The following is a 41473-nucleotide window of genomic DNA, read 5'->3' as shown; positions in this document are numbered from 1 at the left end:
CTATGGCTCACCATCTAATCAGCTGAAAACCTTGAGAAAATGGTGTGATATTTAATCCTTATCTACTACAGCCCCATAATTATTTAAGCACAAAAAAAACCCAGTAATGTCATAAAGAGCATTACTGAGTTTGGAGAAAACTTTAGTCTTATTTAACTGATTCTTACTTCACTTAACCGATGTTTATTTGTCAGCCATCGCAAGGTAGATACCACGGTCTGATGCATCATCAACATACTGCGAATCACGCCATGTCGTATAACTGTAATTACCGCTATATGGGCTGATGCTGTTTTGACGGAAATCAGATACCCAATCATTGCCATCAAAAATCTGGATATGACCATGTGGACGGCTTGACGTGCGGTTATAGACAACGACATCACCAACTTGTGGTGCCATGTCGTTACTGATCTTGGTAAAGCCAGCTTGGGCTAGTGTGCCACGAGAGGCGTACTGATAGGCTGAAGGGTTAGGCGTAAATTCGTAACCTGCAGATTGTAATGCTTTACGTACATAGCGAGCACAGTAGCCAGAGCTTCTAGATAGTGCAACGCGAGATGCACTTGCTGCTGCAATAGCAGGAGCAGAGTTGCGGTCAGGTACACGGCTTGCTTGCTGCTGACGCTGTTCGTAAGACAAACGACTGGTCAGTGAAGCTAGTTGGTATTCTTTTTGCTTAGCATGAGCGCTTAGGTTGTCAATTGCTTGACTGATCTCATCGTTGCTATATACATGTGCACCACTGTTAGTGCTATAGATGTTGCGACTAGAACCATAGTTCGCAGAAGTAGAAATATTTGTGATGGTATGACTCAAGGTATTATTTGGTTGAAAGGTTGTTTCGGCAGCACCACTCGTCTGTGCGATACCCATTCCCAATACTGACAAAATTAATAAAGCTTGTTTCATAAATTTACTACCTATTGTTAATACAAGTCTGCTCGTCATCCATAACGAAGCATCAATTAATTTAGAGGATATAATCATCAAATAGACGTGATAAAATCCCTATTACAACGGTTCATTCTTTTCAAATAGTGACTAGTGCCAGTAGTACCTCCCACCTAGTCAACTATCTTATAAGCCATCTGCTATATATTGCTTTTAGCATGTCTGTTATGAGTATCGAGTTTGTCACCTATTAGATGAGTACTTACGATGTCAAAAAAACAACCTAATCGGCTTGCCCAGCTTATAGATCATCAAGCATTTGCTGGTAGCGCGCTACCTCAAACCCTTGCTAACAACATGCGACTATATATAGAAGCAACCAACGAGATAAAAGAGCTATTAGTAGACTGTCTACCTGAAGAAATACTCAATACCTGTTGGGTTGTAGGCTTAACACCTGAGCAGTTGATATTAAGTGTTAGCTCAATGACAGCAGCAAATCATATTCGCTATTTACATAGCTCGTATTTGCAAATACTAACAGAGCAGTCAATTACATTTAAACAACTCAAGCAAATTCGCGTCGTTGTGGCTAAAAGCTCTGCCGATAATTATTCATCTAAACAATCATCAACATCATCACTGCACTTACCAAATTCTCGTAAAGCCAATGAAAATCAGGTGCTTAGCCAGAACACAAAACGGACTATATCACAGGCCGCAGAGCATGTCACCACTGATGAAAATCTCAGAAAAGCCCTTTTGCGTTTGATTAATCATTAAAAATACTGAGCGTTAAATGTAAAGTTATGTAAATAAGAGCAGGTGATGGCATTGATAAAGATGGATTTTTGTAATGTATCAGATAAAAAAAATCCTTCGTTAGTTACATCCAGATTATGGATATAGCTAACGAAGGATTTAAAAACCATCTACAGCTTTTGTACTGTGTACCTTAACGGAAAATTCATATATTCATATAGATAATATATTCAAAATATAGAATATTATATAAATGTAATTATGAGCCTTCTATGTAATATTGCGTAAATGTTTCGCTACTTCCTGTATATTCCTGTATTTATCCTTCAATAACCAAATCATTAAGCGGTAAATACTCGATAGGACAGGTTACATTGTCATTAAAAGTTACAATTTCAAAATTGTTTTCGTCAGACAGTATTTCACGTACCAATAAGTTATTTAGAGCATGACCAGACTTATAGGCATTAAAACGACCTAAAATTGGGTAGCCAATCAAATGCAAATCTCCCAAAGCATCTAAAATTTTATGACGGACAAACTCATCGTTAAAACGTAAGCCTTCGGCATTGAGTATGTTGGCATCATCGATAACGATGGCATTTTCCATACTACCACCTAATGCTAGGTTGTTTTGACGTAGTGCTTCTATATCACGTAAAAATCCAAAAGTACGCGCAGTACTTAATTGTTCGATGAAGTTCTGTGTAGAGAACTGCAACTGTGCATGCTGAAAGTTCTTATCAAACGCAGGATGATCAAAATCAATTTCGAAATTTAATTCATACCCTTCATAAGGACGTAGCTCTGCCCACTTATCTTCTAGCTTTACTCGTACTGGCCGTATAATTTTAATGAATTTCTTGGCCGCTTCTTGCTCACAAAATCCTGCATCTAGTAAGAGCGCAACAAAAGGCGCAGCGCTACCATCCATAATTGGTATCTCTGAAGCAGAGACACGAATCAATAGGTTATCCACTCCTAGACCAGCAATGGCACTAAGCAGATGCTCAACCGTGCCCACTCGCGTACCACCAAACACTAAGTTTGATGACATCATCGTGTCTTGTACTAAAAACGCACTCGCTGGAATTGGTTGACTACCTTCTATATCAGAGCGCTCGAAAACAATACCAGTGTCAATCGGCTGTGGATGAAACTCCAAGTCAACAGGCTGACCACTATGTAGACCAGTACCCGTAACGGCTATTGCTGTTTTTATGGTTCTTTGGTTCATGGTTGTCTTCTCACATATTTTGTTACAATTGACATAGTGTACCATTACCGACCCCTTATTCGCTATATATAAAAAGCGCTAATTTTCTTATCTCCTTGATTGATAACACTTATCGTCAACTTTCTATCACTAATTTTTACTTCTTATGCTCTATTCAATGCTATAAAACAACGAGATTGATATAAGTTTAGACAGTCATATACATATAGATTACATAGAAAACTCTCATGATTCTTCTTATAGAAACGTTTCAGCTTTTCTCAAACAAAAAAAACCAGCGTTAAAACGCTGGCTTTTTCTTACTCACAGTAAATTAGAAGTACTATTTATTCTGTTGACGCTTTAAATAGTCTTGGATACTGTTTGTTTTAGTCTTAGGCTGCTCTTGAGGTGCACTTGCGCTAGGACGTGCAACGCTATCTTGATACTGCTGAGCTTGTGACTGCTTCTGACTGTTTAAAGCACTAGTATGCACGTTAGGATCAACAGGTTGTGTGCTATTAACAGAAGGTACTGGCTGCTCTACTACTTCTGGCTCTTGACCTGCGTTTTCATCTAACGTTAAGCCAGTTGCGATGACGGTTACATGTAAGTCGTCACCCATTTTTTCATCAATCACAGAACCGTAAAAAATGTGAGCGTCGTCGATATCAGTAATTTCTTCGACTATTGCACTGATTTTGCTCATCTCATCTAGTGACAATGACTCTGAAGAAATAACGTTAACAAGTAGACCTTTTGCATTTTCTAAACGCAAATCATCAAGTAGTGGTGATCTGATGGCTTTTTCAGTGGCTTGACGCGCACGATCATCGCCGCTGGCGCGACCAATACCCATCATCGCATGACCTTTGGCAGTCATTGCCGTACGGATATCGTTAAAGTCAATGTTTATCATACCTTCGCTAGCGATGGTCTCGGCAATACCTTGAACGGCATGCAGCAATACATCATCCGCTTTTTTGAAAGCATCTTGCATAGAGATGTTGCCGTATACACTCATCAACTTATCATTCGGAATCGTGATAATTGAGTCGACAAAGTTAGTCAGCTGCTCAATACCTGCTTTAGCAGCTTTGATACGCTTACCACCTTCGAATTTGAATGGCGTAGTCACAACAGCAACTGTTAATACTTCCATTTCTTTCGCAATACGAGCAACGACTGGCGCTGCGCCTGTACCAGTACCGCCGCCCATACCAGCAGTGATAAATACCATATCTGAGTGCTCAAGCAATGCGCGAATCGCTTCTTCTTCGCTCTCTGCTGCTTCACGACCCACTTCTGGATTTGCGCCTGCCCCTAGACCACGGTTCGTTTTTGCACCTAATTGCAGTTTGTGCGGTGCAGTAAGACGATCTAGCGCTTGTTTATCTGTATTGGCACAAACGAACGTTACACCTCTGATACCTTGCTGTACCATATGTTCAACTGCATTACCGCCGCCGCCACCAACACCGAATACAGTGAAGCTTGCTTGGCCATTGTTTTGAAGCTGATTATCATCTGGCATGGTGTATTTTGACATAAAAAAGATTCTCCAGTTGCAGATAGCGTGTAAGTCGATACATAGTAACGCACTCATGTGGCGTGCTATCGACATACTATATATAAATGTATTTAAATAAAACAGGGTATGGCTAAAATCGATCAGTATAGACAATAATATGTCATTATTACTTAATACTTTATTTTTAAAACGAATTTATTCGCAATGTTACTTTATTTTTTGCTTAATCAACTTAGAGGTATTCCATAATGTATGAATGCTCTAAATATGAGGTTAAACAGGTCTATAATATTTTCTTTAAGACATTTGCAAACCGTTGACCCGCACTCCGAAACACGCCTGATACGCGATTGTTTTGAATCGCTTCAGGTTCGCTTTTTTCGCTACGGCGGAATTGCTCACTCTGGCTATATAACAACGTACCAAAAGCCGTCTGATAAGCACGGTCATTCACTTGGCTATTTAGTAGCTTAAATGACTCGTCATTATCGAAATGATTATAAGCACTGATAGCAGGATGAGTATTGGTCAGTACGACAGGCATTTTTAGTAGCTTTTTGGCAAAGGGTATCATACCTTTAATCGTACTACCGCCGCCAGTCAACACAATCCCTTTATCGATATAGCCTATCAAACCTGCTTCGTGTAATTGACGCGCTACTTCAGTAAATATCTGAACGTAACGAGCTTCAATAATACGTGCCAAGTTATAGATACCAATATTTATTTCGTCGCCCGATCCTTGAGGCTTGAACAAAAAGAAGGCGCTTGGATCGACACTATTGACATCAGCTGTACCATGAGACTTCTTCAGCTTTTCAGCTTCAATCATGGAAATACCAAAATCAGCTGAAATATCCATTGTCACTTCATGACTGCCTGTTGCTATACAATGTGTAAAAATCAACTTATTCTCTTTATACACACAAATGCTGGTCGTACTAGCACCAATATCTACTAAGCAAACGCCTTGCTGACGTTCCTCAGTCATCAAACTATACTCAGCGCTGGTCACTGCATCGAAAACAATATGATCAATGCCGACGTCACAACTTTGCAATAGCTTTTGGATATTCTGACGGCTGGCAACAGGCATCATCATCATGTGGTACATCACGGTGATATTGTGTGCCATCATTTCGATGACATCATCCACCAGAAAGTCTTGCTCATCGACATAGATACCTTGCTGACAGCAATGCATCAAATAATAGTCAGATGATAAATCACGCGACTTTGCATTAGCCAATGCTTGTACCATATCTTGGGCACGTACAACTTCATCTTCTACTTTGACCTCTCCAGCACTGTTTTTGCTAGATAGCTCGGGTGTCGCAAGCGTTAACCAGACACTATGCACACGACAATTAGCGGTGTCTTCTGCTTCTTGAATGGCTTGCTTAATAGCACCTTGCAGACGTTCACGGTGCTTTATTTGACCTTGATAAAAATCGCTGTTTTTAACTTGTCCTACACCCAAAATACGGATGTCTTTTGCAGAGACAACATTGCCTATGACGACATATACTGCCGTGGCACTTAGATGGACAACAACCAGATTTTCATTATTTTTCATGGGACCAGACAAATTATCGCTAAATAGAAGAGCAAGTGATGCTCTTCTATTAAATCATTAAAAAAAGCGTTACTAATACGCTATGATGTTGTACATATTTTCTTCAAACTAAATAAGCCCTATTAGCTCACATCGGTTATGCATAGATGTAGTACTTACTTAGGCTATTCTGCTTCAGCACTCTGTGTCACGTTCCAAGCAATGGTAAAGCCATTTTTGTATCGTAAATCTACAGACTGCATTTCATCTCGACGCGTACGTAACTGATTGCCAAGCAGTTGGCTTAAATTCAGTAGTTTTTGCGCCGTATTCTCATTGTCGACAATCACACGTAGCCCATTGTCAAAGCGGATCAGCCAGGTCATTCTCGGTGATAGAATGATATCTTCGACCTGCATACCAAGCGGTGCATACCAATCATTAACTTGTTGCATTTGTTGCATAATAACTGGTGCTTGAGACATCTCACCCTGTAAGGTCGCAAAACGCTCTTGTGTTAAATCCCTACTATCAGCAGGAACAAACACAGCCCCTTTTGCATCGACCAAACGTTCTGTACCAAAATTAGCAACTGCTTGCTTGGGTAATGCGTTGACGACGATGCCACGTTGCCAATCACGAGAGATACTCACTTGGTCTACCCAAGCTAAGCCCATCGTAATGTCGCGTAATGTTTGCAAATCAGAAGTAAAAAAGCTACTTACTTGCTGTTGCTCCATCACGTCTTGTAATGAGCGATATTGAGCAGCAGACAAACCTTGATTACTGACATAAATATTTGCTGGCGGTGCATCACGCAGCGCTTTGCCGCCCATCATTAATATTAGCACTAGCAAACCTAAGACCAGTACCATAAATAGATACTTTACCGTTGCCGGTATTTGGATCTTAGATTTTGGGCGACCGGCTTTATCACTCATCAAGTCAGTTACCTCGTTGACAGTTTGAGCCATAACGACCTTTGTCCCTATATTTGCATAAAACTGATCATGCTATTTATTGATATAAATCTGCGTATTTTTGGCAGAAGCTTATTAAGTCGATATGTTATCAAATTTTATTAAAAATATAGCTTATATACAGCGATTACGTTGATTTAAACGTAACATTTTTCTTAAATTATGAATAAGTTATCAGCTGTATTCACAAAACAACATAAATATCGCCGAAATAGACCTATTCTTACAATATTAACGTATTTTATGGTTAAACAATAGCCAAACACCAACTAGCAGCAGCGAATTTACACAAGTTTACACGAAGCTGTGGTATAGCAGCTCTAGTGACACAAAGAGTCATCACTATCTGCTCAATCTAGTTAATCTGACAGTTATAGCGTTTGCGCCAAAATATGCCAGCATAGTGCATCAAAATCTAGTCCCCGAGCTTTGGCCGCCATCGGAACCAAACTATGACTGGTCATACCTGGTACGGTATTGATTTCAAGCAACCAAAAATTGCCTGCTTCATCTTGCATGGCATCGATACGTCCCCAGCCTTTTGCATCTACTGCACGAAATGCTGCAAGGCTTAAATCTTGCAAGTGCTTTTCATCAGCAGCGCTCAATCCACAGGGGATGTAGTAACTGGTATCGTTACGATTGTACTTGGCTTCAAAATCATAGAAGTTAGTGATATCAGCTGGTTCGAGACGAATAACTGGATAGGCTTCGTCATCGATAATCACAATCGTAAATTCGCGACCTGTAATCCAGCGCTCAGCCATCACCGCATCACCACATTCCACTGCAGTTGCATAAGCAGCAGGCAGTTCGTCAAGGTGGTTGACCTTGGTCATGCCAATACTTGAACCTTCATGAACTGGTTTAATAATAAGTGGCAAACCTAGCATGTTAACCACTTGCTGCCAGTCAGTATCAGCCGTCAATAATGAAAATGGTGCAGTTGAAAGGCCGCAACCTTGCCACAGTTGCTTGGTACGTACTTTGTCCATACCTAGTGCAGACGCTAGAATCCCTGAACCAGTTTGCGGTATATCAAACCACTGTAATACGCCTTGCAACAAGCCATCTTCGCCGCCACGACCATGCAACACATTAAACACGCGGTCATATTTGCGTAGCTCAGTGATGTCTTGGTGCTTTGGATCAAAATGAGTGGCATCAACGCCTTGGTTTTGCAGCGCTTGCAACACTGCCGCACCACTGTCCAAAGACACGCTACGCTCATTGCTACTGCCACCATAAATAACGGCTACTTTGCCAAACTGACTGGCATCTTTTGCATCAGTCGTCGTGTCTACAGATGTATCATTGGTAGCTGTATTTTGATTGCTATTATTATCTTTATTATCAGTTGTCATGAGTATCGTCCCTAAATTTTAGCTTACTTAATATAAAGGTTATTGGCAGCCAAATCGATAGCAATCTGCCCGACATTACCAGCGCCTTGGGTAATCAGCATGTCGTTGGCTTTTAACAAACGCTGCATAACAGGGGCTAGATTGTCTTTATCAATAATAGTCGGTTCAACTTCACCGCGCAAACGGATACTGCGCGCTAGTGACTTGGTATCAGCGCCCGTAATCGGACTCTCCCCTGCTGAATAAACATCTAATAATAATAGCTCATCAACACTCGATAGCACTTCTACAAAATCGTCGTAGCAATCACGGGTACGGCTATAACGATGCGGCTGAAATAGCATCACTAAACGACGATCAGGGAAGCTTTGACGAGCGGCTTTAATGGTCGCATCGACTTCTTTTGGATGATGACCATAATCATCAATCAATAAGACATTACCATCATCGATATCGACAGAAGCATGCTGCTCAAAACGACGACCCACGCCTTCAAATTTTTGCAGGGCGCGCTCAATTGCTGCATCATCAACGCCTTCGTCAGTCGCCATCGTGATGGCAGCAAGCGCGTTATAAACGTTATGTGTACCAGGAATATTTAACGTTAGGCGTAATGGCTCACGGTCACGGCGCAGTACGGTAAAGTGAGTTTTGGTTCCTTCCGTTACCAAGTCTACAGCTTGTACATCATTGAACGGCTCAAGACCAAAGGTCAATACTGGACGACCGATATCATCGATCATTGCATACAGCTCAGGGTCGTCACCGCAGACCACTGCCAAACCGTAAAACGGCATGTTTTGTAGAAACTGGATATAAGCGGCTTTTAATTTATCAAAGCTGTTTTCGTAGGTTTCCATATGGTCTTGGTCGATGTTGGTCACAATCGCGGCCATCGGATGCAATGACAAGAACGATGCATCAGACTCATCAGCCTCTGCTACCAAGAAACGGCTGCTACCCAATGCCGCATTTTTGCCTGACGCATTTAACTTACCGCCGATGACATAGGTAGGATCTAGCTGTCCTTCTGCCATCATTGTGGTGAGCAAACTCGTCGTTGTCGTTTTGCCATGCGCGCCAGCAACTGCGATACCATGACGATAGCGCATTAGCTCACCAAGCATATCGGCGCGGCGTACTACTGGCAGACGAGCTTCAAGTGCTGCTTTTACCTCAGGGTTGCTACGATCAATCGCTGATGAGACAACGATAACGTCAGCATTGGCAATGTTTTTAGAGTCATGGCCAATCGATATCTCGATGCCGATTTGCTGTAATCGTTTAGTCACCAAGCTTTCTGCGATGTCGGAACCACTGACCTGATAGCCTTGATTGTTCATCACCTCAGCGATACCACACATGCCTGAGCCACCAATACCGATAAAATGCAAATGCTGAATGCGGCGCATTTCTGGTATTTCAATCAAACGCTTAGGTAGAGCTTTCGCAGAGGTAGGCATAAGGATCTCTCTTTATTAAAGGTCAATAAAACTTAGTAAATTCAAATAAGGGGTATAGATGACAGACTATAGCGCTTGCCAAATGATGTCAGCAACTTGCTTACTCGCACTACGGTTGGCCAACGCATGGCCTTTTTTTGCCATTGCCAAGCACTTCTCTCGATTGAGTACGCCAAGCTCGTCACTTAGACTTTTGGCAGTTAGCTCTGACTGCGGTAATAGAATTGCCGCATCATGCGAGGTCAACGTGCGTGCATTAGCCGTCTGATGGTCATCTACTGCATGCGGTAGCGGTACAAAAATAGCGGCGATGCCGACGTTTTGAATCTCGGTCACGGTCAACGCACCTGCGCGGCAAACGATGATGTCTGCCCAGTTATAAGCTGCAGCCATATCATCAATAAAAGGCTGTACAGTAAACTGATGGTTGTTTAGGTCTTGTGCGCTATAAGCTGCTTGCGTGGCTGCTTCATTGTTGCGTCCGCACTGGTGTAGGACTTCAAGTGGCTGATCTAGTAATGCTAATGCTTTTGGTACTGTATCATTTAATACCTGAGCACCAAGTGAACCGCCCACTACCAACAGTTTAAGCGGTGAACTGTCATTTACATCGTAGCGTATGGTTGGCTCTGCGACACCAGTAATGGCGTTACGCACAGGATTGCCCACTGTCTCAAGCTTGGCATCTTGCTGACTATTAGCAAAGGTATTCTCGAACGCTTGTAATGTCTTAGTCGACAGCTTAGATAAGTAGCGGTTGCTCATGCCAGCGATGGCATTTTGCTCATGGATAATCAAAGGCGTATTAGTCATACGCGCAGCGATACCGCCAGGTGCAGTGACATAACCACCGAACCCAACGACCACGTCAATCTGATTACTACGAATCACTTTTACTGCTGCCATCGTCGCTGATAGCAGAGTCATTGGTAGCTTCAATAATCGACCAACGCCTTTGCCACGAAGCCCTTGCATATTAATAGCATGAAAGGGATAACCTGTTGGCTCAACCAACCCATTTTCCATACCATTTGGCGTTCCCAACCAATGAATCACCGCACCGCGCTGGGTCAGCTCGTCGCTCACTGCAAGCGCTGGAAAAACATGCCCGCCCGTACCAGCTGCCATCATCAATATGTGCGGTGTTTTCATGAACGCCTGCCTATCTTTACTTTATTTATATGAAGGGTTTATCTCACTGCAGCGGTAACAATTATGAAAAATAATGACCTAGCCAAAGCCCGCATAGTATAGAGGAAATCATTGTCTTATATACAGTACTTTATGCAGCAAAAATAACAAAAATCCAAGCCATGATCGGTCACGGCTTGGCGTCGTGTCATGCTAATAAACGGTAAGGAAAATCAATGACTAACAATACCTCAAAATATGGGTTTTACGTAGTCAAAATATTCCTGAACTCAAAACTTTCCTGAACATAGCGAAAGCTACGCAGTAAATTTATTTTCAATCGCCATGATAAAGTCGGTTGCGATATCTGTACCGCATTGGTCATCAATCTCACGTACGCATGTTGGGCTAGTGACGTTAATCTCAGTGATACGTCCACCGATCAAGTCTAGACCAACGAACATTAGACCTTTTTCTTTGACGATTGGTGCCACAACTTCTGCTACTTGACGTTCAATATCAGTCAATGGCATGGCAACACCGCTACCACCAGCTGCTAGATTACCACGGGTCTCGCCTTTGGTTGGAATACGAGCCAAACTATAATCTACCACGACTCCATCAACGATCAATACGCGCTTATCGCCCTCTTTGATTTCTGGCAAATAACGCTGCGCCATAATGGGCAAAGTCTCAAGCTCAGTCAGTATCTCTAATGTCACTCCGATGTTTGGGCTATCAGCAGTTAAACGGAAGATGCCAGTGCCGCCCATACCATCTAATGGTTTGACGATGACGTCCTGCTGTTCAGCGATAAACTTACGAATGTGTGCTTGTTTGCTAGTCACAATCGTTGGGCTCATATAATCGCTAAACCATGTCGCAAACAACTTCTCATTGCAGTCGCGAATCGCTTGTGGATCATTGACCACGAGTACGCCTGCCGCCTTTGCATGGTCAAGCATATAAGTGGCATAAATAAAGCGCATATCAAACGGCGGATCTTTGCGCATCAAAATCACGTCATAGTTGCCGACTGGCCCTGTGCTTTTATCACCCAATGTATAGAAATCTGCAGGATCACGCTTTACTGTCAGTGGCTGCGTATCAACCATCAACTGACCACGGTCCAACCACAGGTCATGAATCTGACAATAACCGAGCTGATGGCCACGGTCTTGAGCGGCCCACATCATAGCAAGACTGGTGTCTTTTTTATAATTGACCCGCTCGATAGGATCCATAATAACGAGTATTTTTAGCGACTTTTCTTGTTTTTGTTGGCTCATGATAAAACTCACTTACGTTATATTATTAATATGAAACACACCTACTAAACAACATCAGTGCCCAACTATACGCCGTACTGCTCACGGTAGTGTTGCATTTTGGCTAACTGGGTCGCGTCTTTATGCTGGCCGTTTCGTGCACCATGGTCATCGGCCAAATAACTGATCAAATCATCAATATCAACCAATGCACGTACGGGCACTTCTAGTGTCGCGGCAAGCTCTTGAATAGCAGAGTGATCTGCTTGACCTTTTTCTTTACGATCAAGTGCGACGAGAATACCAGCAACGCTTGCGCCTGCTTGCTCTAAAATCTCGACCACTTCGCGCATGGCTGTACCCGCTGTGATGACATCGTCAAGCACCCAAACGGCCTTGCCGGTTACGTCAGCACCTACCAAATTTCCGCCTTCGCCGTGAGTTTTGGCTTCTTTACGGTTATAGCCCCACTTGGCGTTAATACCATGATGTAGCCATAACGCTTGCGCTGTCGCTGCGACAAAAGGAATACCTTTATAAGCTGCACCAAAGATGACCAGCTCTTGCTCATTATCGCCATTATTTGCTGTATTCATTTGTTCAGCTAAGGCATCTGCGTAACCACGTGCTAGTAACGACAACATCTCACCAGTCGCAAGCAAACCTGCATTAAAAAAGTACGGACTGATACGACCAGACTTTAGAATAAACTCACCGAATTTGAGCACTTGGTTGTCTAGAGCCAGTTGAATAAATTGATGAGATGAAAATGTAGGATCTTGAGGGCGTGTTACATGAGACATTATGACATTCCTATCAACAAAAAGAGGGGACAAAAAATTTGCATTATTGTACGCATTATTGATCAGCTTGACCAACCATTGATCTCATAATCCTGCATATTGGCATAGCGAGTCAGCAAACCACTACGCGACGAGATATTAAAATAGCTCTGTCCATCTGCTCGGACTTGTATCTCCCAGCCCAAATGATAAGCGGCAACAATAATATGGCCAGCAAACAGTCGAATCTGACGATATGCATGGCGCTGTGACGGCTCACAAACGATCTGACTGAGCAAATAGCTACGCACATGCTGGCAGATTTCTGCGGCGCTATAACTATGATTGATACTCTTACGGGTACTACATTGCTTTAGCGCATGGACAGCCACGCTACATGCCATAATATCCGTGGCCAAACTACCCTCGCCTGTTTCAAACTGCTGCGGCTGTAGTATCACTTGCCAATCATCGGCATACAGACTGTTGAGTAGCTCATCAGGATTATAGCGTTTGGTCAATGCGCGCATAGATAATACAAGCTTCTCAGCCTTTCTGTAATTATTTGAGTCATCATCTGAATCGTTGTTTGACTCAACTCCTGTAGCGCTATCAATAGGCAAAAACCCGTAACGGTTCAGTTTTGGATAAGCGCGAATCGCCTGTTGAATATCTGACATATCTAACAACGTCATATCCGATAATGTCGATATTAGTGGCTGCTCACTATGATTCTGATAAAAGCTATCCGGCAATTCGATAAGCTGGGCCGCATTCAGCAATGATAAATGCTCAGCCAGTGCTTCTGAAGCAATCAGCGACCACTTCGATAAGCTGTCTGCATTGGGCTGATAGAACCGCGTAGAGTTACCATAAAGCCTGCGCAGTTGACCATTTAGGCGACGAGCAGGCTCAGGTATATCACTTAATGGTCTGGCAGGATCAAGAGGAGATTGTTTGGGATCAAAGTTAGGATGTACGATCGCAGGTTGCTGTGAATCAGCTAATATAGACGATTGCTCAGCCTTTTTTCGGACGTGACCTTCTGCCAGCTGCCCGCCTTCTGTTGCCAGATTAGCATGAGACAAACGGTCATCAGAAGTAGAAGGCTGGGACATGAAATCTCCATAGACTGTAAAGTCTGAAACAAATAAGAACGATTATACCAAGTGCTATTTTACTCTTTAGGGCTCAGCTCTAAAGGCTTACTCTTGATAATTCAAAATATCTCGGTAGCCTGTCTGCCAATCAGCATAATCAAGCCAAGCTAACGGAATGTTGCTGTGCAAGCGTTTTCCTGTCACTGAGGTTTTTGTATTATCAATAGTAGGAGGTGTCTCGCCAACCTGCTCACTAAGCCAAACACCTAGTTCAAACGTAGTAACAGGTCTATAGTCCGTCGCTAGATAGACAGGTTTTGGTGTTTCTATCGTCAACACTTTGGCGATGATATTGACCAAGTCGCGATCCATAATACGGTTGCTCCAATGCTCCGCTGGCACTGGATCTTTATTTGGCTCACGAGCCTTGCGTAGTCGCATTAAGCGCTCGCGCCCATAGATACCACTAGGGCGAATAATAATAGATTTATCACCAAAACCCTGTTGCAGCGCTTGTTCTGCTTGCAATATAACTTTTGAGGCTTCACGCGCTGGCGTGACAGGTGCAGTATGCTCATCAATCCATTCGCCATTATCCTGACCATAGACACCAGTAGAAGAAATGAATACCACACGTTCAAGTTTAATAAGCTGTGGAGCAAGCGTTGCCAAATGCTGACTAATCGCTAGATAACTGTCGTGATAACCGCTGGTTGAATACTCGTCAGGGGTGACGATAATCGCAATATGAGTAAATGCTTGTAGCTGCTCAGCAGTCAAAGTCAACGCATTAGCCTGCAAAAAATCTGCACTATCTACCAAATCATAGTATTCGCGCTCACTACGAGCCAGCCCAGTCACACAATAGCCATCTTGGGCGAGTTTATTGGTCACTGGTAGGCCAATATCACCTTGCCCGATAATTAGTAAATTTTGCGTACTCATAAAGCATGTTTCCCTTTATACAACTTCCTTTATGCAACGATTACAGCACTTAGAAGCCATTTTGTTTAAATTAATGCCTAAATCAACGGCTAAATCCGTGCCTAAACCAATATCTAAATCAGTGACTAAAAGTATCGTCTGTACGATAGCTGTATATCATCATTGGCATCGATACGATCTTGCCATTCGTAATTGGCATTGATACGTAATGCTTGTTTTTTATCAATATCGTATTGCAGCCCTAAGCTTGAGACTGGTTGCCAATAGTGACCACGGACGTTGGTTTCATCGCTGCTGCCATGATACCAATATGGCAATTGCAATTCAGCTTGCGCGCGTAACTGATTGTTAATCTGATAACGGCAGCCAGCATTGATACCTGCGCCTAGACGAAAGCCTTTATTGATACCTCGTCCTACTTGCCCTGTACCTGCCAAAAAGGTATAGCACAGTTGCGGCGGCATCTCACCAGTACCTGCGGCTGGTGTACCAAATGCCCATGACCAGCCTTTCTCGTAACCCACGCTACCGACCAAATGATCCGTACCTGCCTCTTGCGATCCATCGTTTACTCGCGTCGCCTCGATACTGGCACCCCAAGTATTACCTTTTTTGGCTGCATTGACAGGGTTAAAAGAGCGGCCACGAATCAAAGTGACGTTTTGCAATACCACACTGTCTGGCTGATTAGCCTTATCATCTGTGTCATACAGTCGTAATGTCGCAGCCAGCCCTTCTAAATTAAAAAACTGTGGATACCCTGAAGCGTGGTCAAGCGTATCATGAAACCCCGCTCGAAACCCAATATCAATATAGTCACTGTCACCACCCTGCCCTATACCTATCGTACCCAACTGTAGCGGATGCCTGTCTATCGGATTATTATCCGATGCATCGATTTGACGCTTGAGTAGTGTTTGCCCATCATCTGACACGCTCGATACAAGGTTGAGCTGCGCAGACTTGATCTCATTCACGGTTTGTTTGGCACTATTGTGATAGCCCAACTGCGCGCGCTGTTGTTTTTTCTCATTGAGCTGATTTTGACGCAACGTGTTATCAGCAGGCGTATAAATCGTACTTGCCAGCAACTGCTCATCATTTAATAGTTGAATCACATCAGAAGGCACGACTGCGTAAGACAATTGGCTCAGTAAGTTTTGCTGCGGACGGACTACATCAATAAGACGTAGAATCTCAGAAGCACAATTGTCTGTGGTAAAGTAATACGGCATCTTTAACGCTTTGGTTTCCCAAACGTGGCGCATAATCTGCTGAACTTCCGCTGGCGTCAGACTCAACTGATATGTCCACGTATCACGTTCATCATCTTGCAGGTATTTCGCTAGCATTTCTGGATATGGGTCGATTTCGATAGCGCTGTTGTAGCTACCAATCATTGACTTAGTAGCATATATCGGGAAACTGTCGTTTGGATCACCGTCTACCGTATAGTTCAGCGCATAAGCCTTATCGATTTGGTTTGGATCGGCGATGCTCGCCTTTGAGTCAATGCGTAGCAACGTATGAGCAAATGCAGAGAGCGGATTGTCCAAGTACTCCTGCGCAAACATGATAGACAGCTGCTCAGGCGCTAATGTCGACATCCACTCATCCAATTCTGGACATTTAACAGATAGACTTGCAGCATCGATCGATAGCACCTCTGTCAACCATGCCACTCGCGCTGGAAAACGGCATAAGACAGAATTATTATTGGCATCAGTTTTGGCTTGGTCATTATCAGTTGCTGATGATGCCAACTCTTGCGCAAGTGCCACGAGCATCGCATCCAACTCTGCACCTGAATCTCGTTGACCATTTTCACTTAAGAAAAAGCTCGGGTCATCAACCAAACTCTTGGTTTTCTTTTTACCCAATACACTGTTTTTATCATCGTAAAAATACAACAAGCGTCGCCATGTTGTATGCTGTGCCAACTTGTCTGCTTTTACTTGCTGCCGCCATGTTGATAGCAGCTGTTCTGTCGCTAAGCTTGATTCAGATAAAATACTCTTTTGAATGTTAGGTTCAGCACTACTGATGCTACCCGACTCAGATAATGCATCTGAATGAGAATAAGTAGGTGCTAAGCTAGATGCGCCAGGTGACAATGCATCTGATTCAAGGACAGACAGCGGCGTTGGTAAAAATGCCTGTGTTTGAGCTGAGAGTAGCAGCCCTGCTATAGCCAATGGCAGACGTGCTCGCAGGCCAATGGTCATTAGCGTACAATCGATAGGTATGGACGTCAGTTTTATAGACATGAGGTAGAATCTCGCACGTTATTATTCATACGCTATCAGCGTTATTAAAGTTTCTGGGTCAAAAAATCAAACGCATCGCCCACTATCATTTAGCTACTTAGATAGATTGTTTATCACACCATTATCAATACTAGTATAAAAAGAGAGCATTATGCCCGTATTATCACCAAACTCATCACCTACGTCGCCAATGTCCATCAAAGATGGTCTACTTTCGGCAGCCACTTGGTTGGCTTCACCCAATTACAATGTAAGGCCAAAAGGTTTAAGTATTGACGCAATCGTCGTACACAATATCAGCCTACCACCGAATGAATTTGGTGCCTGCGACACTAATGGTACGCATTACGTGAAAGCATTGTTCACTAATCAATTAGACTGGGATACTCATCCTTACTTTCAAACAATTAAAGGCGCGGAAGTATCAGCGCATTTATTTATCGAACGTGATGGCGCTATCACTCAGTTCGTCAATTTCAACGAACGGGCGTGGCATGCCGGGCGGTCTAGCTACTTGGGTCGACCTGAATGTAATGATTATAGCATTGGCATCGAGCTTGAAGGGTCGGATTTTGTGTCCTTCACCTCTGCTCAATATGAGCAGCTAGCCGAAGTAATTGCCGCTATTTATAAGGCCTACCCCAAAACACGTCGCCACTTGACAGGCCATAGCGATATCGCGCCTGGGCGTAAAACTGACCCTGGTGATTATTTTGAATGGGCAAGGTTGCGTGAGAGTATCTCGAACTTATTAAAGCAGGAAGTGGTCTAATATGAATTACTGTCTGGAGAATTTATGACTTGGATTGAGGTAGTTGATTCAGCAGTTAAGATTGGCTTGGGTGCACTTATAACAGGCATTATTACTTTTGTTCTGTCTACAACTCAACATCGTAACGATCAAAAGAAAGCTAAAGTTGCACGTGAATTTGAGATGCTAAAAGAAGTCGCAGAAAAAGTAGAAACTTTCAATAACGTTGCTTTAAGGTATTGGTCACTATATTCTGATTGGCGTAGAAGGTTAATACTAGATAGCTCTGTTCCCAAATCAAACATTTTATTAGATGCTCAACATGATCTATTCAATAGCTTTAGTGAATTGACTACAGCAGAATCCTTATTATTGCTATTTGGTTATAGCGAAGCTTCAGTTTCACTAAGATTATATGGTGAAACAGTGATAGCCTTCAGAAAAAGAGTAGCATCTTTAGATATGCCTTTTGATGAAAATGACGCAGCTAGCTATAGAGAATCTATGATTGATAAGCGGGCTCAGTTATTTCAAATACTAAACGAAATTTATAAAACGATCTAAGATAAGAAGTCTCAGTTTTCCACATATCATATTCCACACTCAATCCATTTATCTCAATGGTGAAAGTGATATAATTCGTCAGTTTTTCATCCATATCACATCAGCACATAACTCAATATACAACTTGGCAAGATAGGTTCTCATGGCAAAAAGTCGGTTATTTCGTTCAACCATGGTGGTCAGTAGTATGACCATGTTATCGCGTATTTTAGGTTTGGTACGTGATGTTGTATTGCTAGGGGTTTTTGGTGCAGGTGGTTTGATGGATGCCTTTTTGGTCGCCTTCAAAATCCCAAACTTCTTACGACGACTGTTTGCAGAAGGTGCGTTTAGCCAAGCTTTCGTGCCAGTACTGTCTGAATACAAAGAAAAGTACAGCTTACAACAAGTGCAGATCTTGGTCAGTCGTACCTCGGGCGCATTGTTACTAGTGCTATCAATGCTGACAGTGGTGGTCATCTTAATCGCTCCTTGGGTGGTGACGTTGTTTGCCCCTGGGTTTGCCGATCAACCCAACAAATTTGCCATTACCGCTGAATTACTGCGTCTTACCTTTCCGTATCTGCTATTCATTTCTATGACAGCCTTTGCCAGTGGTATTCTACAAAGCTACGGTCGGTTTGCTGCACCGGCGTTTGCGCCCGTGTTATTGAACCTGTGTATGATTGGTGGGGCACTGATTTTTGCGCCGATGTTTGATACGCCTATTATGGCCCTTGGCTATGCCGTTGCTATCGCAGGTTTGCTACAGTTCTTAATTCAACTGCCCCAGCTCTGGCAACAAAAGCTGCTTGTCGCGCCAAAGATTGACTTCCAGCACGAAGGCGTTCGTCGAATTTTAAAATTGATGCTACCTGCTATCTTTGGTGTCTCTGTCACTCAGATAAATTTACTACTGAATACTATCTTTGCCTCGTTAATGATTGGCGGTTCAGTCTCTTGGCTCTATGCAGCTGAACGTATGAGCGAGCTGCCGTTGGGTCTGATTGGTGTGGCGATTGGTACCGTCATATTACCAAGTCTGTCAAAAAGCGAAGCTCAAAAAGACGACGTCAGTTTCAAAAAAACCATCGACTGGGCAGCACGTCTTATTATCTTGGTCGGTGTGCCTGCCTCGGCTGCCCTATTTGTACTGGCAGATGTATTGATGCAAGCGCTGTTTTTACGTGGTGAGTTTACCTTACGTGATGCCCAAATGAGTTCACTGGCCCTACGTAGTATGGCAGGTGGTATCTTAGGATTTATGCTTATTAAGATATTTGCCCCTGCGTTTTTTGCGCGTCAAGATACCAGAACCCCTGTTAAAATCGGCATCATCTCTGTCATCGCCAATATGATCTTTAGTGTTATTTTTATCGGGATATTCTATTTCTTAGAGATACCGCTACATGGTGGTCTGGCATTGGCTACGACTGGCGCGGCTTTTGTAAACGCAGGCCTGCTATATTACTTCTTACATAAGCGTGATATTTTCCGTTTCGGTCCGCATTGGAAAAAGCTATTTACGCAGTTTGCTATCTCGACTGGCTCTATGATTGGCGTGCTTTATTTTATGCTGCCTTACTTCCCTACCGATGAGGCTCAGTGGCAGCGTATCGTCGCACTGATTATTATGTGTGCCGTCGGAGCGTTGGTTTACGGTGTGGTATTGCTAGCAACTGGGTTCCGTCCGCGTCAGCTAAAGCACGGCTAGGATAAAGTATAAGCAAACTCATGGCAGGCTTACGAAACCAAAACAAGCCTGTTATGAGAAATGACAATGCGCGCTGCTGATAATTGTCATAATAGATCACTAATGAATACATGACATTTGAGGTTTGATATGACAACGAAACAGCCAATCTTTCAGCGCTTACCAATTTTGCTAGCAACTGGTGTACTAAGCACTGGATTGCTTATTAGCGGTTGTAGTAACAATGAGTCGGCTGAAACTGCTACCGATAATGAAGATGTGGCAGCGACCGTGGATACCTCAGAAGACCTCACATTAGACAATGATACAACTGACCAAGCAATGACCGATGACAGTGCTAGCGAAACAGGCGAAATGACAGATAGCGATGAAGATAAGACAGCGATTGAGAGTGACAATATTAATCCAGTCACCGATGCGACCGAACAAAAAAGCCTAGTGACCAACCCAACTCAAGCCGGTACGCCAGAGGATACTGTCAAGCAAGCACTAAACAGCTTATATTACGGTGATGTGAAGGATGCGGCGTCATATTACCAAGTCGATATGGCAAACTTCGAAGAAGAGCTTGCCAACACCCAGTCTGCGTTTCAGCAAACGGTGGATGGCGTTACGATTACTGATACCAAATACAATGATGACAAAACTCGTGCCACTATCATTGGCGAGTTGATGCTGAAAGGACAGAGCGAACCTGCACCACTGACCTACCAGCTACAGAAGATAAAAGGTCAATGGAAGATTTTAGGTTAGAGCATATTAATTTAAATCGTCTCGGACGCTTTGTCTGAGACATGGTCTGACGTGACTGCTTTACCCAGCATCACAACATCAGCGATAAACCCTTCCATATCGCACACTTCGGGCATATAACCCCATTGTTCAAAGCCAAGCTTACGGAACAGTCCTAAGCTTGGATGATTATGAGCAAAGACAAGGGCGATGATATTTCGAATACCTAGGCTTGGTGCTTGCGTCAACATCCAACGGGTCAGCAAACTGCCTAACCCTTTACCTTGATAATCTTGATGTAGATAAATACTAATCTCGGTACTGATGTGATAGGCCGTACGTGCATACAGATCACTAAAACTGCCCCATGCAACTATCGGCGCCTTTGTTTGATCTACATCATCTGATGATAGTGCTTTAACCACATATATTGGTCTGGTTGCACTATCCAAATGCTCCTCAAACCAAGCGGCACGCTCCTCTAGCGTAACCAATGCAAGATTGGCTGTTGCTTGTTTACCCGGTATGCTTTGATTATAAATGGCTAAGACTTCTGCTAAATCTTCTTTATTTGCACGCTGCACAACGAACTGATCGGTGAGCTGATATGTCGATAGGTCGGTTGGTATAGTATTTAAGGCAGCAGCAGACATAAGATCTCCATCGTTGTCGAGATTGTTGTTAGGGTTGGTGTTAGCATCATTGGCAATAAAGAATAGCTACCCTACGCGCCATACTTGCATTACACGTAGACTATAGGATGTTAGTGTGGCTATTTTACTTTATAATGGCTGGCTTTAGACACATCAATTTTAAGCATAGATGTGTTTTTTCATTTTTTATTTGGTCTCATCATAGCTGAAAACTTATGAAAACCTATTTTCTTGAGCAACTGATTTCGTCGCCACACACTTCATCTACGGACACTGTCCCAGTAGAGTTGGCATCTTGCGTGCTCACTATCGGCAATTTCGACGGTGTGCACCTTGGTCACCAAGCAATGCTAGCCCAAGTTCGTGAAATTGCGCATACCCAAAATTTGGGTGCGGCGGTCATGATATTTGAGCCGCAGCCACGTGAGTTTTTTGCACCTGCCAAAGCGCCTGCACGTCTGACCAATCTGGCAGAGAAGCAAGCACTGCTAGCAGAATATGGCGTTGAAACATTGATCGTAGCAGGTTTTGATACAGAATTTCGCTCGCTATCAGCACAAGCGTTTGCCGATATATTAGCCAAGCGTTTGAACGTCAAGGCATTGGTGCTGGGTGACGACTTCCGCTTCGGCCATGATCGTACTGGCGACAGTCAGTTTTTGCGTGATTATGGTTTGGATGTGACCAACCTGCATACGGTCACTGATAGCAATACTAATAACGATAGTACTGATAGCGACAGTATTGATACGATCGATAACGACGCTGCCCGTATTAGCTCTACTCGGGTTCGTGACTTACTATTAGCAGGTGAACTTCAGGCGGCCAACAGGTTGCTTGGTCGTGACTATGCAATCACAGGAGGGGTTGTGCGCGGCGACCAGATAGGTCGTACGATAGACTTCCCTACCGCAAATATCGATTTACAGCGTATAAAGCCTGCCCTGCATGGTATTTTTGCAGTTGACGTGGTGAGCTTAGATGACAATGGTGATGTGATAGCTGATGGTTTGACTGCGCTTGCCACCGATGGTCATACAGGTGTTGCTGGCTTGCGTCCGCATAGTTTGTTCGGCACGGCTAATATTGGTAAAAGACCTTCTGTTGATAAAGGTGATGACTGGCGACTAGAGGTTCACTTTCCACAGTTGCAAGCTGATTTATACGGATTGAACTTACACGTACGTTTCCTACACTTTTTGCACGGTGAGCGTCGCTATGATGGAATAGAAGCATTAAAAGCAGGTATTCATCAAGACGTCGCAGATTTACTTGATTGGCGCGACAAGCAAATTTGATGTTTAGTGTTACTCCAGACATAAAAAACCCCGCGATATTAAGACTATCGCGGGGTTTTTATGTCTATAAATATTTATGCATTAGGATGTAAACGGACATTTAGCTCATCGATGGTTTCTACCCATGCGGCATCTTTCTGCCATTCTTCTTGCAAGAACATACGCTGATTGTCCGTCCAAATGCTAGCCTCTGTCAGTTTTTCTTCGCTAGCTAGTTGGTTTGCTGCGATAAAATTATCAATTGCCTCATCAGAGCTATCTAGACCTAACTGAGCAAATAACTCATTCATACTGTATTCTGGTTCACCCAACATAATTTTTCTCCTTAAATGGTACGAATATAGTCGTACTTATTGTTTAATGTGCTTATTATTCAAATTGACACATTCATTGTAGCAAGCTTTATTTTAATAGCTGTTAATCAACGTTTATCTAACGTTATCAATTGTATTAACGGTAAATCGCTCTTATCAGTTTAAAATATGAATTAAGTTGCTCTGATTTGCCTATTTCTCATAGACACGAAAAAGCCCTCATATTTCAGAGGGCTTTCTTGTACTACTTATCTCTACTACTTAAATCATAGCTTACTGGATAGCAGCTTAGATTTACGGTAGTAAATGTGCTACTGCATCACGCTCTTCACTAAGCTCTTGCTCAGTGGCAGCCATTTTCTCTTTCGAGAAATCTGATGATACATCAACGCCGTCTACGATAGACCAGTCGCCGTTAGTGCATGTGCATGGGAATGAGTAGATCAAACCTTCAGCAATACCGTATTCGCCGTTTGAGTAAACGCCCATAGATACCCAATCATTCTCATCAGTACCTAGTGCCCACGTACGCATATGTGCGATAGCAGCGTTGGCAGCAGAAGCGGCAGATGATGCACCGCGAGCTTTAATGATTGCAGCACCACGCTGTTGTACTTCTGGGATATAAGTTGCTTCGTACCATTCGCGATCAACTAAATCTAGAGCAGGCTTGCCGTTTACCGTACAAGCAGTTAGATCTGGATACTGAGTTGACGAATGGTTGCCCCAGATGATCATTTTTTTCACGTCATTAACCGTGCTGTCAGTCTTACCAGCTAACTGCGCCATAGCACGGTTGTGGTCTAGACGAGTCATTGCAGTGAAGTTGCGTGGATCAAGATCTGGCGCATTGCGCTGAGCGATAAGTGCGTTGGTGTTGGCAGGGTTACCGACTACCAATACTTTTACATCACGGCTAGCGACTTCGTTCAATGCTTTACCTTGTGCTGAGAAAATCGCAGCGTTGGCTTCTAGCAAATCTTTACGCTCCATACCTGGGCCACGAGGACGTGCACCGACCAGTAAAGCATAATCGATATCTTTGAATGCGACATTAGCATCGTCAGTTTGGACGATACCAGCCAACAATGGGAATGCACAGTCTTCTAGTTCCATGACCACACCCTTTAGGGCGTCAAGAGCTGGCGTAATTTCAAGTAATTGCAAAATAACTGGCTGATCTTTACCTAGCATCTCGCCAGATGCAATACGAAATAGCATCGCGTAGCTGATATTACCAGCGGCACCAGTGACGGCAACACGTAAAGGCTGTTTCATTGACATTGAATACTCCCTAATTAATTATTAGATAATTCTAATGAACGATTATCATTTTAGATATCGACTTGTTTGCCGCATAGCAGCATGTATAAACCGAGAGCTAGTGTAGCACTTCATCGCAGTGACCGTCTAGATACAGTCATAGACCCGTCAGGGATTATATTGTTACATTTTATACGAGAGGATTTTTGTAGAGGCTAAGCGCTTACGAATAAAGCGCTAGAGGGTTTCAATACATGATAACTAAAGCATATTTTCACTGTATTATACGTAGATACAATGGTCAAAATAGGCAATTTGTACTATTAAATTCGATTGAATTGCATTGAAAACGATATCAAAAAAGAGGTTTGAACAGGTAACTAAGTAAAGGCTATCGTCCACCTGAAATGATAAATTTACTGCCACAGCTGTCTACAACATCATGACAAGTCCCAAAATCACTACCTTCATAGCACACATGTATATCAGTAAGTATCGATTGGCGACGGCTGCCTTCTTGACAGATAAGATCTACACTATTGGAAGACATACCACTATTAAGGCGGGTCATTTGACTGATAAATCGTGATTTGGAAACGGTATAACTATTACCCGTATTTAGCTCATTCGGTAATTTTAATCCACCTGCATAATTGGTAATCTGGCGGAAGTAACTGCTAGCGCTAAGCGGGCTACATGCTCCATAGCGTTGCCACGTTTGGCTACGTACCGTTGTGTCAGGCATGATTCGGTTAACGACTTTTAGTTGTAGCGGGGTAAGACGTGGCTCACTACCACGACCGCAGCGCTCACCATATCCCATGTCTAAACCAGATACGGTTAATGAATACCCTTCTAAACACTGGCGCATACGTGCCCGCGTTGGCTGCATATTACATAATGCTGGGGTCATCTCAATCATCAATACACGCTGACCAGTCTTAACTGTGCTAGCAGCTTGTGCTGGCAGCAATACAACACCTTGTATAAGCAGTAAAGCGCCGAAGCTCATCGTCGCTTTGATACTGCCTACGCTGTGTTTACTAGCTAACCCTGCACGCAATCGCATCATAGAGTTAGCAGCCTTGTTGCTCAGGTTTGTATCTGTCTTTGTATTCGCCTTCGATAAAAAGCATATCCGATTAGATAACGAATATTTGGTTTTTGGCGACGTAGACAGACTAAAATATTTTTTGATCATAGGACTGAGGGCAGTTAGTTAGCAATGATAAGACATAGGCTATAACTTAAATCATTAGGCGCGATACATAAAACACGCATTGACCTAAGAACAAGACTGAAAAATAGGGTTTCCCATTAAGGCAATGGTAACAAAACGTTTTTTTTAATCTATAGCAAAAACGTAAACGTTGACGACATCGTCAGGAAGATCGATAAATGTTGATAAAGCACTGAAGGATAAAGACTGTGAAATTTACCTTGGCCAGATTAGTGCTACCTGAGCAAGTCAAGTTTAACCAATTGACAATTAGCAATTAGCAAAGCAAATCAGCAGATAAAAATAAACCACTAACAATAAATCATTAGTGGTTTATCAAATGCAAGTTCAGTGATTAAAATCCAGCTGGCACCGTACCCATACGCTGAGTAATCGGCTGACCACGACCCAACAGACTGCTATAGATAGTGGCGTTTTCCATCACGTGTTTGACATAGTTACGTGTCTCAGGGAATGCAATCGACTCTACATATTGATCTGCGGCAAGTGAGCCATAAACTGGCTGCCAGCGTTTGGCATTATTAGGTCCAGCATTATAGCCTGCGGTTGCCAATACTGGCTGATAATTGAGTTTGCCCAAGATATCACCCATATACCACGTACCATAGCGGATATTGGTATCACCGCTATTGGCACGGCTCGCACTATACGTCTCGCCTAGGTTACGAGCGATATATTTTGCGGTATCAGGCATGACTTGCATCAGTCCACTCGCGCCTACGTTTGAGCGCGCAGAAGATACGAAACGGCTTTCTTGACGCATAATACCGTACGCCCATGCTGGATCAATACCTGCTGCCTCACTATAACGCACGACTGCGCTTTGATGCGGCATCGGATGCGAGAGTGCTAAGCTATCCACCCTATCAGTATTATCAACCGCATAAATCGCTCGATCGAGCCAGCCCATATCATAGGCTTGACGAGCAGCGGCAATAATCAAATTATCATCACGATTATCACGAGCTTGCTTTACAGCCCAGTTCCACTCGCGGTTGGCATAAGCACGACTAGCCTCAGAGTTGTATAACGCAAACGCACGAGCAAAGTTAGCATCTTGCATGACACGCGCGCGGTCAGCAGTACTAACATTAGGCAAATTACTACCACCTAAACGGCTGGCATCGAAACGCTGCCCTATTTTATCTTTTGCCATCAGGCCATAGTAGTCATTACTTTTTGCTAAGTTCTGATACATTTTTTTAGACGTATTGCGCTTGCTACTATCGCTTGACTGCTCATACGCACGAGCTAGCCAATACTGCCACTGGGCTTCTTTTTGCGTTTCGCCATCCATTTTTGAGATAGCTTCTACCACATCATCCCAACGACCGAAGCGAATCGCTGCCATCGCGTAATCTTCTGCTTCTTCAAAATTAAAATCATTGTCCAAACTGTTGCGGAACCAATCCACTGCTTCAGCGTTAAAGCCATCATCAGTGTTGTGATTCATACGCTGTACGCCAAGCGTACGATAAGCATAACGTCGGGTTTCGTCATTCAACAATCTGACAGCGCGCTGATTGTCTTGTTTGATATCAAAGTCTAACTGTAGCGCCGCCTCACGATAAGACTTGTCAGCCATACGGCCGATTGCGTACATATATAGGTATTGATTGGTTTGGCTAGCTGGCTCACGACCAAAACGGCTAAAGAAAGAAGACGGATTTAGCTGAATTTCACTGAGCGCCGAATAAGCAATTGGCGTACCAAGGCGTGATGATAATGCCATAATATCACCGGTCTTGCCTTTACGTAGCATACGCTTGAGACGAGCCGCACGATCTTGATTACTAATCAGCGCGTTGTTGTTCATCTCCATCGCTAGCTGATCGCACAGTGCTGGCTGCTTTTTGGTGGTTAGCCAAACATCAGATTTGGCTGCCATAGCACGCATGGTATCACCGCCATTATTAAACCCAAGCGCAACCGCACAGCGCTCACTGGCATCGGCATTGGTAATCAAATTGGCTACCTGTCTAACCGAGGCGTAGTCATTCGATCCTGCTTTGGTCTCCGCAAAATCAGCCACTAATTTTTCAGCCATAACCGTATCTGGATACTGACGCACAAACTGCGAGACCGCCGCTGAACTCTGTGAATTAAGATCTAGATTCATGCGCCAATAAGTCGGATACATCGCAAACAAGCCGCCGCTCATGACTTGCTCATAGTTATAGAGCGCACTCACATCACCGCGATCTGCGGCGATAGCGGCTGCCATAAATGAGTCAATACTACTGTCTTGCTGATAATCTTGTTGATAGCTTTCCTCATCGCCCCACGTCAACTCGGCACAAGCGACTTGTGACACACCAAGTGCACTGACCGCTGTTGCCACGCTCAACGCGCTCAACCGTAGCGTACCTACTGTGATTCGCTTTGACGCGTGTTTTTGACTGATAGACTCTTCATCCTTGATGCTATGCGCAACACGCAACTTTGTCATACTGACTCTCTTTATGATATCTCTACAAATATGTGAATAACGGTTCGCTAAGTACCGCCAAGGGTATAGCAATCATCATACTATACTCATTGTGCTTTCAACTATCTCCTTTACCTTTTGTTAATAAATAGGACAGCACGGTGTAACATAGAAGTGATAACGAGCCGCAGTTTTTATGAATAGTAATATGAACGACAGTAAATAATTGATACTGCTATGAATTATTTATCATATTGATACCTCATCGCCTGTGCTAATTTTTCACATTGGCACAGGGTTGTGATAAAATACGCCACCTGTTAATCGGCTACTCCGCTATATTTTTGGTCAATCATGGACTTATCCTTATGAGTGTTACTGTATTCAATCCCCGCATCGATGACGATGCTGTTGCTGAGACGACTGTCACCGCACGTGCTGTCACTGCACTCAAAGAAGCAAGTTCAGCCCAAGCGCCCGTCGAAAAAGCAGCGACAAAAAAGGTCTTTGTCACGACCCAAGGTTGTCAGATGAATGTCTATGACTCTGGCAAAATGCTAGACGTGCTCGGCGATTCACACGGTATGGAAGTGACTCATGATATCGATGAGGCTGACGTACTACTGATGAACACCTGCTCTATCCGCGAAAAAGCGCAAGAAAAAGTCTTTTCAGAATTGGGTCGCTGGCGCAAACTAAAAGAAAAACGCCCTGACCTCGTCATTGGCGTTGGTGGTTGTGTGGCCTCACAAGAAGGCGATAATATTCAAAAACGCGCGCCTTATGTCGACATGGTATTTGGCCCACAAACCTTGCATCGCCTGCCAGAGCTATACGATCAATCAAACGAACAACGTGAAATTGCGCCTAAAAATCGTATTGGCACAATTGACGTGTCATTCCCTAGCATCGAGAAGTTTGACTTTTTGCCAGAGCCAAGAGTAGAAGGCTACAAAGCCTTTGTCTCTATCATGGAAGGCTGCTCAAAGTATTGCTCATTCTGCGTGGTGCCTTATACCCGCGGCGAAGAGTTATCCCGTCCACTTGATGACGTATTGGCAGAGATTGACAGCCTTGCCGCTCAAGGTATCCGTGAAATCAACCTGTTGGGTCAAAACGTCAACGGCTATCGTGGCGAAAAAGACGATGGCAGCATTTGCCGTTTCGCTGAGCTATTGCATTATGTCTCGCATGTCGACGGTGTCGAGCGTATTCGCTATACGACCAGCCATCCGCTAGAGTTCACTGATGACATCATTGATGCCTATGCACAATTGCCAGAGTTGGTTTCACACTTACATTTACCGGTTCAGAGTGGCTCAAACGCTATCTTGGCAGCGATGAAGCGTAACCATACAATTGATGTTTATATCAATCAGATTAATAAGCTAAAAGCCATTCGTCCAGATATTCACTTGTCGAGTGACTTTATCATTGGCTTCCCAGGTGAGACAGATCAAGACTTCCAAGATACTTTGAACTTGGCGAAAGAGTTGAACTTCGATCACTCTTACAGCTTTATCTATTCTAAGCGTCCAGGCACGCCAGCCGCTGAGTTGCCAGATGATGTGAGCTTCACCACTAAAAAAGCTCGCTTGGCTGAATTCCAGAAAGTCATCATTGACTCGACACTTGCCAAAACGCATGAGATGGTCGGTACTACTACCCGCGTCTTGGTTGAACAAGTTGCCAACCGTCATCCTGATTGCTTAATCGGTACAGCAGATAACACTCGTACCGTTATGTTCCCTCATGATGTTGAGAAAATGGATGAGCTATTGGGTAAGCTCGTGAGCGTACGTATTACTGATTTCGTTAGTCCGCACATGGTGAAAGGTGAGCTAATCGAAGTATTGGCCTAGTAGTTAAGGTAACAATGGTTAAGTTATAAGTTTGAGCAAGAATAAAGAAGCCGTTCACTATAATAGCGAACGGCTTTTTTGTGCGTGAATATTAACTATCACTATTCTGATAACCAATCTGTCTTCCGTAACTGTTGCTTGGTCTCGCGGCGACGTTTTTTTCGGACGATGTCGATATCTTCCTTTTCGTGAATACCACCTTTTCTTAATAGTGGATCAAGTGCCAAATAATTACGTGGTTTGATAGTGCTTAGCGATTGCTGTACACCTGTCTCAGCCTGTTGATCTAACTGTCGTTCAATCTGTTTGGCCTTTTTTAAGGTTTGTTTTAAGCTCATATTTTTGCCTATATTTTTAATAACTCTAAATCTGTTTTATATATTCGAATGACAGCATAGTGAGGTCACGACTAGGAAATCGAGCGCAAATAGTATACTTAGTACATTTAGCTCGATTGACACCGTCATGACTCGCTATGTTTTTATTCGTTAGCCTTTAATACACATCACTTGTTTTAGCGTATGCACCACTTCGACCAAATCCGTTTGATTGGCCATCACTTCATCGATGTCTTTATACGCTCCGGGTATTTCATCTATGACACCTTTGTCTTTGCGACACTCGACGCCATCCGTCTGCGCTTTTAGCTCGTCGATGGTAAATGCTCGCATGGCTTTACCACGGCTCATCTGTCGTCCTGCCCCATGCGAACACGAGCAAAACGATTCAGCTTCGCCCAGACCACGTACGATAAAGGACTTTGCGCCCATAGATCCTGGGATAATCCCAAGCTCACCAGCATAGGCACTGATCGCACCTTTACGCGTCACATAGACTTGCTCACCGAAATGCACCTCTTCATTGACATAATTATGATGACAATTGATGGCTTCTTTGGTAAGCTGAAATCGTGGTAATCCCGCTTGTGACGACTGCAAGGACTTAATCACCAAACGCATCATCTCGCGGCGGTTCTCTAACGCGTAGTCCTGCGCCCAGCCCACTGCTTCGACATAATCAGCAAAACTATCAGACCCTTCGGCAAAGTAAGACAAATCTTGATCTGGCACATGACCGAAGCGCGATTGACGCTCTTTTTTTGCTAAATTGATAAAGTACTGACCGATACAATTACCGATGCCGCGACTGCCAGAATGCAGCATGACCCAGACATCATTGTTCTCATCCAAGCACAGCTCAATGAAATGATTGCCACCGCCGAGTGTTCCCAACTGCTTCGCCCAAGTACGCTCAAAACCTTTCAGCATTTTAAGCAAACCCGGATGTTTATCAGTAATCGGTTTTAGGCGTTTGCCTAGTGGATCAAGCGTTGAATTTTTGGCTTGGATTTGCTTATGCATATTGAAGCCGACTGGCACTTGTTGCTCAACGATCGATCGTAACGACCGTAAGCTATCAGGCAGATCACTCGCTGTCAGTGACAAACGTACTGCGTTCATACCGCAGCCGATATCCACACCGACCGCCGCAGGAATAATGGCTGACTTGGTCGGAATCACGCTACCGACTGTTGCGCCTTTGCCAACGTGCACATCGGGCATCACTGCAATGTGGGAATGCACAAACTCTAGCTGGGCTAAATTGCGTAACTGCTGCATCGCGCCTTGCTCGATATCAGAGGTGTAAATCTTGACAGGTACGCCATGTTTACTATTTTTATTTAATACTAATTGAATGCTCATTATTTATTTCTTCCACTTTTTTTATTTTTAAAGCCATACAAATAATTTTTATATTTACCTATTAAATTTTTTAGACATTACTTATATTTCTCGATTAAACGTAACGTTCAATAATAAAAAAACTATTAGCTAAGAAATAATAGGCAATAAAAAACCGTATTTTTATTAATTAAAAATCAATAAAAATTTATGGCTGATTTATTATGGACATTTTAAAGAAATATAATATAGATCAAAACCGTCGGCCACAGCGTAAATATTATACGCATAGAAAAGCTTTAGCTAAATCATAGCCTGAGTCGCTTTATTAGCAATAGCGGTAAAGAAAAATGTTAGGTAAACAGATAACAGCAAGCGCAATATAGCTTAGCACAATCGCAGAGCGAATTTGGCACAGTAGACTTAGAAAAGAGATAGCGCAAGTAGATACAGAAAGCTATTCGTTGATATCGATAGATGGGATATCACTCAACAGCTTATATAAAAACTTAGCCAAACCTTTTCGAAGGTGTCATTGCTGTCATGTGGTTTATACATTTAATCTTTAAAAACGTCTTGGTAGTTATATAGGACACGATGATTCCTCCATAGGTTGTGGCTAATGTCAGGGCGACAATAACAGATTAATTGAAACAATTTATCGCTTATAAAAGATAAACGATATAAATCAATGAGCCAATAATAACGATTTAAAAATTAAAGTCAATAATTAATTTGGCCTGTATAGAAAATAATTTAATAAACGTGTGTTTAATTGATCACTTTAATTTGAAATCTTATCGGTAGTTTTTATACCATAAAACTATTTATCACTTCAGCCAATAAGGCGGTAGCGATAATTATAAATATTACCCCACATCCACGATTAAGCCAGGCTAAGCGATTACCAACATCAAGCCAGCTTGCTAGCTTTTTGCCACCTAGCGTATATACGATTTGCCAAATCGTTTCACTCAAAAACAAGCCGATGGTCAATAGAACATATTGCGGCCATAGTGGCGCGCTAAAATTGATAAACTTAGGAAAAAAAGCAGCAAAGAACAAGATAGCTTTTGGGTTAGATAATGACACCCAAACACCAGTACGAAACAAGCTAGTATTGCTCGGCGATATCTTAGTAGCAGCACTAGATAGTGAACGCGGCTGCGGTGTACTGGGTACGCCGTCAGTGGCAGCATAGTCTGCTGCTACCTCGGCACTCAACTCTTTAGCATCGCTCATCAAGCTACCGTCGCCAGCATCGCGCCAAGAACTGATACCCAAATAGATTAAGTATACTGCACCCACGGCTTTGATAATGGTCAGTAGCCACGGTGACTGGCGACTGATTACGTCCAAGCCAAGCAGTGTCGACAGCAGTAATACAAACAAGCCAAGGCTCAGACCTGCCAGCGTCCATAAAGTTCGTTTGACGCCATAGTTCATGCCGTACTGAAATGCCAGCAGCATATTAGGACCAGGGGTCGCTGAGATAAAAAACGTACTTGCGAAAAACACTGCAAACAGATGCCAAGACATCAACCCACCCCTACTTTGTCATGTGTAAATGGTTCTAATACGAACAGCTATACGACTTAAATATGCGACTAAAAAATAAACACCGCCATTAAGACGGTGTCATTTATACCTATATATCAAAAATTCTCGCAGAAATCATTAAAGAAACGACATACCTTCTTCTGAATAATTACGATTACATGGACGGCTGAGTCGTACAGCTATCTAACAACTTCTTTAAAAACACATCACAGCGTTCAATTTCACTAAGCTCCACATACTCATCCGCTTTGTGCGCCTGCTCAATACTACCAGGGCCACAGATAATCGTTGGGATACCTGCATTGGTAAACTGACCGCCTTCAGTCGCGTAAGCCACTTTATGACGCTCATCATCTCCTGTCAGCGCAGCGATTAACAATTGTAACTCGGCACTATCATTATCAATCATGGCGGGAACGCTTTCTTCTTGCATCAGCTCAATACCAGTCTCTGGCGCGCGTGCTTGCATTTGGGCATTTAGCTCAGCGACTTTGGCTCGAATGGGCGCTAGTATATCGTCTTGCGTCATGTGCGGCAGGTTACGATAGTCAAAAGTAAACTCGCATAGGTTGGGTACGATATTGGTCGCTGTACCACCATGGATGGTACCTACTGACAATGTCGAATAAGGCACTGTAAATAATGCGTCGTTATCATCACGAGTACTCAGCTCTTCAGCAAGCGTATCTACATAGCCAACCAATCTGCTGGCATAGCTAATCGCATTGACACCCTGTGCAATCAATGAAGAATGCGCCGACTTGCCATGTACACGGCAGCGATAAACTGCGATGCCTTTGTGTGCGACTACCATAGCCATGTTAGTTGGCTCACCGACGATACAATAATCAGGCGTGATACCACGTGCTTTTAGGTCTGCCAAAATCAATGGCGCACCCAAACAACCAACCTCTTCATCGAACGACAATGCCAAATGCAACGGACGACGTAGCTGACCGCTATTCGATAACTGCACGGCTTGTGGCAATACCGTTAGTGCACAAGCGATAAAGCCCTTCATATCACATGCACCGCGTCCGTATAGCTTATCACCACGTATCGTCGCGGTAAACGGCTCTGAAGACCACGCTTGTCCATCAACTGGTACAACGTCGGTATGACCTGATAAGACCAGACCGTTATTGATAATATCAGCGTTTTCACCAGCTGGTACAGTCACAAACAAATTGGCTTTGGTCTTAGCTTCATTAAAGGTCAAATCTACCGTCAAACACAACTGCTCACAATAAGACTTTACATCATTAATCAAAGCCAAATTAGAGTGGCGACTGACCGTATCAAAGGCGATAAGACGTGTTAGCCAATCGAGACTCTGAGTAGGATGCTCAGCACTTTTCAGCTGGACATCGCTGCTACTATCAACGTTATCGCTATTACTGACGTTGTCGCTATTACTACTGTTATTTTGGATCATAAAATATCCTTACTACAATTTTCAGAACTATGATGTGTCAGAGCTGCCTTACGATGGATTGTTATGATTCATCACATCCACCACTGGCGGCATTGGTTTTGGTAGCTTACCTTCTGCCTGTAGCTCTTTGGTTGTTTTGGCATCGATAGACAAACCCGCGATGAGCGCGATATCTTTGACAGCCTTGCGTTTACGCGTGGCAAAGCTTACGGGTACCATACGAGCAAATTCATAGATGTAAAGATAAGACTCTTCGCCACCTTCAAAATCTTCATCATCTTCGAGACGAATTGCGCCAATCTTAGCCAAATCAGATAGCATCTCGTTTTCTTCGCTGGTCAAACCACAATCGGTAATGCCAAAACCGGTCATAAAACCGTTTGCCCACTGTTTCAACGCCATCACGCGCTCGTATAAATCATGTTCATCATCTGGGATGAGCGGCATATACGCGTAGGCATCATCTTTGTCTTTTAGCTGAAACACAATGTCTTCCGCTTCTTCTGTCAGCAAGGTCAATGCAGGCTCTGGTAATGGGGCAAAGCTGAGCTCCTCAAACACCTTAGCCCAAGTTGCTTCGTCGGGTGCATTACAAGCCGTCATAAGCCCTGTCATCATGCCATGCACTTCGCTGATAGACACGTCAGTCCAATCATCAAACGCAGTCAGCCAAGTATTCCAGCCAGAGATATTATCATTCATAATAGATGTCCTAGTAATTGATTACTGCTCATAAAACAAAAATAGTCGCGATAAAATGTCATAGACAAATCATCGATAAATAAAAGTGAAAAGACAAAGCCTGATGCTTGTAATTACTTTGTTGATATAGATATTATGCGGTCACCTATGGCATTATTAAATGCAGCGAACAAAATTCATTCACGCTTACTTGTTAAGGATAAAAACTGACTATGTATGATCAACTTAGAATATTAGAAAAAATGGTACTCGACATCAAAAAACAGTATCAGCTTGTCAGTGCTGAACTTAGCAGCTTAAAACAACACCCTGTTACTGATTCCAAAGAATTTGCCGCACTAAAAACCAAATTAGATAACAGTCATAACGAACGTGACGGTGCCAAAAAACAACTGAACGATCTCGACAAGCGCTATCAGAGTCTTGCAGAAGCGCACCATATGATCGGTGAAGAACAAGACAAACTGCAAAAACAGATCAGCCAATTACAACAACAAAACAGCGAGCTGCAACAACACAATAATGAGCTAAAGCAGCAGTATAGCGATATCAAACAACAAAACAGTGAACTGCAAAAGAAGAACCAATTGGCAGCCGAGCGTACGCAAGTCGTATTACAGCGCCTAACCCGTATCGATCAAGCAGAAGGCTAACGTTTTCCTGTAGCAGATAGCAAAGACGTACTGTTTATTCAACTGCCAAATGCTATTTGTAAAATCTGATATCACTCATTTCACTGACCAAACACTGTAGGATTTATCATGACCGATGACCAAAGCAAATCGATAGAAAAACAACCAAAAAATACTCAAGCGCCAAGTGCACCAGTAACAAGTGCGCCAGTACCAGCGCAAAAAACGACACCAGCAGCATCAAATATATCAAGCGCCATGGCACAAACTAATACCAAAACACCTAAAGCGCCAGAACCCCAAATCAAAAAAGTAGATATTGCAATTGCTGGGGTTACTTATCCAATCTTTTGTCCAGTACATGAGCAAGAAGAGCTACTGTCAGCGGTTTCGTATATCAACAACTATGCGCTCGAGCTAAAAAGAGATGCGCCTAGTCTCAGCCAAGAAAGCATACTGGTACTGTGCTGCTTAAACTTGTATGAAAAAATCCATGCCAATCAAAGAAGTGATGAAGACCGCTTGCAGAAAGACAAACAGTCTGAGGCATTGCTGAATAAAATCATGAAAGATGCTCATTCTATTCTGTAGATGCATCGTACTGTATTAAACATATAAGCGCCTAGCCAATAAAGTTAGGCGCTTTTTTATGGTCAATCATTTATCTATTTATGCATAAGGCGTGTAGGTCTTGCCTGCATGAAAGTCTGCCTGATGCTCATAATTGCAAAAGAATAACTCTTGGTTCGATTCAACATTGCCATCGGTAGCTGTACTTGGTTTGGTTTCGAGTACGCCGCGATATTCAGCCAAGCTGTTGCCACAGAAATTGCACTGACGCGGAGTGGTCACATCCCCTTCTTTTGGCATCATACTCTTAGGTGCACGCGGGTACATAAACTTATAAAAAGCCCACATTGAAGCCCAAATAATAAGGATGACGATAATAACAGCAAACACAGTAGTGCTCCTTCGATTATGGGTAAACGCGAGAAATAACGAAATCTATTAAATAAGATTATTTAAGACGTTTTGATAGCATAAATTTTACCGTCAATAATAGCGATAATACAATGCCTTTACCGTTTAATTGCTGATTGCACTAATTGACTGGTTATATCTAACGGATAACTGTATGAGTAAACCAGTCAACTGCATAACAAAAAACCTGGCCATGATAAGCCAGGTTTTTTATCAAAAGTAACCGTCAATTTAAAACAACAATCAGGTTAAAGTAACTATCAGGTTTTAGCAGGGTTACAGCTGTAGCTCACTGATATCAGCTACCGTCAAGAACAAGGCACGAACTTGCTTTAGCAATGCCAAGCGATTGTTTTTAAGCGCAGCATCTTCACTGTTGACCATTACTTGATCAAAGAACTGGGTCAACGGCTCATCTAAGCTAGCCAGCGTTTGCAATACTTGCGTATAGTCCGCTTGCTCCAGCAATGGTTGTACCACTGTCTGCGCTTGCTGCACGTTCGCATATAAGTTTTGCTCAGCAGATTCAGACAGTAGCGCTTCATCGACTGTATCAGCCACGCTCACTTCTGACTTGGCCAATATATTAGCAACACGTTTGTTTGAGTCAGCCAACATCGACGCTTGTGACAGCTCGCTAAATGCTTGCACTGCACGGATACGCTGATCAAAATCAAGCGGCATATGCGGGTTAATCGCTTGCACTGCTTGAATCGTGTCGACGCTAACGCCCTGCTCTGTATACATCGCACGATAGCGCGAGTTTAGGAATGCCATAACTTGGGTGAAAGTATCGCCCATTTTGGCAATCTTACTACCTTCAGCATCGCTATAGCCTTTAATCGCTTGCTCAACGAGCGCAACCAGATTAATCGGCAACTGCTTTTCGATCAAAATACGCAAGATACCAATAGCAGAACGACGTAAGCTAAACGGATCCTTTGAACCCGTCGGCGCTTGGTCAATCGCAAAAATACCAACCAATGTATCTAAACGATCAGCTAACGCTAAGCAAATGCCAATCGGTGTTTGTGGTAATACGTCACCACTGAATTTAGGCAGATATTGCTCTTCCAAACTTGCTGCAACCGCTTCAGGCTCATCGTTTAGACGCGCATAATACGTACCTGCGATACCTTGTAATTCAGGATATTCGCCAACGAGCGAGCTGGCCAAATCTGCTTTAGACAAAATGCCCGCACGTACGGTTTCATCGACATTGATATCGTGGCCTTGCTGCTGCATCAACGTGGCGATAAACGCAGCAAGCTTAGCAATACGCTCAGATTTCTCCCAAATCGTACCCAATTTGTCTTGGAATACACGATTTTTTAGGCTCTCTGTAAGCGCAAACAATGGCTGCTTTTGATCTTGTAAGAAGAAAAACTCTGCATCAGCCAAACGTGGACGCACAACTTTTTCATTACCTTCGATAATCTGGTTAGGATCTTTTGATTCAATATTGGTAATAAAAATGAAATACGGCTGCAATTTGCCAGTTTTATCGGTTAAGCAGAAATACTTTTGATCCGCTTGCATAGTCGAGATAAGCGCTTCTTGCGGTACTTGTAAAAAGCGCGCTTCAAAGCTTGCTCGTAGCGCAATTGGGAAATCGACCAATGCGGTGACTTCGTCTAATAAATCTTGCGGTACGATGGCATCAGAATTGACTTCATCTGCCAAAGCTTTGACTTGGTTTTTGATCAGCATTTGACGCTTATCAAAATCTGCTACTACTTTTAGACCACTTAGTAGTTCTTCATAGTCATTGGCATGAGCAATGTTATGGTAGTCAGGGCTGTGGAAGCGATGACCACGCGTTTGCGTACCAGTCTGATAACCTTGGATAGTAGCATCAATGACAGTATCATCTTGCATCAATACTACCCACTGTACTGGACGCACAAACTCGTTACGGCTAGCACCTGAGCGCATACGCTTAGCAATCGGCAGATTATCTAGTGCGGTCTGGAAAATAGCAGGTAGTAACTCAGTGGTCGCTTGACCACGGATAGTCTGCTCAAAACCGACATAATCACCTTTATCGGTATTAATCGTCGTAAGCTCGCTGGCTTCAATACCTAAGCCTTTGGCAAAACCCATGGCCGCACGCGTTGGGTTACCCTCTGCATCAAACGCCGCTTTAATCGCTGGTCCGCGTTTTTGTTCTGTACGATCAGGCTGCTTATCGCTAATACCTTGAATCTGAATCGCCAAACGACGCGGTGCAGCAAAGGCTTTGATACTATCAAAGGTAATATCTGCTGCAGTTAATTGCTCAATGACACTGGCTTGTAGCGCATCACGTAATGGTTTTAGACTCTTTGGAGGTAGCTCTTCACACCCCAGTTCAAATAGAATAGTACTCATGGGATGCTCCTATTTATCGTTAGTAGATTGGTTAGTGTCAGTATTTTCTTTTGCTACGCCATCTGCTGCTAAGGTGTCTGCTGCCACGTCTTCTTTTGGCAAATATTTATCAAGCGCAGCTTGGCGATGTTCTTCATCAGCCAATGGGAAGCCCAATTTGGCACGAGCTTCGACATAACCAAAAGCAACCTTACGAGCAAGTGTACGCACACGTAGGATAAAACGCTGACGCTCAGTCACTGAAATAGCGCCGCGTGCATCAAGCAAGTTAAAGGCGTGAGATGCTTTTAATACCATCTCATAAGCTGGCAATGGCAATCCTGCATCGACCAATTTGTCGGCTTGTTGCTCATAAAAGTCAAACATCTCGCCCATCATCGGCACATCAGCGTGCTCAAAGTTATAGGTAGACTGCTCGACTTCATTTTGATGAAAAACATCGCCATACGTGACACGGCCAAATTCACCGTCTGCCCAGACCAAATCATAAACGCTGTCGACGCCCTGTACATACATGGCCAAACGCTCAAGTCCGTAAGTGATTTCGCCAGTGACTGGGAAACATTCAATACCGCCGACTTGCTGGAAGTACGTGAATTGCGTGACTTCCATACCGTTTAGCCAAATCTCCCAACCAAGTCCCCACGCACCAAGCGTTGGCGATTCCCAGTTGTCTTCTACAAAGCGCACGTCATGCACCAATGGATCAATACCAATGGCTCGTAGTGAGTCCAAATACAGCTCTTGGATGTTCGGTGGATTCGGCTTTAGCACGACTTGGAACTGATAATAATGCTGCAGGCGGTTCGGGTTATCACCATAGCGCCCGTCAGTAGGACGACGTGATGGCTGTACATAAGCCGCATTCCAGCGCTCAGGACCTAACGAGCGCAAAAACGTCGCGGTATGAAAAGTACCTGCACCGACTTCCATGTCGTAAGGCTGCAATACAACGCAGCCTTTATCGGCCCAATAATTTTGCAAAGTTAAGATTAAATCTTGAAAAGTCATCGGTTGAGAGTCTTTATCTTGTGTCATCGGGGTTATCGCTTGGGATGTAATAGTTTCGGTTTTCATAGTAAAGCCACTGTGAAATGAGTATTATTAAATAAATCTCTGATAGCGCTCGCGCGACCTATTCGGCAACGACTCTATCTGCCTGCTCACCTTACTAAAAATTGACTATTTTATCCATATTTACATCAACTAAATTTGCATAGTGGGCACAAAACCTCAGTTGTATAGCGTATTTTTAGGCAAATCATTATGGAAGTCGCACTAATACAATAAATAAAAAAATACCCAAATGCGCTAGCATTCGGGCAGGAGGAAAATTATATCTTGGGCATCCTGATTGATCAGGCTTTTTATTTTTTGGAGGTCTACTGTTTTTAGCAACTACGTCTAACTTAAACTTAACTCTTTAACTGGTTCAGAAAACCTAATTTTAAAAAAGCTAATTTTAAAAATAACTATCAGGCTCCTATTATTGATAAGACTGATTGTTGGCTTTTGGCATAATTATCCATAGGATGATATAAATCAAAATGCCTGGTACTGCTGCACTTAATGATGAGATGATTACAAATAATACTCTCACCCATGTTGGCGACCAACCAGCATATTCTGCAATGCCACCCATCACACCTGCTATCATGCGATTGTTTGGTGAGCGATGTAATTTTGCTAACTTAGCCAAATCAAATACCTCTCTATTTTCTATTCTTGTTTATTTTTTTATTCTATTTTTCTGATTGTCTCACATATTTAGCCAAAACATTATCTTGCTTTGCTAACTTACGAATCAGTATATCAATAATTCAGGATTTATCTGTTGAAGGTATAGCAGTACTTTGTGAGTTTATGCTACTCAAGCTTACCCTAACCTGTCATAACACCATGCAAGCCCCTGATTTTAAATAGTTATTTCAAAATGTTTCAAAACCGCTTTTGTTGCTATAACCTTGCAATCTCGCTTCACGTATCTTGTTATTTTTAATTTAATCAAAGAGATAAGCTTGCTTTATAACGCTAAAATCGAGTCAAATCTTTGAT

Annotated in this window: 36 protein-coding genes; 9 read left to right on the top strand and 27 right to left on the bottom strand. The window is 43.1% G+C overall.

The features are described 5' to 3' along the window. Nucleotides 1-183: 183 nt before the first annotated feature. Nucleotides 184-912 (bottom strand): CHAP domain-containing protein, encoded by a 729-nt coding sequence (locus tag I3254_RS10850; RefSeq protein WP_238052862.1) that lies wholly within the window; start codon nt 910-912, stop codon nt 184-186. Nucleotides 913-1161: 249 nt separating this feature from the next. Between I3254_RS10850 and I3254_RS10845 the strand changes: the two genes are divergently transcribed. Then, a complete protein-coding gene (locus tag I3254_RS10845) occupies nt 1162-1677 on the top strand; it encodes a hypothetical protein (RefSeq protein WP_238052861.1) in 516 nt (171 codons plus the stop codon). 298 nt (nt 1678-1975) lie between these two features. Here I3254_RS10845 and lpxC read toward each other — a convergent pair whose 3' ends face one another. From lpxC to I3254_RS10785, 12 genes are all read right to left on the bottom strand, one after another. Next, nucleotides 1976-2893, bottom strand: a complete 918-nt coding sequence (lpxC, locus tag I3254_RS10840) for a UDP-3-O-acyl-N-acetylglucosamine deacetylase (RefSeq protein ID WP_238052860.1) — start codon at nt 2891-2893, stop codon at nt 1976-1978. Nucleotides 2894-3215: 322 nt separating this feature from the next. Then, nucleotides 3216-4421, bottom strand: a complete 1206-nt coding sequence (gene ftsZ / locus I3254_RS10835; protein ID WP_057761433.1) for a cell division protein FtsZ — start codon at nt 4419-4421, stop codon at nt 3216-3218. Between the two features lie 265 nt (nt 4422-4686). Continuing rightward, nucleotides 4687-5979, bottom strand: a complete 1293-nt coding sequence (ftsA, locus tag I3254_RS10830) for a cell division protein FtsA (RefSeq protein ID WP_238052859.1) — start codon at nt 5977-5979, stop codon at nt 4687-4689. 164 nt (nt 5980-6143) lie between these two features. After that, the gene (locus I3254_RS10825; protein WP_238052858.1) at nt 6144-6932 is read right to left on the bottom strand and encodes a cell division protein FtsQ/DivIB; all 789 of its coding nucleotides are present in this window, start codon (nt 6930-6932) and stop codon (nt 6144-6146) included. Between the two features lie 377 nt (nt 6933-7309). After that, the gene (locus I3254_RS10820; RefSeq protein ID WP_238052857.1) at nt 7310-8302 is read right to left on the bottom strand and encodes a D-alanine--D-alanine ligase; all 993 of its coding nucleotides are present in this window, start codon (nt 8300-8302) and stop codon (nt 7310-7312) included. Between the two features lie 23 nt (nt 8303-8325). Continuing rightward, the gene (gene murC, locus I3254_RS10815) at nt 8326-9765 is read right to left on the bottom strand and encodes a UDP-N-acetylmuramate--L-alanine ligase (protein ID WP_101205772.1); all 1440 of its coding nucleotides are present in this window, start codon (nt 9763-9765) and stop codon (nt 8326-8328) included. A 66-nt stretch (nt 9766-9831) separates the two neighbouring features. Next, nucleotides 9832-10917: an undecaprenyldiphospho-muramoylpentapeptide beta-N-acetylglucosaminyltransferase gene (murG, locus tag I3254_RS10810; protein ID WP_102091880.1), complete on the bottom strand. Its 1086-nt coding sequence runs from the start codon at nt 10915-10917 to the stop codon at nt 9832-9834. Nucleotides 10918-11213: 296 nt separating this feature from the next. Further along, nucleotides 11214-12185 carry a glutathione synthase gene (gene gshB / locus I3254_RS10805; RefSeq protein WP_179797594.1) on the bottom strand — a complete coding sequence of 324 codons (972 nt, stop codon included), beginning with the start codon at nt 12183-12185 and terminating at the stop codon, nt 11214-11216. 65 nt (nt 12186-12250) lie between these two features. After that, nucleotides 12251-12967 carry an orotate phosphoribosyltransferase gene (gene pyrE, locus I3254_RS10800; protein ID WP_238052856.1) on the bottom strand — a complete coding sequence of 239 codons (717 nt, stop codon included), beginning with the start codon at nt 12965-12967 and terminating at the stop codon, nt 12251-12253. A 62-nt stretch (nt 12968-13029) separates the two neighbouring features. Beyond that, nucleotides 13030-14064: a hypothetical protein gene (locus I3254_RS10795; protein ID WP_238052855.1), complete on the bottom strand. Its 1035-nt coding sequence runs from the start codon at nt 14062-14064 to the stop codon at nt 13030-13032. 87 nt (nt 14065-14151) lie between these two features. Beyond that, nucleotides 14152-14991, bottom strand: coding sequence for an SDR family oxidoreductase (locus tag I3254_RS10790; protein WP_238052854.1), 840 nt, complete (start codon nt 14989-14991; stop codon nt 14152-14154). A 125-nt stretch (nt 14992-15116) separates the two neighbouring features. Further along, nucleotides 15117-17258 carry a DUF4105 domain-containing protein gene (locus I3254_RS10785; RefSeq protein WP_238052853.1) on the bottom strand — a complete coding sequence of 714 codons (2142 nt, stop codon included), beginning with the start codon at nt 17256-17258 and terminating at the stop codon, nt 15117-15119. 151 nt (nt 17259-17409) lie between these two features. On the opposite strand from I3254_RS10785, the gene ampD reads away from it, so the two are divergent. The 4 genes from ampD (at nt 17410) to I3254_RS10765 (ending at nt 21019) form a co-directional block, all read left to right on the top strand. Further along, the gene (gene ampD, locus I3254_RS10780; protein ID WP_238052852.1) at nt 17410-18030 is read left to right on the top strand and encodes a 1,6-anhydro-N-acetylmuramyl-L-alanine amidase AmpD; all 621 of its coding nucleotides are present in this window, start codon (nt 17410-17412) and stop codon (nt 18028-18030) included. Nucleotides 18031-18054: 24 nt separating this feature from the next. After that, nucleotides 18055-18573 carry a hypothetical protein gene (locus I3254_RS10775; protein ID WP_179797584.1) on the top strand — a complete coding sequence of 173 codons (519 nt, stop codon included), beginning with the start codon at nt 18055-18057 and terminating at the stop codon, nt 18571-18573. Nucleotides 18574-18715: 142 nt separating this feature from the next. Continuing rightward, complete coding sequence (murJ, locus tag I3254_RS10770; RefSeq protein WP_201570656.1) at nt 18716-20266, top strand: murein biosynthesis integral membrane protein MurJ; 1551 nt, start codon at nt 18716-18718, stop codon at nt 20264-20266. A gap of 129 nt (nt 20267-20395) precedes the next feature. Continuing rightward, nucleotides 20396-21019 (top strand): hypothetical protein, encoded by a 624-nt coding sequence (locus tag I3254_RS10765; RefSeq protein ID WP_238052851.1) that lies wholly within the window; start codon nt 20396-20398, stop codon nt 21017-21019. A gap of 11 nt (nt 21020-21030) precedes the next feature. Here I3254_RS10765 and I3254_RS10760 read toward each other — a convergent pair whose 3' ends face one another. Then, entirely contained in the window at nt 21031-21651 is a 621-nt protein-coding gene (locus I3254_RS10760; RefSeq protein ID WP_238052850.1) for a GNAT family N-acetyltransferase, read from the bottom strand. A 215-nt stretch (nt 21652-21866) separates the two neighbouring features. Here I3254_RS10760 and ribF point away from each other — a divergent pair, with 215 nt between their 5' ends. Next, nucleotides 21867-22949, top strand: a complete 1083-nt coding sequence (gene ribF, locus I3254_RS10755) for a riboflavin biosynthesis protein RibF (RefSeq protein WP_238052849.1) — start codon at nt 21867-21869, stop codon at nt 22947-22949. 74 nt (nt 22950-23023) lie between these two features. On the opposite strand, the gene I3254_RS10750 is transcribed toward ribF, so the two are convergent. From I3254_RS10750 to I3254_RS10735, 4 genes are all read right to left on the bottom strand, one after another. Beyond that, on the bottom strand, nt 23024-23263 hold the full coding sequence (locus I3254_RS10750; RefSeq protein WP_238052848.1) for a DUF2789 domain-containing protein: 240 nt from the start codon (nt 23261-23263) through the stop codon (nt 23024-23026). A gap of 294 nt (nt 23264-23557) precedes the next feature. Beyond that, nucleotides 23558-24541: a malate dehydrogenase gene (locus tag I3254_RS10745; protein ID WP_101205831.1), complete on the bottom strand. Its 984-nt coding sequence runs from the start codon at nt 24539-24541 to the stop codon at nt 23558-23560. 376 nt (nt 24542-24917) lie between these two features. Then, complete coding sequence (locus I3254_RS10740; protein ID WP_238052847.1) at nt 24918-25598, bottom strand: hypothetical protein; 681 nt, start codon at nt 25596-25598, stop codon at nt 24918-24920. Between the two features lie 502 nt (nt 25599-26100). Further along, complete coding sequence (locus I3254_RS10735) at nt 26101-28215, bottom strand: lytic transglycosylase domain-containing protein (protein WP_238052846.1); 2115 nt, start codon at nt 28213-28215, stop codon at nt 26101-26103. Nucleotides 28216-28562: 347 nt separating this feature from the next. Between I3254_RS10735 and miaB the strand changes: the two genes are divergently transcribed. Further along, nucleotides 28563-30056: a tRNA (N6-isopentenyl adenosine(37)-C2)-methylthiotransferase MiaB gene (gene miaB / locus I3254_RS10730; RefSeq protein ID WP_160022363.1), complete on the top strand. Its 1494-nt coding sequence runs from the start codon at nt 28563-28565 to the stop codon at nt 30054-30056. A 101-nt stretch (nt 30057-30157) separates the two neighbouring features. Here the strand turns inward: miaB and I3254_RS10725 are convergent, their stop codons facing one another. The 5 genes from I3254_RS10725 to I3254_RS10705 all read right to left on the bottom strand — a co-directional run bounded on the left by I3254_RS10725 (nt 30158) and on the right by I3254_RS10705 (nt 35435). Beyond that, nucleotides 30158-30394: a hypothetical protein gene (locus I3254_RS10725; RefSeq protein ID WP_101205757.1), complete on the bottom strand. Its 237-nt coding sequence runs from the start codon at nt 30392-30394 to the stop codon at nt 30158-30160. Between the two features lie 150 nt (nt 30395-30544). Then, complete coding sequence (locus I3254_RS10720; RefSeq protein WP_238052845.1) at nt 30545-31759, bottom strand: RtcB family protein; 1215 nt, start codon at nt 31757-31759, stop codon at nt 30545-30547. 789 nt (nt 31760-32548) lie between these two features. Next, nucleotides 32549-33277 carry a LysE family translocator gene (locus tag I3254_RS10715; RefSeq protein ID WP_238052844.1) on the bottom strand — a complete coding sequence of 243 codons (729 nt, stop codon included), beginning with the start codon at nt 33275-33277 and terminating at the stop codon, nt 32549-32551. Nucleotides 33278-33452: 175 nt separating this feature from the next. Next, nucleotides 33453-34733, bottom strand: coding sequence for an acetylornithine deacetylase (argE, locus tag I3254_RS10710; RefSeq protein WP_238052843.1), 1281 nt, complete (start codon nt 34731-34733; stop codon nt 33453-33455). Nucleotides 34734-34781: 48 nt separating this feature from the next. Further along, the gene (locus I3254_RS10705) at nt 34782-35435 is read right to left on the bottom strand and encodes a UPF0149 family protein (protein WP_057761477.1); all 654 of its coding nucleotides are present in this window, start codon (nt 35433-35435) and stop codon (nt 34782-34784) included. Between the two features lie 212 nt (nt 35436-35647). On the opposite strand from I3254_RS10705, the gene I3254_RS10700 reads away from it, so the two are divergent. Continuing rightward, nucleotides 35648-36088: a hypothetical protein gene (locus I3254_RS10700; protein WP_057761479.1), complete on the top strand. Its 441-nt coding sequence runs from the start codon at nt 35648-35650 to the stop codon at nt 36086-36088. A gap of 108 nt (nt 36089-36196) precedes the next feature. Next, a complete protein-coding gene (locus I3254_RS10695) occupies nt 36197-36658 on the top strand; it encodes a cell division protein ZapA (RefSeq protein ID WP_238052842.1) in 462 nt (153 codons plus the stop codon). A 78-nt stretch (nt 36659-36736) separates the two neighbouring features. Here the strand turns inward: I3254_RS10695 and I3254_RS10690 are convergent, their stop codons facing one another. From I3254_RS10690 to I3254_RS10675, 4 genes are all read right to left on the bottom strand, one after another. Further along, on the bottom strand, nt 36737-37027 hold the full coding sequence (locus I3254_RS10690) for a hypothetical protein (RefSeq protein WP_238052841.1): 291 nt from the start codon (nt 37025-37027) through the stop codon (nt 36737-36739). 297 nt (nt 37028-37324) lie between these two features. Next, nucleotides 37325-39418 (bottom strand): glycine--tRNA ligase subunit beta, encoded by a 2094-nt coding sequence (glyS, locus tag I3254_RS10685; protein ID WP_238052840.1) that lies wholly within the window; start codon nt 39416-39418, stop codon nt 37325-37327. A gap of 9 nt (nt 39419-39427) precedes the next feature. Next, the gene (gene glyQ, locus I3254_RS10680; RefSeq protein WP_227679301.1) at nt 39428-40429 is read right to left on the bottom strand and encodes a glycine--tRNA ligase subunit alpha; all 1002 of its coding nucleotides are present in this window, start codon (nt 40427-40429) and stop codon (nt 39428-39430) included. Between the two features lie 475 nt (nt 40430-40904). Next, entirely contained in the window at nt 40905-41117 is a 213-nt protein-coding gene (locus tag I3254_RS10675) for a PspC domain-containing protein (protein ID WP_238052839.1), read from the bottom strand. Between the last annotated feature and the right edge of the window lie 356 nt (nt 41118-41473).

The sequence above is a fragment of the Psychrobacter sp. Ps2 genome (assembly GCF_022129405.1).
GTDB lineage: Bacteria > Pseudomonadota > Gammaproteobacteria > Pseudomonadales > Moraxellaceae > Psychrobacter.
This window is presented reverse-complemented; position numbering and strand designations above follow the sequence as displayed.

What these genes read in the sequence shown, in the direction of transcription:
- I3254_RS10775 (WP_179797584.1), top strand. Translation starts at nt 18,055, where the DNA reads ATGACTTGGATTGAGGTAGTTGATTCAGCAGTTAAGATTGGCTTGGGT.
- I3254_RS10700 (WP_057761479.1), top strand. Translation starts at nt 35,648, where the DNA reads ATGTATGATCAACTTAGAATATTAGAAAAAATGGTACTCGACATCAAA.
- I3254_RS10750 (WP_238052848.1), bottom strand. Translation starts at nt 23,263, where the DNA reads ATGTTGGGTGAACCAGAATACAGTATGAATGAGTTATTTGCTCAGTTA.
- ampD (WP_238052852.1), top strand. Translation starts at nt 17,410, where the DNA reads ATGCCCGTATTATCACCAAACTCATCACCTACGTCGCCAATGTCCATC.
- murG (WP_102091880.1), bottom strand. Translation starts at nt 10,917, where the DNA reads ATGAAAACACCGCACATATTGATGATGGCAGCTGGTACGGGCGGGCAT.
- ftsZ (WP_057761433.1), bottom strand. Translation starts at nt 4,421, where the DNA reads ATGTCAAAATACACCATGCCAGATGATAATCAGCTTCAAAACAATGGC.
- I3254_RS10705 (WP_057761477.1), bottom strand. Translation starts at nt 35,435, where the DNA reads ATGAATGATAATATCTCTGGCTGGAATACTTGGCTGACTGCGTTTGAT.
- lpxC (WP_238052860.1), bottom strand. Translation starts at nt 2,893, where the DNA reads ATGAACCAAAGAACCATAAAAACAGCAATAGCCGTTACGGGTACTGGT.
- argE (WP_238052843.1), bottom strand. Translation starts at nt 34,733, where the DNA reads ATGATCCAAAATAACAGTAGTAATAGCGACAACGTCAGTAATAGCGAT.
- I3254_RS10820 (WP_238052857.1), bottom strand. Translation starts at nt 8,302, where the DNA reads ATGACAACTGATAATAAAGATAATAATAGCAATCAAAATACAGCTACC.
- I3254_RS10735 (WP_238052846.1), bottom strand. Translation starts at nt 28,215, where the DNA reads ATGACAAAGTTGCGTGTTGCGCATAGCATCAAGGATGAAGAGTCTATC.
- miaB (WP_160022363.1), top strand. Translation starts at nt 28,563, where the DNA reads ATGAGTGTTACTGTATTCAATCCCCGCATCGATGACGATGCTGTTGCT.
- ribF (WP_238052849.1), top strand. Translation starts at nt 21,867, where the DNA reads ATGAAAACCTATTTTCTTGAGCAACTGATTTCGTCGCCACACACTTCA.
- pyrE (WP_238052856.1), bottom strand. Translation starts at nt 12,967, where the DNA reads ATGTCTCATGTAACACGCCCTCAAGATCCTACATTTTCATCTCATCAA.
- I3254_RS10795 (WP_238052855.1), bottom strand. Translation starts at nt 14,064, where the DNA reads ATGTCCCAGCCTTCTACTTCTGATGACCGTTTGTCTCATGCTAATCTG.
- I3254_RS10790 (WP_238052854.1), bottom strand. Translation starts at nt 14,991, where the DNA reads ATGAGTACGCAAAATTTACTAATTATCGGGCAAGGTGATATTGGCCTA.
- I3254_RS10850 (WP_238052862.1), bottom strand. Translation starts at nt 912, where the DNA reads ATGAAACAAGCTTTATTAATTTTGTCAGTATTGGGAATGGGTATCGCA.
- I3254_RS10720 (WP_238052845.1), bottom strand. Translation starts at nt 31,759, where the DNA reads ATGAGCATTCAATTAGTATTAAATAAAAATAGTAAACATGGCGTACCT.
- I3254_RS10695 (WP_238052842.1), top strand. Translation starts at nt 36,197, where the DNA reads ATGACCGATGACCAAAGCAAATCGATAGAAAAACAACCAAAAAATACT.
- I3254_RS10765 (WP_238052851.1), top strand. Translation starts at nt 20,396, where the DNA reads ATGACAACGAAACAGCCAATCTTTCAGCGCTTACCAATTTTGCTAGCA.
- I3254_RS10745 (WP_101205831.1), bottom strand. Translation starts at nt 24,541, where the DNA reads ATGAAACAGCCTTTACGTGTTGCCGTCACTGGTGCCGCTGGTAATATC.
- gshB (WP_179797594.1), bottom strand. Translation starts at nt 12,185, where the DNA reads ATGAGCCAACAAAAACAAGAAAAGTCGCTAAAAATACTCGTTATTATG.
- I3254_RS10760 (WP_238052850.1), bottom strand. Translation starts at nt 21,651, where the DNA reads ATGTCTGCTGCTGCCTTAAATACTATACCAACCGACCTATCGACATAT.
- I3254_RS10845 (WP_238052861.1), top strand. Translation starts at nt 1,162, where the DNA reads ATGTCAAAAAAACAACCTAATCGGCTTGCCCAGCTTATAGATCATCAA.
- ftsA (WP_238052859.1), bottom strand. Translation starts at nt 5,979, where the DNA reads ATGAAAAATAATGAAAATCTGGTTGTTGTCCATCTAAGTGCCACGGCA.
- I3254_RS10740 (WP_238052847.1), bottom strand. Translation starts at nt 25,598, where the DNA reads ATGATGCGATTGCGTGCAGGGTTAGCTAGTAAACACAGCGTAGGCAGT.
- murC (WP_101205772.1), bottom strand. Translation starts at nt 9,765, where the DNA reads ATGCCTACCTCTGCGAAAGCTCTACCTAAGCGTTTGATTGAAATACCA.
- murJ (WP_201570656.1), top strand. Translation starts at nt 18,716, where the DNA reads ATGGCAAAAAGTCGGTTATTTCGTTCAACCATGGTGGTCAGTAGTATG.
- glyQ (WP_227679301.1), bottom strand. Translation starts at nt 40,429, where the DNA reads ATGACTTTTCAAGATTTAATCTTAACTTTGCAAAATTATTGGGCCGAT.
- I3254_RS10825 (WP_238052858.1), bottom strand. Translation starts at nt 6,932, where the DNA reads ATGGCTCAAACTGTCAACGAGGTAACTGACTTGATGAGTGATAAAGCC.
- I3254_RS10715 (WP_238052844.1), bottom strand. Translation starts at nt 33,277, where the DNA reads ATGTCTTGGCATCTGTTTGCAGTGTTTTTCGCAAGTACGTTTTTTATC.
- glyS (WP_238052840.1), bottom strand. Translation starts at nt 39,418, where the DNA reads ATGAGTACTATTCTATTTGAACTGGGGTGTGAAGAGCTACCTCCAAAG.
- I3254_RS10725 (WP_101205757.1), bottom strand. Translation starts at nt 30,394, where the DNA reads ATGAGCTTAAAACAAACCTTAAAAAAGGCCAAACAGATTGAACGACAG.
- I3254_RS10785 (WP_238052853.1), bottom strand. Translation starts at nt 17,258, where the DNA reads ATGTCTATAAAACTGACGTCCATACCTATCGATTGTACGCTAATGACC.